The sequence below is a fragment of the Paenibacillus sp. Lou8.1 genome (genome assembly GCF_024213565.1).
In the GTDB taxonomy this organism is placed as follows: domain Bacteria; phylum Bacillota; class Bacilli; order Paenibacillales; family Paenibacillaceae; genus Paenibacillus; species Paenibacillus polymyxa_B.
The window spans coordinates 172,018-229,688 of the sequence record NZ_JANAVN010000003.1; the positions used below are offsets into that span (position 1 = coordinate 172,018).

Sequence of the window (57,671 nt, forward strand, 5' to 3'; positions counted from 1 at the left end):
ATTTTATGTGAATGGTATAGAAGTCATTGCGACAGTAACCCCTATATATATTGAAAATGAGTTTTTTGGGGCGGTTGCAACGTTACGCGACCAATCCGAGATGATCCATCTTAGCAACCAGTTAAGTGGTACAAAATATTATATTAACTCCCTTCGCGGACAGACCCATGAATTTATGAACAAAATGCACGTAATATCCGGGCTGATTGAAATGAGGAAATATGCGGAGGTCAGTCAATATATTCAGCAGCTAAATCACCGGTATCAAGATGAGGTAGGCTTTCTGACTGAGAGAATTAAAGTTCCGGCATTAGCAGGTTTTATTATGGGTAAAATCAACGAAGCACGCGAACAGAATATTTCGGTTCTTCTTGCAGAAAGCTCGAATGTCTCTAATGTGGAGATGCAGGATATCGTTCATGATGTCATACACATCCTGGGTAATTTTTTTGACAACGCCATAGATTCCATCTTACAAAAAAAAGAACCCGGCAAAATTGAGCTGAAATTGAACTATGAGTGTGAGGGAAATGTATTCATTTTGAAAGTGAAAGATAATGGGTTGGGGATTGATTTTGAGATGCAAAAAAGAATATTCGAGCATGGCTTTTCAACCAAAGGAGAAGACAGAGGCTACGGCTTGAATCTGGTTAAAACCATGGTGGAAAATCATCAAGGAATCATTGAGCTTGATAGCCAACCGGGTCTGGGAACAAGTATGTATGTAGAGTTGCCCTGTACATTGGAGGTGACAAATGAATGAAAGTTCTAATTGTTGAGGATGATCCGATGGTTGCTGAGCTCAATCAACAGTTTATCGAGCGCATGGACAATTTGGACGTTGTATGTAAGGCAGATACCGTCAAGAAAGCACAGGACTGTCTTCAAAAATGGAAACCGGATCTGGTATTACTGGACGTTTATTTACCTGGAAAAAGCGGATTAACTTTATTATCACATATGCAGGAGCATCAATATCATGCTTCGGTTATTTTAATTACGGCTGCAAAAGATATTCAGACGGTGAAGGAAGCTGTTTTTTATGGTGTTGCAGACTATTTAATTAAACCCTTTACATTCGAACGCTTTAGACTGGCTGTTGAGAAAATCCAGCGCCTAGCCACGGTGATGGAGGAAGGGAACGGAATTAATCAAGCTGTCATTGACCATTATTTTAATAAAGAAGAGCATGCGGGTGTGGAAAAGAAAAAAACTGTTGAACAACCATCGCATAATCTACCGAAAAACCTGTCTAAAAATTTGTCCAAACTGACCATGACCACGATACTGAAGAGTATTCAAGAGCTGGACGGACCATTCTCGGTTGAAACGTTAGCCAGAGAAGTGGACTTGTCCCGTATCACGGTAAAAAAATATATTCAGTTCCTGGTGGACGATGGCTTCCTGGTTGAATCGATAGAATACCACAAGGTTGGCAGGCCGCTAATGCTCTATCAGTTGAATTCTGATATAAAAGAACCGCCATTTCCATTGTAATCTGGAAATAGCGGTTCTTTTTTTGTTCAACAAGAGTGCCGAGCTTCCTAATTATTTATTTCATAGAGAGAACAGGAAGTGGGACTAGGTTATCTGAAGAATGAGTTGTAACGATATCATGGAAGTTGTCGTAGCTAGTTTCAATCATGTTGGATAACGCCGTAACGGTATTCGAGCCAGCATGAGGCGTTACCAAAACTCTTGGATACAGCTCCACAAGCTTCTGGATCGTTGGGTCCGGGAGCATTTGCCATGGTTCAAATGCTCTAAAGAATAATTCATCTTCCTTAGGGAAGACATCCGTAGCGAAGCCTTCCAGATGGTTACTGAGCAAAGCGTCCAAAATGGCTTGGTTATCTTGTAATTCTCCACGTGATGTATTAATGAGAATAGATCCCTTCTTCATTTTTGCTAAAAAGCTGGCGTTAATCATTTTGTCGTTCTGTCCCGGCAGATAAGGAACATGCACACTAACGACATCACACTCTGTTAGTAATTCATCCAAGGTTGTGAATGGAATGACTTCCTTGGCCGCGTCCGATTGGTACACATCATAGCCGATAACAGAAGAACCTAATCCTTTAAATAATTTGGCTTCCGTCAGACCGATGCGGCCGACCCCAATAATCCCAACTTTACAATTGTGAATCTCTTTGCTGAATGTATGCTCGTCCACAATGAAATTTTTGAACGAGCTTTTGGTAGTCATATAAGCGGTGTGTCGGAACAGCATCATTGCTAAGGTTAAGGAGAGCTCGGCGATGGCATTCGGAGAGTAGGATGGCACGCGTGCCACCTTCATTCCGAATTCGCTGCAGGCATCCAAATCAATGTGGTTGATTCCGACTGTTCTGGTAAAAACATATCGAATGCCGTATTCATTGAATTTTGTGATATTTTCCCGATTGGCAGCACAGTTTCCTCTTAGCAAAACGGCATCGTGATGCTGTGCCAATTCTGCATTGCTAGTGGTTAACAACTCTTCTACCAGCGTTAGTTGAAAGTTATATTTATTGAGATCCTGAAAATAGGGTTTCTCATAAGAACGGACACCATAGCAAATGATTTTTAACATGTTGTTTTCCCCCTGATTTAGAAAATTCCAATTTTATCAATGACATTGAGCGTAACGATCCACACTGGAATCATGACGACAGAAGTAATAGTTGAGAGAAGCGATGCATTGGAGGTCAATATGGCTTCCTTATCAAAACTGATCGCATAGGCTGCGGCTACGGTAGCTGTTGGAGTAGCCATCATGATGACAATAGTAGCTAAAGCGACTGAATCGACTGACAGAATATGAGATACAGTCAACAAAGCCAGCAAGACGATGTTAACAATAGGTACAAGCCAAACCTTAACTATGCTGTAATACCAAGAGGTCTTATCAGTAGCTGCCGACTTGAAGCTGATCTCCCCTAATGTCGAGCCAATCGATAACCAGGCTAACGGAGAAGCTAGTCCAGCAAGGTAGGTCATGGGCTTGAACAGCCAGACAGCGGTTTGATCAATTCTTAGAAAGGCGAACTGCTGAATGGCCCCATCCTCTGTAGCTACACTCATCTGTGGCAAATAACCTTGAAACAACCAAACAAACAAGCCTAGAAACGTGGCGATAACGATTGGATTCAAAAACATGGTTTTGAGATTTTTAAGCTCCATTTTCAAGCCGCTCATTTTGATATAGCCATAGGAGTATAAGAAAATGCGGTACCCTATGTTAAAAATGGAACTGTACATCACTCCGGTAGGACCGTAAATGGCTCCGACAATTGGAATTCCGAAGAAAGTCGTAGAACCGAAAATGGTTAACACCCGCAAAACATCCTGTTTATCCTTGTTGTAGCTCAGAAAGAACGGTTTAGAAATAAAGATGAGAATAATATAAATTAGAACTCCCCATATTAAAACATTCATTCCTTGTTTTAACATTGTAGGATTAATGTCCTGCATGAAAGAATTAAAGGCTAGTGCTGGTAGAGCCACGGTTAGAACAACCTTGGATAACAACTTTCCTACTGCTGCGTTAAAAATCCCCTTCTTACGGCAAAAGAAACCAAGAAGGATAATAAAAACGGTGGAAGCGATAGAACTGACAATTTTGTTATCTGTTAAGGTCGCTGTAATCATTTCTAGTAAAGACATAGATAAAACCCTCTCTTGTACCTTTTTTCACATAAATGACGATGCAGAATGTGACGATGCAATTCCCTGATCTTTTGGCCAAAGTGTTGGTTTGCACTTTTATAGTAAAATGACTTTGTGAAAAAAAGAACAATATCTAATTAATTTAACTTATGAAACTAATTTAAAAAATTTATACGTTAACTCAGAAGGCAAATGAAACGAGAGGGGACGTCTTCACGGAATGATTATTTCTTGGCTTTGTGAGTGCCCATCAACATCCGTGCTATAATGTAAATCATTAAACCCTACTTGATTAGTGGGTTAAATAGAAAAGACGAGCAGGAGGGGCCGCATGAATCCGATACAACATATACTGGACGAATTTCAGCTGATCGTGCTGGACGGCGCGATGGCGACCGAACTGGAGCGTCATGGACATGATCTGAACGATAGCTTATGGTCAGCTAAAATCCTCCATGAGCATCCGGAGTCGATCAAGCGTGTGCATAGAGATTATTTTGAGGCTGGGGCAGACTGTGCGATTACTGCGAGCTATCAGGCTACCGTTGAAGGCTATGTTAAACGAGGCCTAAGCGAAAATGAGGCGCTGGAGCTGATTCAATCATCGGTGCGGATTGCTGTGCAGGCACGCGATGAGTTTTGGGCTGACGTGACGGCTACTGCAAGTCAGCGGCATCGTCCCAAGCCGCTAGTCGCGGCCTCTGTAGGCCCTTACGGGGCGTTTTTGGCAGATGGATCAGAGTATCGCGGCGATTACAAACTGAGCGAGGAACAGCTAGTGGAGTTCCACAGGCCGCGTATGAAAGCTCTGATTGAGGCGGGTGCAGATATTTTAGCTTGTGAAACGATACCCTGTCTGGTTGAAGCCAAGGCCATTGCCCGATTGCTGAAGGAATTCCCTGGCACGTATGCCTGGATCAGCTTTAGCGCAAAGGATGGGCAGCATATCAGCAATGGTGAGTCTGCCGCTGCATGTGCTGAGTGGCTGAATGGGCATGAGCAAGTGGCTGCTGTAGGAATCAATTGCACTTTGCCGAAATTCGTTCCATCGCTTATTCACGAAATACGCAGCCACACGGATAAGCCTGTGGTGGTATATCCCAATCTGGGGGAGGAATATGACCCGGTCACCAAGACATGGCACGGCAGCACTTGTACAGAGACATTCGGACAAAGTGCCCGCCAATGGTATGAAGCGGGAGCTCGTCTGATTGGTGGTTGTTGCCGGACTCAGCCGCAGGATATTAAAGAAATAGCATCATGGTCGAGAGATGAATAAACGGAGATAAACGATGGTCCGAAAAAAACAAGCAGGCTGAACCAAGTTGTGCTCCAGTAATGGAGGGGCTTGGTTCAGCCTGCTTTGTTTACTACCTTCGCCGATCCGGTCAGCTTTCTGCCAAACGTTCCAGCAGCGCGTCTCCATTGCGGCTCACCCGAATATGGGCAAAATGTGCGTTCTGTTCTACAGTACGTCCGGTTCCCTCAGGAATGAAATAATTCTCAATACCGTACAGAATACGGGAACCATACCATTGTCCATTTAGAATGACCTCATGGCTGGCAAGTTTTTCACCATCTTGATATAGGCGATCCGCGACGTATACTCCTTGGCTATCTGGTGTGAGAACGACTTTGACCTTGCCTCGGCTCCCTTCCTCCTCCTGAAGAGGAGTCTTGGAAGGCGGGGTAGATATGTCGTAATTCAGTGCCACATAATCGCCTTGTAGCAGGGAGCGCGGGTCTACAGGAGCTAGTTTGAGCTTAATGGAAGCCCCTGTGGCGAGCAGGGTTTCACTTCTCGCCGTCTGATAGCCGATGATCCCCAGCTGTAGCACGATGACAATGGCAATGAGTAACGGGCTTAAGCGCATAAAGCTAAAGCTGCGGTGGTCAGCATCGAATGCTGCTTTGCCGCTATGGGCCATTCGCCGATCCGCCCACCAGGTAATTCCGAGCGCAATGATCCCCAGTAGCGCCAGCGTAAAAGATTTATACAGTAGCGTCCACAATAAATCATAGTATTTGAAGCCGATAAAAATAAACCAGAAGACAACGCTCGTGATGGCCTCCGATTTTTGTTTCAGACGGGCAAAGGCAAAGACCATCCCGGTAACGATAACAAAATAAAAAATGTTAATGAACATATAAGAGTGTGGAACGACATCCTCGAAAAACGTCGCCCAAAACAGGAACAGCAAGCTGAAAAATAATGAGCCATTCCGTAGATGTTCTTTTAACTCCGTCTTGGATATAAAGTAACTTACCCCATATAACACGGCATTGACGATGAAAAGAGAGAAGATGATGAACTTATAGGTCCAGTTCCAACCATCCCACTCCTGATACTGCTGAAATAAAATGGTCGCCAGATTCAGGTTTACAAAGGTGTAGGCAAAAAACAACTGCCTTTTCCCCTTGGAGCGGAACCATCCAGCGATGGAAACGATCAGAAATAATACCGAAAGCAGCGACTGATCTGACCATAGAATGGCCGCCAAGCCTGTAATATAGCTGATGGTCAGCAGTGTATAACGTATTACCGAATCCAGCTTGGATTCCGGTATGACAATCATCAAAATCATAAGCAGCAACGACACAACCAACAGTACATATTCGGTGTGGTTTACATTCGTGCTAATCATAATCAATCCGATGAGAGATATACTGCCGATCAGCACTCCAACCACTTTGATCACACGGGATACGGTTTTGCTAATCCATTCACTGCCATGTTCCTCTTGGACGCTCGTCTCAGTCTTTGATGTACTAGTGTCCGTTGTCCCTGAATCCGGCAGTGTTTTCCCCAAACGATTCAAATAGCGGAAAAACCACACGTTACCCGTCAGCAGCAACGCCACAAAAATCAAACCAAAAACAAAAAACAGAGATGAGGAGTACGCCTCAGCCAGCTCTATAAATTTAAAGACAGCAAACGCCGAAAGTGCCAATGCATTCAAGGTCAGTAGCGTTTTATTCAGCCGCACCTTGATAAATATATAAAATCCTAAAGCAATCACAGCAATATGCGGTACATTCATGACCATGCCATACTCATCAAATGCAAAGGAATTGGTCATTGCTAACATAGCTATATGGAAAACCGCAAAGCTCATATATTGTAGTGGAGCAGAATGTATACGATGGAGGAACGTCAATAAAAATAGCAGCAGGTTGACTATTGCGAACATTCCGGCAATGGACAACGATTCCAGCTCGCTATAAGGCACACTTTGCATCGTAGGGTAAAAATAAAGCCACAAACCAAGATGAATTAGTACATAAGACAGCATATAAAAAGGATTGTAGCGAGTAATCCAGCTAAGCAGTAGAGCCGGCACCGACCAAATGAAAAACAATCCGTAGCTGTCCGCATGGGAATTGTAAATTTGACCGAGCAATGCCACGGAAACGCCAAAGGCTATACAGCCAGCCACCAAAAACATATTAGACAGAAAAGCTTGTTGACCGGGAACAGCACGTATCCGTGCAAATACAAAAGACAAGCCATAGAACAGAACAATAAGCGCAGCAGCAAGTACAATCTTAAATGTCCGATCCAGTCCGCCCCAATTGGAGGCGAAAAAATAAATAATTGCGGCCAGTATCAGTGAGATGCCCAGCAGATAGCCCGTACGTATCGCATTGAATCGCAGCATGGATTTCACGTACCTTTCCTGTTGGTTTGATGCCTATTATAGCGTTGAAAGGGCTCAGAACCAAGTGGGAATTAGGATCAGGTCATAAAAAGAGAGACACCGTATACGGCGGCTCTCTTTAACGTTACTGGATTCCGACTAAGCGTTGACGGTACGAATCTCTTGCCGGGACTGATGTCGGAAGCGATACTCACGCGGTGGAATCCCTGCTGTTTTCTTAAATGCCTTGGAAAAGGTGGACATATCGGTATAGCCGATGGACTGGGCTATGATCGACAAATTGTAAGTCGTCTGCTCCAGTAATCTTTTGGCTTCGTTAATCTTGAGGTTTTGCAAATACTTGGCGGGAGAGATGAGGAAGGTGGAATGGAATTTACGTGAAAAATGCGCACGATCCACACCTACATGCTCGGCAATTTGTTCAATCGTAACACGGTCACAATAATGCATTTCAATGTAATCTTTCCCCTGCTGGAGCCAATAATCAGAGCATACAAAGTTGCGCAGCACGTCAGATGTGTTGCGGGATAACTCCTCGAAGATCTGGTGCAGTGTAATCAAGCGGGCCAGATCGCTGCCCTGTCTGCTGTTGTCGTGTACGATGGAAAACAGGTTGGAGATAAGTCTGAGGATTTCCTCGCTCACTGCGTTAGCCATAAATGGCGTAGAGGGATTAATTCCGATCCGCTCCAGCAATGCGAGGGACTTGGGTCCCTCAAAGGCAATCCATACCTTTTGCAACGGGTGCTCCTGATCGGTGTAATATTCATGGGCAAGATGCGGAAAAAAACAGAATAAATCAGACTTTTGGACACGGTATTTTTGTTGCTTATAAATAAACTCAGCCTGACCTTCAAGTACAAATATCAAATAAAAATAAGGAACAGCCTTGGGACCGACATGGCAGCTTGTTTTCGAAATATCCATACCTAGTCTGACAGGCCAAACGGCGCTGGATTTTTCCAGTTCGGTGGCTGTGAAATAATGGTCTTCCACGATGTCGAAGTGATCTTCATTTTTTGCTCTTTTCATAACTTGTCACCTCTCCTTTGGTGGAGATAAGGGAATTTTGATTTTATTGTATATAAAGGAAAGCACAATTACAAGTTAATTCATTGGAATTAAGGGTTATATAATTGAAACTAGGTATGCCAAAGGCTCCATGGCCAGTTTAAGACGATCCATGGAGCCTTTTAAGTTCTGTATTATGAGATGGAGATTAGTCTATATTTATACGTTCAGGATTCCTTCTTTTGGAGTAACGTTGAAGGCTTTGGCCAGATCGGCCAATTCCTGATCTGTAATCCGTTGCTGAATATCATGGTGAGCAATGAGCATATAAATTTGCGCTGCTTTTTCAATCGTTTCAATCAGGCCAAATGCTTCATCAATGGAGCTGCCCGTTCCGAAAATGCCATGATGAGGCCATAATACAGCGTGATGATCCTTCATTTTTTTAGCCGTTTCGCGGCCGATTTCGCTGGAACCCGGTACCATCCAAGGGATTACACCGATACCGTCTGGGAAGACGATAATACATTCAGTACACATTTCCCACAGCGTTTTGGTGAATTGGTTTTCGTCCAGACTATGAATGAAGGTCATGGCAATAACATGGGTGGCATGATTATGAATCACAACACGATGGTTAGGGTCGACCTTCAAGCGCTCAATATGGCTCATAAAATGGGAAGGCAACTCACTGGTAGGCACTGCGCCATGTTTGAGGCCCCACAAGACTTCCAATTGCTCGCCATCCTGGGAGACACGAAGGACTCCTAAGTTAGCTTCTGGATCTGCAATTACGTTTTTGAAATATTTCCCTGATCCGGTGACGATAAAATATTTACCAGCCAGTTCATTCACCGGGAAAGCAGGTTTAATCGTCCGAATGACCTGATGAATATCTATATATTTTGCAACCTCAGCTTCATCCAGAATATAGCTTACATTACCTCCATTGCGTTCATCCCAGCCGAATTTCCACATGTTTTGTGTAATTTCCGCCATCTCGCGAACAAATGGGATATCCAGTCCCGATTTTCGTTCTTTTTGATTCTCCAGTACAGTAGTCATGGATAATCTCTCCCTTTTGGATGATATGAATATAAGCATTATCAGTACAGTAGTTAACGTTTCAGCAGTACCTGTTGTTCATAATTTTTAACTTCGGCCAGCCATTCCTCACGAACAGGAACGCCGTTTTGAGCGCAATAGTAATCCCATATGGCACCAAACGGATACGATTTAAACTCTTCGACCAGAGCAAGACGAGTGGTAAAGTCCCGTTCCTCTTCCGCCTGCTTTAATGCTTCAATCGGTTCGAGCATAGCGCGAAGCAGCGCTTTGATCGTGTTGCGTGTTCCGATGATCCATGCTGCTACATGATTGATACTTCCATCAAAGAAATCAAGACCGATATGGGTTCGGGAAAGCAATTCACCGCGAACCAGCTCACGGGCAATGTCCAGCAATTCGTCGTCCATTGTCACGACATGATCACTGTCCCAGCGAACCGGTCTGCTGACATGGAGAAATAATTGATCGGTGAACATCAGCACAGAGGACAGTTTGTTCGAAATGACTTCGGTTGGATGGAAGTGACCAGAGTCGAGACAGATGGATTTGCCGCGTGTCAGGGCGTAGCCCATATAGAATTCATGGGAGCCCACGACATAGCTTTCCGAGCCAATGCCAAACAGCTTGCTTTCAACCGCATCGATGTTGTATTCCTCGCTGATTTCCTCGCTGAAAATTTCGTCCAGCGCATCACGCAGCCGTTCTCTTGGAGCCAACCGATCAACAGGGGTATCCTTGTAACCATCCGGCATCCAGTGGTTTGTGACACAGGGCTGACCGAGTTCTTTGCCAAAATGCTCTGCAATCCTGCGTGATTTTTTGCAGTGTGTGATCCAGAAATCACGGATTTCCGAATCCTTATGGCTCAGTGTGAAGCCGTCTTCCGCTTTGGGATGGGAGAACAGTGTTGGATTAAAATCAAGCCCAAGCCCTTGTTGTTTGGCCCAGTCTACCCAGTTCTGAAAATGGTGTGGCTCCAGTTGATCTAGATCCACTTGTTCTGTGGTGTCCGCATAGATTGCGTGCAAATTGACCTTGTGTTTACCCGGAATGAGTGATAGAGCTTTTTCTAAATCCTGACGCAACTCATGCGGCGTGCCTGCTCTGCCCGGGTAGCTGCCCGTTACGGCAATCCCCCCGCTAAGCTGTTTGTCTTTGAACAGAAATCCCTGAACATCATCTCCCTGCCAGCAGTGCAGTGATATTTTGATTTGTGAAAGCTTCCGTAAAATATCGTCAACTTGAATACCGTGGCGGGCATACAGCCTTTTCGCTTCGTTATAACTGGCTTCAATAGCTTCGTTCATGGCTTTACTCCTTTATTGAGATATGTGAATAGAGGATGTTGCTTGTATCTTAAGGTGCTCCCAGCGATCCAAAAGTTCTTGCATGCCTTCCACCGATTGTGGCTCATATAGCCGAGTTGGAAAGGAGCGGGCGATGGTTCGGCCAGCAGCTTTGAGATCCTCAAGAACACCAGAGCTAATTAATTGCACGACAATATTGCCGATGGCCGTAGATTCGGAAGGACCTGCCTGAACCTCAATTCCCAAGAGATCGGCGGTTAGCTGACATAGTAATTCGTTGTTAGCGCCTCCGCCAACAATGTGCAATCTGGTAATTGTTTCGTCTGTTAAACATTGCAGTTCGTGTAAGGCATCGCGGTAGCTTAAGGCCAGACTGTCAAAAATACAGCGGGCGAGCGAACCCGGCGTCCTGGGGATGGGCTGGCCTGTTTCTTCACAGAATCGCTGGATTTCAACGGTCATACTATCTGGGTTTAAAAAGGATGACTGGTTACAGAGGACGAGACTGACAAACGGTGCCTCTGCTGAAGCCAGTTCGGCCAATTCGGCAAAGCTATGTGCGGAACCGCCCTCTCTCCTAACCTCCTGAATCATCCATAATCCCATAATATTTTTCAGAAAACGGTACGTACCGTAAGCGCCCCACTCATTCGTGTAGTTCGCCTGCATGGCTGCCTTGGTATTCAAGGCTTCGGATCGTTCCATTCCCAGTAGTGACCACGTTCCGCTGCTAATATAAGCCCAAGGTTCTTCCCGCTGTGACGGAACACCTGCAACAGCCGATGCAGTATCGTGAGTCGGCGCTAGAATGATCTGACAGTTCGGAAGATCGTATTTTTGAACAAGCTCCGGCAAAAGAGAACCCAGAACCCGTCCAGGCTCGGCAAGCTCTGAAAACTGATTGCGTCGCAGTTGGAGCAGGGAGAGAAGGTCTTCATCAAACTCTCGGGAGTTCACGTTGAGAAGCTGCATCGTGGACGCATTCGTCATTTCATTGATCATGATGCCTGTCAGGCGATAGTACAGATAATCGGGGACCATCAATATTTTATTCGCCTGGGCAAGCTGTTCCCGATCATGGACGAACAGTTGATAAAGGGTATTAAAGTTTAATTCCTGAATGCCTGTTTTCTCATACACAGCCTCTTGACTGATGAGCTGATGCAGCCTGTCGGGTGCATGGAGGGTACGTGCATCCCGGTAAGCGTATACCTCATGAATGCGGTTACCTTTCTGATCAAGCAGCACGTAATCTACAGCCCATGTATCAATGCCGAGCGTACAGGAATGAATCCCTTTTTGTTTAGCTTTTTGCAAGCCCTGAATAATCTCATTTAATAGTTCGTCGATATTCCAGTAATCGTGTCCGTCCTTTTCGGTAAAGGAGTTGTTGAAACGGTGAAGCTCTTGCAAGTGTAGCTGGTCACCTTGCAGAGTTGCACTTACGAGCCTTCCGCTTGAAGCTCCAATATCAACAGCAAGATAATTATTCATATCCAATCTCCTTGCATGGATAAAATACGGGCAGCCTGAAAGTCTGCCTTTTGTTTTCTTAACTAACTCCATACTACTTCCGTTTTTCTTTGTAGTCAACAGAAACGGAAGTGAGATTTGTGGTTTTATTTTTGTTTTCTAAAATTATAATTAAAATTAAGTGTTGTTTTGTATGCATTTTTGTTTTTTTATCTGTTTTCTACAATCAGGATAATGCAAAGTCCTCACAATATATATACCTTGAACAAAGTTCGATTTGATTTTACGATATTCCAATTGTGGAAGGTTCTCCAAATGCCGCTGTCTGTATGAAAAATAGTCTTGAAACCGCCCGCCAGAGGGTGTAGTATACAAGATATCAATTTCATATGACTCGTATAATATTGGGGATATGGCCCAAAAGTTTCTACCGGATGACCACTGTAATCGTCCGACTATGAGTGATAGCGCATCGGCTTTGGATGAATGCGGGCATTTATTTGTGCGCCAATCCGTCAGGGATGACAACCCCAAGGACAGGCTTCACTTGAGAAACAACTCAAGGGAGCCTGTCCTTTTTTGGTTTTGGCAGGTTTTATACTATTTTAAAGTACAGAAGGAGCGATACTCGCATAATGAAAGCTTTGGAGGAACGTATTCGTCAAGAGGGACAAATTTTATCTGACACCGTATTAAAGGTAGATTCATTTTTGAATCATCAGGTAGATACAGCATTAGCTTTGGAGATTGGTAAGGAGTTTGCACGCCTTTTCGGCAGTGCTCCGATCACCAAGGTGCTTACAATTGAAGCTAGTGGTATTCAATTTGCTATGGCTACTGCTATTGCCTTGGGGGTCCCGTTCATTTATGCGAAGAAAAAGAAGGCAATCACGCTGAATGAGCAGGTATACTTCGCAGAGGTTCATTCGTTCACTCGGCAGGAAACCTATCAGGTGAGCATTTCTCAAAAATATCTCGATGCTAGCGACCATGTGCTGATCGTAGATGATTTTTTGGCTACTGGCGCAGCTTTGGTTGGACTTACGGATATTGTGAAGGAAGCAGGAGCGGAGCTGGCCGGGGTTGGCTGTGTAATTGAGAAGAGCTTCCAGGAAGGCCGTGGACTGTTGGAGCAAAGAGGCATTGCCGTCCGTTCTCTTGCGCGTATCGCTTCCATGGCACCAGGCGAGGTTCATTTTATAGAGGAAGCTGGAGCGGTGATTCCTCCCGTTAAGGAGAATGTGGGATGCTAAGTAAACAAAAGTTATTCGCGCTGGGCTTCCAGCATGTCATGGCCATGTACGCTGGAGCAATTGCTGTACCTCTAATTGTAGGGGGAGCATTGCACCTGACGCCAGCCCAGATGGCTTATTTGGTGGCTGCCGATCTGTTCACTTGTGGGATTGCTACGTTATTACAGATTATGGGCACACGCTTTTTCGGTAGTAGACTGCCTGTCATTTTAGGCTGTACATTTACGGCAGTAGGGCCCATTATCGCGATTGCTTCGACCTCAAATTTAGCGACAGCGTACGGTGCCATCATTTTGTCCGGTATATTTGTGGTGTTAGCAGCACCGTTGTATGGCAAGCTGTTACGCTTTTTCCCGACGGTTGTTACGGGTTCGGTCGTTACGATTATCGGTCTATCTCTTATTCCGGTGGCGATGAACAATGTAGCAGGGGGCCAGGGCAGCTCGGATTTTGGACAGCCACGTAATTTGCTGCTGGCGTTAGTTACACTACTGGTTATTCTGCTTGTGAATCGGTTGGCAAAAGGCTTTTTGCGCTCGATTTCCGTGCTTATTGGTCTGTTCGCGGGCACAGTGGTTGCTTATGCGATGGGAATGGTGCATTTTGCTCCCGTGGCGGAGGCCTCATGGGTGAGTGTCGCGCAGCCGTTTTATTTTGGTAAGCCAGAGTTTAGCATGATGGCAGTTTGTACGATGATTATCGTCAATATTGTCAGTATGGTTGAGTCTACAGGCGTTTATCTGGCAGTAGGCAAAGCGATTGATCAGAAGGTGGAACAGAAGCAGATCGTCAATGGTCTGCGTTCCGAAGGACTCGCGATTATGCTTGGGGGTATTTTTAATGCGTTTCCTTATACAGCTTTCTCGCAAAATGTTGGCCTGATCTCACTCACACGCGTCAAATCGCGGAACGTTATTTTTGCTGCGGGCGGTATCATGGTTGTTCTCGGTTTGCTGCCTAAGCTGGCTGCCTTAACGACAGTGATTCCTAACGCTGTGCTGGGCGGGGCGATGATCGTCATGTTTGGCTCGGTTGCTGCATCAGGCATGTCTATTTTGTCAGAAGTGGATCTGCGGAAGGAAAGCAATCTGCTGATCGCAGCATGCAGTATTGCCGTGGGCCTAGGCTCTGCCGTTCTGCCACAAATGTTCGACCAGCTGCCGAGCTTTGCTAAAATGCTGCTGCAAAATGGTATCGTTTCGGGCTCGATTACAGCGATTGTCTTGAACATTGTTTTGACGAGAAAACAAGGGGAATCGGTCAAAAGCGTGACGGTTCAGGAGGTTCCACAGAAGGTTTGATGATTAGGAATAAATAAAGATAGCCGGAGAGAGGACGTATGCCTCTTTTCCGGCTTTTTGGCATGGAGTTATCCAGAACTGGTTATTTATTAAGCAGCATGAAGTTATTGATGAAACCCTCTTCCTGTATAAAGATCGGGGTTTGAATTTTCGAAGTAAAGTCATAATAGTACACGCCGCGTCCTTCCTCCTGATTTTTCTGAGAGGCGCTGCCTAAATAGTAGATACCCTTGCCGTCTGGGGACATATAGATAAAGCTGCGGGATGAAATGGGTAGCTCTAATTTGGTGCGTTTTCCAGTCACAATATCGACAAGGCTATACTCGGGGTTGCTGTGATTAATGAAACGGGCAGTGACTAGGAGCAACTGATCATTACTGCTGGACAATGATAAGATTTGTTCGTTCTTTAGTGTAATGACAGACCGCTCTTGTTTAGTGGCGTTGTTGATTTCTGTAACCTTGTAGTCCGGAGGGAGCATAGTGGACTGTTTCTTGGTTGCGATGTCTCTTTGTTTATCTCGTCCATTTTCGGAAAATTGGGAAATGTACGTTGCGCTTTTGCTAGAGTTGTAAGATACAGACCAAGTATTCATATCCTGATTTTCATCATGTAAGAACTGCATTGTATGAGTCGATTTATTGTAGAAAATCGTTTTAAGTGTACGTTCTCCTTTTTTGACCGCAGCTAGAACAAGTGGACCTTCTGGAGTAGTTGGCACTATACGATTAATGGCAAATAAATTATCGGATAATTGTTCAGTTTTTTTTGAATTTAAGTCGTACGAAAATAGTTGGTCTCCCTTATCATCCACATCGGCAGAGTAATAAATTTTGTGATCAGGTAAGGACACCACGGAAAGTGGGTATTGAGAGGTATAAGGAACATCGGCCAGTTTGGTCATTTTTTTACTGCTTAAGTCATACGTCATGACCCGCATAACCATACCTTTATCTGTATTTTTCCCATTCATATATTCTGTATAAGTCATAGATAGGTATTGGCCTTGTTCTGAAGGAATTGTTTTTTTGCTTGATTGAACTTCTTTTGATGGGATTGACTGCGTTGATGGAGAAGAAGATGGTGAGCAGGCAGACAATAGAGTTGGAACGAGCAAGAAAACTATAATGAAGCGAAAGCTGCTTGTTTTCAAAAGGAAACATCCTTTCTAAGATGAAGAATTTAATAAATCGATTAATAAAATACGGAAAAGGATAGGGTGTAGGCCCCATCCTTGTTCCAGCATGAAGATATTAGAACGTATAAAAATATCTTCCCGAAAATGAGAGAGACGAACTCCATGTTAAGCCTAAATCCTGTACACCTGTTTTCCAAATATCAATAACAGCATCTGGCAGGCTTCCATTATCGGCTTTATAAAAAGTATAAGCGACATCATTGTCAGTGTTTCTTACAGAGATTTTAGTATTAAACTTCGGATTATCAATAGCTCCTTTTGTTGCGCAATCGCCTCTTTGTAGTGAATTGGAATTTTCACCTGTAGAGTCCGTAAAGTTTGTCCCTCTTCCTGTGCCTTGAACCTCACCGCTCGAAGTTCCGGTGATGACAATTTCATTATTATGTGCTCCGTATGTATAAGTCTCAGGTGCTTTGCGTGTTCCGCGTGGTTCCCCAAATGAATACTAGGAGCTTGATAATCTACTAGAAGAATTTGCTAGAGTGGTAGGAAGGGGCATGGTATAATCTAAATTATGGATTTTGAATAGTGGTGGATGTTTTCGGACCACGGTGCAGCTTCCCGAAAGGGGGTGAAGCCGATGGTCACACTTGTATCGTGCTACGATGTGTTGCGTTGGATGGTTACGTTACTAAGCCTGGTGTTTAGTATTCGTAAACTTTATCGCTGGCTGCGTCGGAAATTTCGGAACAAGCGAAAACCCACCGCGTAATTAGGTTAGGCGCCTAACGGTGGGTTTAGCTAAGTATTTAGCGCGCCGTGGTGGTGATCCACAGCCTTTCAAGTCCTAAGAGTCTTTGCCGTTGGCGCGGCGAAGACTCTTTTTAGTATACGGACACGAAGGTTATCTCTATACCTAATTTTAGCACGTTCATTTCGTGCACGCAATGAATAGCCATTACCTTCATTCTCGCCATATTGTTCAAATTTAAATTATTGTGCAGCATTTATTGACAAGCCTGTGACAACAAAATAAGATCGTAATGGAAAGAAATAAAGGAAGAAAACAGGTGTGAGCCGGACGACTCTATGTACGGGGTTTTGTTGAGACCATGTGGATAGTTGTTGAGCGTGTTCACTTAAAAGGGAAGTTCGGTTGATTCCGACACGGGCCCGCCACTGTATACAGGCATCAGCAGGATACTGCTGGAGCTTTCAGAACAGCCACTGGAACTGTGAAGAACCGGGAAGGCCTGAAAGATACGCTTGGAGTCAGGAGACCTGCCTGTTTTGACATCACTGTCAGACCCACGGGATGCTGGGGAGGTGGTTAGGCGTGCTGCATACGGAATGTCTGAAACCGATCTGATCCCTTCTATGTTTTTGGAGTTGGCTTCGAGGTGTGTTTTGACATTTTATAATGAAAGCATTTCTGACTGCTGATCAAGTGGTCCGGAATGCTTTTTTCGCGTTTTGCGTTAGGTTTATATGATTTTACAAGATAGAGGGGGATTCATCGAATGATTAGCAATCGTAGCAGGCGCTCATGGTTGATATGTACAGGGGTGATGCTGTTACTGGCAGTTATGGCTCTTTCGGGATGTACTAGCAATAAGACGTCGAATAGCTCCGGCAAAGATGAGAACGCGTCAGCACAACAAACAGCGACAGGTAAAAAGCTGGTAATGGCGTATACATGGAAACCGTCAGGTGTTGACCCGCACGGAGATAATAGCTGGGATGTGATGCGATCCGGTGCAGGTGAGACACTGGTACGTTTGAATGAAAAGCTGGAGCCTGTGGCTTGGCTGGCAAAGGAGTGGAAGCAGGATAGTCCTACAGTTTGGACGTTCAGCTTGCAGGATAAAGTCACTTTTCATAATGGAAAGAGTATGGATGCAGCAAGTGTAAAAGCATCTTTGCTACGCTCTATCGAGAAAAGCCATCTGGCGAAGGATTTACTGAATGTGAAGTCCATTGATGTAAGCGGCCCGCTGGCCTTAAAGATCACGACAAACCAGCCGAATGCGGCGTTGGTGTCCAATCTAGCTGATCCATCGACGATTGTACTGGATGTGGCATCGATGAAAGATGAGCAGAGCTACCCAGCGATGACAGGCGCCTTTAAAATCAAAGCGTTCAACAAGGACCAATCCTTGATCGTAGAGCGTTATGACGGATATTGGGGCGAGAAGGCACGATTGGCTGAAGCGACGATGAAGTTCATTACGGACGGGAATTCGCGCCTGATGGCGCTGCAATCCGGCGAGGTGGACGTAGCGACGGATATTCCGGTTGATAACGCAGAGGTACTGAAAAAGAACGACAAGCTACAAGTGCTGTCGGCTCCCTCCTTGCGCACCCATATGCTCGTGTACAATATGGAATCCCCAGTATTCAAGGATGCGGCGAACCGTAAGGTGGTAGACAGCCTGATTCCACGCACATCGATTGTGAGCGCCGTCATGAGGGGCTTCGGTACGGAAGCAAGCAGTCCGTTCCCGAGCATTCTTCCCTTCGGTAAAGTTGAGCGTAAAGCGCTGGACGGAACGGCGGATCAGCTGTTAACGAAGGATGGCTGGCAGAAGGATGCCCAAGGGACATGGACTAAGCAAGGCAAGCCGTTCGAGGTTACGCTGCTGACTTTTCCTCAGCGTCCGGAGCTCTCTGTTATGGCTGAGGTCATCCAAAGCCAATTGCTGAAAGAGGGAATCCAGGTCAAGATTCGCAAGGTGGAAAATATCGACGAGGCGTTGACCAAAAACGATTGGGATTTTGCTATGTACAGTATGCTTACTGCTCATACAGGAGAGCCACAATATTTTATGGACATGTTTTATTCTTCGAAAAGTGAAGCCAATGTAAGCCGTTATAGTTCCAAACCGCTGGAGAGTATTCTTAACAGCTTGAAGCTGGCGAAGGATACAGCGCAGCGTAATGCTGTGACACTACAAGCGCTGGATATCATCAATACGAATTTGCCACAGTCGTTCATTGTGCATCCTGACAATGTGTTCGGTGTGAAAAAAGGGGTAGAGGGTTTTACACCCCATCCGATCGAGTATTACTACATTACAGCGCAATCCGATATTGCGGAATAACGAGCGGCGTATCCTATGATTCGTTTTATACTGAAACGTGTGGCGCAGCTGCTCATCATTGTATTCGTTGTATCCACGCTGACTTTTGTATTGATGCGGCTGGCTCCTGGAGACCCTGCTACCATTTTGCTCACCGCGCATAATGTTCCTGCCTCTGAGGAGGCGTTGACGACGCTACGGCAGGAACTGGGCTTAAACGAACCGCTTCATATTCAATATGTGAACTGGCTGCGGGATGTGTTCACAGGGCATTGGGGCACCTCGTATGTATCCAAGGAATCCGTGCTAGCCGAACTGTGGAACAGACTGCCTGCTACTGTGGAGCTAGCTGCTGCGGGCTTTGCCGTCATGACGGTGCTTACGCTGGGGTTGGGGCTGGCTGCCTCGCTAAAAATTAGCGGCCCATTGGATCGTCTGGGCAGGCTGTTCGCCCTGCTGGGATCGTCGATCCCCTCTTTTTGGCTTGGGTTTCTGTTGATCTATCTATTCTCCGTTCGCTTGGGCTGGCTCCCATCCATGGGAAGGGAGGATTGGACACATTTAGTGCTCCCAGCGCTGACTCTTGGTGCAGGTTTGGGAGCTGTGCAAGCACGTGTACTGCGCGCTCAAATGCTGGAGCTGGGTGACCGGAATTTTGTGAAAGCAGCGAAGGCTCGAGGCTTTTCCCGTATGCATATCCTCTTTTTTGAGATATTTAAGCATGCGGTTCTGCCTATAATTACACTGCTAGGTACCAATCTATCATTTATGCTGGCAGGTAATGTCATCGTAGAGACCATTTTTTCATGGCCGGGGTTGGGCAAGTATTTTATAGATGCGATTACACAGCGAGATTATCCGGTGATTCAGGGGTATGTTATTTTCGCCGTATTTTTAATTGTAGGAGTTCAGTGTTTGGTGGATGTGGTCCAGACGGCGATAGATCCGAGGCTGCGTTTGCGTTAAGGGGGAAGCTGAAAATGAAAAAGATACGGCTTTCCTTTCAAGGGAGCTTGCTGGCAGGAGGCGTACTGTTTGGTCTGATCGTGCTGCTTGGGTTATTGGCTCCATGGGTCGCTCCTCATGATCCTCTTCAAGTGGATCTTTTGAACCGTCTGGCACCACCCAGTCGGAAATATCCTTTCGGTACGGATCATCTGGGTCGGGATGTGCTGTCAAGGCTAATTTACGGGATTCGGATGAGCGTGCTAATCGCATGTGCAATTACTGTAGCTACGCTGTGCTTCAGTCTGCCTATAGGGTTGCTCATTGGTTATGTGCGCGGACGCGTGGATCAGCTGGTTATGCGTGGAATAGACGGTGTACTGTCTTTTCCTGATATTATTTTAACGGTGGCAATTGTGGGCATTTTGGGCCCAGGTTTTGTTAACATGACCCTTGCGATTATTGCGGTACGGTGGGCGGGTTATGTCCGGTATATCCGTAGTCTGGTTCAAAAAGCCTGTCAGGAGGACTACGTTCGATATGCCCGTTTATCCGGCAATTCACACGTACGTATACTGGGACGTTATGTATTGCCACAAGCGTTGCCACAGTTGTTGGTTTATGCGGTATGGGATATCGGACGCGTGGTGCTGATGATCGCTGGGCTGTCCTTTCTTGGACTGGGTGTACAGCCGCCCAAGCCAGAGTGGGGCGTGATGCTGCATGATGCAACCTCATATTTTCAGGTGGCTCCGCATGTCATGATTTTCCCGGGCTTGGCGATTATGCTATTCGTACTTGCCTGCCAGCTTTTGGGCGACCGCTTTTCGGAAAAGGGGGCGGCCAAATAGTGGAGGATCAAACAGCCCTTGGGTGCAAGGATACGATAGAGCAAGTGGCAGGGCGAAAACCGTTGTTACACGTGGAACATTTGGAAATCTGCCGCACAGGCGTAGGAGCAAGCGGAAGCGGGAGCAAACCACTGCTGCGTGATGTGAGCTTTTCCATATATTCAGGGGAGATTGTGGCCCTGACCGGACCGAGCGGATGCGGCAAGAGCCTGACCGCACAGGCAATCGCAGGCATGCTGGAGCCAGGTATTAATGTTACGCAAGGGCGTATCTACTATAACGGGGAAGACATTCTCCCGTTCCAGGAACGGCGCTGGCAAAGGCTGCGCCGAGAGGATATTGCCCTGCTCATTCAACAATCGCTGAGCGGGTTGAACCCGATCCGGACTGTCCGCGCCCAGCTGATGGACACGCTTAGACTGCACGGGCGGCGTCGGATGCCGCATGACCAAATGGAGCCGGAGCACGCTGATTCTGTCGCATCCTACACTGCACCGCAGCAAGTCCACCCGCTGGGCGTGCTGCCACGGATGCGGCAGCTGCTGAGCCGTGCCACGGAGATAGCCAGAGGAGGCGCTACTCCAGTGCGGGAGGCCTATTTGCGCTCTCTGCTCCGCAAGGTTGGATTTGCAAATCCTGAGCATATTTTGTCGTCATATCCTTTTGAACTAAGCGGAGGCATGTGTCAAAGGGTGCTGCTGGCTGCAATGTTAAGCTCCGGTCCGAGCCTCTTTATTGCCGATGAGCCTACTACGGCGTTGGATGTTATCAACCGCGATAAGGTTCTGGCATTGTTGCAACAATTGAGAGAAGACTTTGATCTCACCATATTGTTGATTTCACATGATCGCCAGGGTATGAGTCGCATAGCAGATCGAGTGTTGGAGATGAGCCCGGAAGGAAGGATGCACCAGTGATGCTGGAATTGAAGAATGTGACCAAAGCATACCCTGTCCGCAAACGGAGAAAAGGCTGGTTCAGCACGCAAGATAGCGAGCAGGCCGTGAAGAAGGTGAGTCTGGAGCTACGACAGGGGGAATGTCTCGGACTGGTTGGAGAAAGTGGAAGTGGCAAAAGCACGCTGGCACAATGTATTCTAGGGCTGGAGTCGTTGACTTCAGGAGAGATTTGGCTGGATGACCAGCCCATTCACATCGGAAGGATGAAGGATATCCATCTGTACAAACGAATCCAACTGGTCGCACAGGATTCGTCGTCCTCGCTCCATCCTCGCATGACCATACGAGATATTTTGGAGGAGCCAATCCACAACTATTTTCCCGGACGAAAAGCGCAAGCACTGGATATTTGCCAGTCTTTACTGGAATCTGTGGGGCTGGACACGGAATGTCTGGAAAAATACCCAACACAACTAAGTGGCGGGCAAAAACAGCGGGTATGTATTGCCCGAGCGTTGGCGGTGGAGCCGGATATTATCTTGTTCGATGAATCGATCGCCAATCTGGATACGACAACGCAGTTTTCCGTACTGGGCATGCTTAAGAGAATGCAGCAGGAACGTGAGTTGTCCTACCTATTCATCACTCACGATCTCCAATCTACTCGTCAGTTTTGTGACCGCGTTGCCGTCATGGTTCAGGGGGAGATCGTGGAAATATTTAAGGAATGGGATAAAGACTTGTTACAGCATGAGTACACACGTACTCTGTTTCAAACGTTGGCGAATTAAGCCATAAATTTAATATTCTACAAATTTCAAATAAATAAGAGGATGGCTTGTCGAATGTTGTTGACAAAATAGAACGTGGTACCTATTCTAAATATGATTATGATAATCATTATCACATATATAGAAAAGGGGAAATACATTGATGTCCGTTCGACACCGCAAGACTGCCACCCTTATGTTGGTGGTGCTCCTCTTATTATCCGTTGTTTTGGGCTGCGCGAAGCAGGAGAACACACCTGCATCCACCTCTACTGACGGAGCTGCCAATGAAAAGTCGATCACGCTATCGTGGCCGCGTGACATTGGCACGATGAATCCTCACGTATACAATCCTTCCCAACTTTTTGCACAATCCATGGTTTATGAGCCGTTAGTCAGCTACAAGCAAGGAGGCAAGCTGGAGCCTGCTTTGGCTGAATCCTGGACCATTTCCAAGGACGGCAAAATATACACATTTAAGCTGCGCAAAGGTGTGAAATTTTCGGATGGAACGCTATTTAATGCAACCATTGTCAAAAAGAACTTTGACGCTATTATGAAAAATGAGAAGACGCACAGCTGGCTTGGTATAGTAGGCGTTCTCGACAAAACTGAAGCTGTAGATGACAGCACCTTCCGAATGACGCTCAAAGAGCCATACTACCCAGTGCTTCAGGATTTGTCTGTCGTTCGCCCGTTCCGTTTTCTGGGTGAAGCGGGGTTCCCAGATGATGGAGATACGTCCAAAGGAATCAAGAAACCTGTAGGTACAGGACCTTGGATGCTGGATGAATACAAGCAAGATGAATATGCAACCTTTAAGCGTAATCCAAATTATTGGGGCACTGCACCAAAGGTGGATAAAATTACGGTAAAAATCATTCCCGATGGCGAAACCCGTGTAATGGCCTTTGAAAAAGGCGATCTGGATCTGATTTATGGAGAGGGTGTCATTAGTCTGGATGCTTTCAAACAGCTTCGCGACACGAATCAGTATGTTACCACGCTGTCCGAGCCTGTTGGTACAAGAAGCCTGTTACTCAACTCATCCAATCCCAAGCTGGCAGACCTTCGGGTACGCCTGGCACTCCAACATGGCTTTAACAAGCAGGCAATGGTAGAAGGTGTAACCTCAGGTCTAGAGGAAACAGCGGATACGGTTTTATCCAAAAACTATCCGTATACGAATGTAAACTTACAGCCTGTTGGCTATGATGTGGAAAAATCCAAATCGTTGCTGGATGAGGCTGGCTGGAAGCTGCCCGCAGGCGGTACAGTACGGGAAAAAGACGGACAACAGCTGGATTTTGAGCTGATTTTTGATAAGACTGATCCGATCCAAAAGGCGATGGCTGAAACCATTCAGGCTGAATGGGGAGAACTGGGTGTCAAAGTGAACCTGACCGGACTGGAGCTGACGGTTCAAATTAAGCGCCTTAGATCCAACCAGTTTGATCTGTACTTCTGGTACAACTATGGTGCGCCTTATGATCCGCATTCCTTTATTAATGTCATTGCTAAGAAGAGCTTCGGAATTTCCGAGGTGCTGAGTGCCCTTCCGATGAAGAAAGACCTGGATCAGCAAGTACACGAAGCGCTCTCATCGACAGATGAAACCAAGCGTCAAGAGCTGTATGCTTCGATTCTGAAGACGCTTCAGGAGCAATCTGCCATTGTACCTATTTCGTATATTAAGAAAACGGCAGTGTACCAGAAAAAGATTACAAACTTTGTATTCCCGGCTAATCGGGATGAAAATCCGTTTGAGGGAATTGAAATCGGAAGTAGCTGAAGCCGATAGGTAACGGTAGTTTATAGGATAGGAGGACAACTCATGATCAGCTATATCGGGAAGCGAATGGTAGCGGTCATTCCTATTGTTCTCTTTGCCACCCTCGTTACCTTTGCACTCATTCATATTTCACCAGTTGATCCGGCCGAGGCCTATTTGACGGCTGCTCATATTTACCCTACTCCAGAGATTCTGGAGCAGAAAAGACATGAGTTCGGGCTGGATCAGCCTTTGCTGACGCAGTATATGCATACACTTCAAAGAATCAGTCAATTGGACTTTGGTACTTCGTATCTGACCAACAAGCCGGTGTGGGATGAGGTCAAGGTTCGGCTGCCCGCCACTTTTGAATTGGCTGTGAGCAGTATGGTGCTATCTATCGTGGTGAGTATCCCGTTGGGCGTGCTGGCGGCGATGCGTAAAAATGGCTGGATCGACATGCTTAGTCGAGGAATTTCATATTTTGGCGCGTCTATACCCCAGTTCTGGCTGGGATATTTGTTAATCTTCTTTTTCTCTGTCCGATTGGATTGGCTCCCTGTAGAGGGGCGAGGAACGTGGCAGCATCTGGTGTTGCCCACGTTAACCCTGTCGCTGGTTCTGATTGCTTTATATACGCGCCTGCTGCGTTCCAGTGTGTTGGAGCAGCTTCAGGAAACGTATGTGCAGTATGCCAGAACTAGAGGAATTCGTGAGCGGGTGATCATGCTCAAGCATGTACTGAAAATTGCCATTGCTCCACTGATTACAAGTATGGGTATGAATCTGGGCAAGCTTCTGACCGGAACAATTATTGTGGAGCAGGTGTTTTCATGGCCCGGATTTGGCCGTTATTTTGTGGAAGCGATTTTTAACCGGGATATTCCCGTCATACAATGCTATGTATTTTTGGCGGCATGCCTGTTCATCGTATGCAATTTGCTCGTTGATCTGGTGCATTTGTATATGGACCCCCGAATTTCATCGAAGGGACGAGCAGAGCAGTGATGATAAGGTTGCGTACAATGTTCAAAGGTCAAAAGGTAATCGTGGTCTGCTCTGTCGTACTGGCTGCTCTTTTTATCATTATGGCGCTAGCTCCTTGGCTGGCTCCCCATGATCCGGTTAAAGTCAATTTACTGCACAAGCTGGAGGGACCTTCGAAAGAATACTGGCTGGGGACCGATCATTTGGGTCGATGCAATTTATCCCGGTTGCTGTATGGAGCGCGGATTTCCCTCGGCTTTGCGACATTAATTTTCCTGTCCTCGCTTAGTATCGGCGTTGTGATCGGGTCGCTTGCAGGTTATGTGGGTGGCTGGGTCGATAGTGTGTTGATGCGGTTTTGCGAAGGTATTATGGCGTTTCCGAATTTGGTGCTTGTGCTGGGCATTGTCGGTATTTTTGGGCCGGGTCTCATGCAGGTGCTGCTTGCTTTAATGATGGTGCAGTGGGTGTATTATGCCAGAATGTGCCGCAATATGGTCGTCAGTCTGAAAGAACGGAATTTTATAGCTGCCGCAAGGATTAGCGGGTCCTCCTCAGGGGCCATTATCCGCCGGCATATCATTCCAAATGTACTAAGGCCGATTGTGGTCATTGGTACGCTGGAAATGGGCTGGGCGATCATGGATATTTCTGCGTTGTCTTTTCTCGGTTTGGGCATCCAACCGCCGACTCCCGAATGGGGAGCGATGATTCATGAGGGAACGGGATACATCCGCAGTCACCCGGAATTAATGATCTATCCGGGGGTTATGATTCTGGTGGTGGTGATGGCCTTCAATATATTGGGGGAGGCGCTGTCCGACCGATACGGAATTGCCAAACGTCAGTAAAACAGGAGTGAGTTACAACGATGGACGACAGGGCGAAGGTGCTGGAGGTCAGCGGCTTACAGGTGAAGCTCAAAACCGATGCCGGGGCGGTATCTCTGCTGGAGCCAACTCATTTTGAGCTGAAAAGGGGACAAGTTCTGGGTCTTGTCGGTGAGAGTGGAAGCGGCAAAACGGTGACTTGTAAAGCATTGCTCCAACTGCTGGATCGCCAGACGATGGACGTGGAAGGTAGTGTCCGTCTGAACGGGCGTGAACTGAACGGAATGGCGGCCGAGGAAATGCGGCGTATTCGGGGCAAGGAAATCGCGTTTATTATGCAAAATCCGATGAGCGCCTTTACGCCAGTGTATACGATCGGAGCTCAGTTTATGGAAACGGTCCGCACGCACACTGGATTAACCAAACGACAGGCCCGTGATCTTGCCATAACGGCTCTGGAAAATATGAATTTGCCCGATCCAGCCAAGCTGATGAAGCGTTATTCGTTTCAGTTGAGCGGCGGGATGCTGCAACGGGTCATGATTGCCATTTCCATGTGCCTGCGGCCAGCAGTGGTTATTGCGGATGAACCAACGACGGCGCTTGATGTGGTCAATCAGCTACAGGTGCTACGAGAGCTGGATCGCTTGCGTACGGAATACAATACGTCCATTTTGCTGATCTCGCATGATCTGGGCGTCATTTCCCAATTGGCGGATGAAGTGGCTGTCATGCAGCAGGGTCGTATTGTTGAGCAGGCTGAGGTCCATCAGTTGTTCGATCACCCGCAGGATGAATATACCAAAATGCTGCTACAAGTCAGACCCAAGTTGTCCATTCGGGGCATGAATCAGGTAGGTGGTTAGTCGCCTGTTCGACAGTTACACTTTCAAAAGGGGAGCGAATGCGTATGCTACAAGTGAAGAAAGTAACTCATAGCTATGGAAGGCGCAAATGGCTGGGCCGTTCTGAACCACGCCCCCCTGTGTTGGCTAACGTTTCACTTACTATAGAGAGTGGGTTTTGCCTAGGCTTACTTGGAACCAGTGGAGCCGGTAAAAGCACGCTGGGCAAGGTTATTCTGGGGCTGGAGAAGCCGCAGGAGGGTCAGGTGCTGTTCCAGGGACAGGACATTTATAATGCGAGCCCCCAAGTCCGCAGGGGAATGCGACGGGATATGCAGGTCGTATTTCAGGACTGCTACTCTGCTGTAAACCCCCGAATGACCGCCGGGCAGATTATTGGGGAGCCATTGGACAATTACGAACGGTTATCGGTGCAGGAACAAAAAAGAACGGTCGAAAGCCTACTGGAACGGGTCGGCCTCAAGCCAGAGGATCGGATTAAATATCCGCATCAGTTCAGTGGCGGACAATTGCAGCGGATCAATATTGCACGGGCGATTGCGCTCAAACCAAAGCTGATCGTGCTGGATGAGTCCGTCAGCAGCCTCGATATGGTTCACCAGATGCATATTTTATCCCTGCTGGGAGAACTGAAATCTTCGTTTGGATTGTCATATCTGTTCATCACGCATGATATTCGGGCAGCTTATGCTGTCTGCGATGGCATTGCTGTGATGGAGCAGGGGAGACTGATCGAGCGCTGTGATGAGAAGGATCAGATTTTTGAATCTGCTCATCCGGCTGTACGACGGTTGATCTCGTCCATTTTGCCGGAACATCCAGCAGAGCGTTTTTCGCTTCATGGATGACATTGGACCCGCAAGGGTCCTCAGAGTGTCGAGAAAGTCCAGAGGACTTTTCGACACTTCTATTTTTATATGGGGAGACGCATCTTTTAAAACAAAAATCGATTTAAAACGATCTGAGGACCCTAGTTTTTAGACCACTAAGACAGTTTTAAACCCCCTGCAAAAAAAACAGGGGGTTTCTCGACAGCCTGTGGACCCGCAAGGGTCCTTTTTTTGTGCAACATATAGCTAAATAATCAATATGAAATTTACTTGTTGTATTATTTGAATAACCCGTTATAATATAAAATCATAGTAAATTACTTGGATATTAAAAAGGGGATGTCATAATATGAAGAAATCTGCTTTGGTAGCAGCGATTGGCCTATCACTTGTGTTATTAACGGGTGCCTTGAGTGGATGTTCCTCGAAGGATGCAGCATCGGGGGATAAGGTAATCTATGTCGGCACACAAAATGACTACCCACCGTTTGCTTTTACGAATGATAAAAACGAGCTAACCGGATACGATGTGGAAGTAGTCAAGGAGATCGACAAGAAGCTGGACGGCTATAAGATTGAATTTGTACCTTCGGGCTGGGATGCGATATTCCTTGCACTAGATTCAAATAAAGTTCAGATGATCGCCGATGAAGTTGCCAAAAATCCTGAACGTGAGAAGAAGTATTTGTTCTCGGATGAGTCCTATTTCTCGGCTCAGTCGGTTATTATTGTGAAAAAGGGTAGAACGGATATTCATTCCCTCAAGGATTTGGAGGGCAAGAAGGTAGCGGCCTCGGTAGGCGACTCCTACACACAGTTGTTGGAACAGTATAATGCGGAGAACGGAAATAAAATTATTTTGAAATACAATGATACAGGTACTTCGTCCGATAACCTTCAAGACGTGCAAAATGGCCGAGTGGACGCTTATGTGAATGATCCGGTTATGGCGGCGGCAACGATCAAGAAGGAAGGCTTGCAGGTGGAAGCTGTGGGTGAGCCGGTGCAAAGCGATAACATCAACCTGGTGTTTAAAAAGGATAAGCAGGGCGAAGAGTTGAAAGCTAAAATCGACCCGATTATTAAAGAGCTGAAAGCGGACGGAACACTGAAAAAATTGTCTGAGCAGTGGACAGGTGGAGAATTTATTCCTCAGTAATAACAATGTAAAGGGTAAAGTGGGGTTCCTATGGAAAAGCTGTTTGATCTTGATTATATGCTGAAAAGCCTTCCCCAGATCGTCGAGTATCTTCCCGTGACCTTATGGATTGCGTTTGTGTCCATGCTGCTGGGTGGGATCATCGGGTTAGCTACGGCCTTAATCCGGATATACAAGGTGCCTGTCTTGGCGCCATTGTCTACGTTGTATGTCTCGTACATTCGGGGAACACCGCTCATTGTGCAGCTGTTTCTCGTATATTACGGAATACCCAAGTTTCTGTATTATTTCCAGAGCGAATATGGATTCTTACAGCAATTCAATGTCTATGTCATCCCGCCCGAGCTGTTTGCGTTGCTCTCATTTTCATTGAACCTCGGGGGATATTTGTCGGAGACGTTCCGGGCGGCGATTCATTCAGTCGACCGGGGACAATTTGAGGCTGCTAATTCCATCGGTATGAGCCAAACACAAATTATGCTCAAAATTGTATTGCCGCAGGCGTTGACGGTCGCTTTGCCCAATTTGGGAAACACGCTGATCAGTACGGTGAAGGATACGTCTTTTATTTTTATGATCGGTGTCGTCGATATGATGGGACAGGCTAAAATTATGGGCGCGCGAGCGTTGGCTTTTTTTGAGGTATATGTTGCGGTGTCTCTGATTTACTGGTTGGTGTGCATTATTATTGAGCGCGGGCTTGTCGTGCTGGAGAAGCGTATTCGAATTTACGAAAGAAGTGAGTAAGGGTATGATTCAACTTCATCAAATTCATAAGCATTTTGGACAGCATCACGTGTTGAAGGGCATAGACCTGACGGTAGGCAAGGGAGAAGTCGTAGTGATCCTGGGCCCAAGCGGATCGGGGAAGTCCACGCTGCTGCGCAGCATTAATTTTTTGGAACAGCCGACCAGTGGTGTTATTGAAATTGACGGTGTAAAGGTCGATGCCGCCAAGGCGGGAAAAAAGGACATTCTCGGACTACGGATGGCAACGGCAATGGTATTTCAGCAATATCAGTTGTTTAAAAATTTGAATGCACTCCACAATGTGATGATTGGTCTGACCAGTGTGAAAAAGCTGGATCGTAAGCAGGCGAGAGAGATCAGTGAAGGCATTCTGGAAAAGGTCGGGTTAAAGGATCGTATGACTTATTATCCTGCCCAGCTTTCGGGTGGACAGCAGCAGCGAGTTGCGATTGCCCGTGCTTTAGCACTAAATCCACAGGTGTTGTTGTTCGATGAACCGACATCCTCACTTGATCCTGAATTGGTGGATGAAGTGTTGTCCGTGATTCAAAAGGTGGCGAGTGAAGGCAATACGATGATTATTGTCACACATGAGCTTGGTTTTGCGAGAGATGTAGCGGATCGGGTTGTACTAATGGAGCATGGCGTGATCGTGGAGCAGGGACCCGTCGAGCAGTTTTTCACCAATCCGAAGGAAGAACGGACACGGCAGTTTCTGGGCAAAGCGTTGGTACAGCAGAGAGCGCCACAGGAGCAGCCTGTATCCCCATAAGAAGTACGTGGATGGGTTATAGGTATGTGCAGCGCTGTAGAGTATTGCACCTATAGTAAAAGCACGTTAGACAAGTCGCAGGAGGAAGGAAAGCCCGCGCTTGTTTGTCGTGCTTTTTTTGGCCCCTCATATCCCAAATTCTTTTCCATTGCAAAGTAGCTTATCACACTTATTCATGATAAATTCTAAGAACAATACAGTGAAGATGTAATCGGGAAGGAACATTGGCATATGAAAAAGGTTTTGTTCATTAATACCGGAGGGACCATTTCTTCCTCCTATCAGGAAAACGGCCTGACACCGACCCAATCGGCTGAAAATATTTTGGCGGAAATTCCGGAGCTGAAGGAGATTTGCGAGATTGATGCCCATAATCTGATGAGCATTGATAGCACAAATACACAACCTGAGGATTGGGCTTCTATCGCCCGGATGGTACATCGTTCGCTCGATCAATACGACGGTATTGTCATTGCACACGGCACGGATACGATGGCTTATACGGCTTCAGCCTTGAGCTTCATGCTGGGAACCGTAGACAAACCCGTCGTCGTGACAGGTTCGCAGGTTTCCATTTTGGCGGAGCACAGCGATTCCAAAAAAAATGTAATCGACTCATTCCTGACCGCATGTGGCGAGGTGGCCGGGGTTTTTGTCGTGTTTAACGGCAAAATTATTAACGGCAGCCGCAGCTCGAAGATCAGAACACGCAGCTATAATGCTTTTGAGAGTATTAACTATCCGTATATCGGACTCGTGGAGAACGCTAAGGTGATCTATACGGAGGGCGTATTTGCAAATCGCGGTACCGCTCGTCACCCATACAACGACGGGTATGCTTCGGAGGTATTTCTGCTCAGGCTGATTCCGGGTACGAATCCGGCGATTTTCGATGCCATTCAGGGCTTGGGCTATAAAGGTATCGTCATTGAGGGCTTTGGCATGGGTGGCGTTCCTTTTAAAGAAAGAAGCCTGATCAGCAAAATCGAGGAGCTGATGAAGGACGGTATGAGTATTGTCGTGACTACTCAATGTCCTTATGAGGGCGGGGATTTGACGATTTACGAAGTGGGACAAAAGGTACTGGAGAAGGGCGTTATTCCGGGGTATGACATGACAACGGAAGCGCTGGTGACGAAAATGATGTGGGCGTTGGGGCAGACGACCGACCCGGCAGGGGTAGCCAAGATTATGGCAACGAACTACGCGGACGAAGTTTCCTTGCCTGCGGATACAGCTTCCTTATAGGAAGCTGATTTCCGTAGATAAGAACAGGCATAAGAAAAAATACGGGGTTAACGCTGGGCTTGCCCCAGTCTGCTTTTAATCTCAACAGCCACTTTCAGCGCTTGTACAGCCGATTCCAGTGAAATCAGGTTTTCCGAATGTCCGCCAAAGCATTCAAGTGCATGATCCAAACTTTTTTCATATGGATTGGCAGATTCGAGGTTGATTTTTTGCTGTCCTGATGCGGTGTACTCATATAATGCGGTAGGTATAAGATCGTTTTCGTCGCTTTCATGAAATACCAGCTTGGCCTTTTCAAAATAAGCCTCATAGGCCACTGTGAAGGGGTAGCTTCCCGGCATGTGGGATGAGGCGATGACTTCTGTGAATGTATTCCGATGCTGAAAGTAAGCCCGAACCTGTGCTTGTTCAGGATGGGTAACTTCTGTACCCCAGACTGTACATGGATCACAGGGGCCTAATAGCCAGGTCAATAAATCCAGTTCGTGAATCATGAACTGAGTAGGAATGGAGCTTAGTCCAAGATCCCCCCACAGAGGAGGCGTTTCTCTTTTCAAAGATAAGGAGATGAGCTTCCCGTATTTCTGTTGGCGGTATGCCTCATACAGATAGGTATAGGCGGGATCAAACTTAATGAACTGGTTGACCAGAATCTTTTTGCCATATTGTTTCTCAGCTTGTTGCATAAGAAGAGCGTCTTCGAGATCAAAGCAAACCGGTGTTTCACAAAATACATGCTTACCGTGCTTCAGCGCATCCACGGCATAGGACCTATGCAGCTGGGAGGGCAGGCATAGATCGACGATATCCACGTCTGGGTCCAGCAGAATATCCTCTATATTTTGTGTGACTTCTACGTTTAGCTCCTCTTTCAGCTTTTGCAGCTTGGTTTCGTTCCTTCCAAATACCATGATTCTGTTTACTTTGGGATGGTTGTTTAACAGTGAGGCATGATACGCGCCGAATCCCGTCCCCAATATTCCAATATTCATCATCCATTACGCCCCTTTACTTCTATGATACACACCTATTACTGCCAACAGGGTGTCAACAATCTTTGCATCATCTTTTCAATTCGGGTTAACCATCTATTGTGGAGGTATGATTGTGAGACTGCATCGTTTAATCGCGATTTTATTATGTATCGAATCTAGAGGGAGAATGAAGGCCAAAGAATTGGCGTTGGCACTGGAAACCTCTGTACGCTCTATTTACAGGGACATCGATCTCCTGGCTGAAGCCGGCGTTCCGATTGTTACCGCATCCGGCCCGAAGGGCGGAATTTATTTAATGGAGGGTTATACGGCAAACCTGAAACAGTTGAATGGCGGGGATGTTATTCAGTTGTATTTAACAGGGATGGGCATCTATACGGGCGGGCCCACGGAATCGGGTTTGAAGTTAAAGAATGCTCTGCTCAAACTGGAACAGACGATGCCAGACCCGTATCAGTCCGATATTAAGAAAGCCAAAGCGCGGTTTTATTTTGATGATACGCCGTGGTGGACGGAACGTATAGCCATTCCTTGTCTTGAGGCCGTGAGAACTGCAGTGTGGGGGTCACATAAAATAACTATTCAATATGAGAAAGCTGACGGAATCTGTTCTTCCCGTCATGTGCATCCCTATGGACTTGTGGTGAAAAAAGGAGATAAATTATTAAAAAAACACCTGCCTAGGGCAGATGCTTTGCTTGTTAAGTCCAGGCCCAGAGAAATCCGTCACGATCCCAGGCAATTCTGCCACCATGAAGCTTGCGGAATGCTTTTTTGATTTCTTTTTCCAGAGATACATGACCATGCTCGCTTATAAACACATACTGCTCTCCATACTCAGAGCGTACATATGCAATTGCATCTTCTTGTTTCAGGGTGCCCACTTCACGGATCTGCGCGACCATCCATTGTGCAATCTCTTGTTCTGTTGTAGGGGTGTTGTCCATTTGTCGTATCCTTTCCTGCGTACCGATTGGGTGTAGCTGTTCGGCTCACCTCCCCGTAGTATACGGCAATTCGGAGAATTATTGAATTTTTTGATATAAATTTACTTGAGCGGTTGGCTAAGTGGGCTTTCTTTTGTATAATTAAGGGAATATTCACGGGAATTTTCTTTTTTTGTATTGTAATCATGCAAGTAATCCCTGGGGGTGCCTGATTTGAAGGAAACAACCACAATTCGCGCAGAGCTGGAGCAGTACATCAGACGAGAAGGAATTACGATTAGTAAGTTTGGGGAGAACACAGGTATTAATGCAGGAACGATCAGTGCCATTATTAACGGTAATCGTCCGATTGCGATGCTGCTGTTGGATCGGATTGGTGCAGGCATGGGGCTTGAAGAAGGGAGCCTCTATGAGTTATACATTGATGAATTTATACGGAATACGGCACCGAATTGGCGACGGGTTCGTCCCTTTTTGCATCGCTGTGCAGAGCTGAACAAACTGGATTGTATTAAGCAAGTCGTGGAGTTTATGATGGACTATCTCATATACGCCCCAGCTTTGTTTGAGACAGCAGAAGAATTATTCAGTGAAGGTAAGCTTGAGGCTGCGGCAATTATTTATAAAAATGTTTCCGAAAGTGAGAAGTACCAACATTCAGAGCGTCTGGCGCTCTGCCAATATCGTTTATTTACGATTTCCGTTGGCGATGACCAGGACGAAAATTTATGGGCAGCCACACACTTCGAAAGCTTTGTGGACCGACTGGGTGAAGCAGACCAACTGGATGCCTTAAGAGACCTGGCTAATACCTATGCCTCCTTGCGGCGTTGGGATAAAGTAGAATGGTTTGCTGAAAAAATGGCTCAAAAAGCCAAGGTACAATACGAGCAAAAATACGGGAATACCAGAAGATCAGAGCGTGGCAAGGAACCCAAGGGTCCTTTGTTTATGTATATTGTATACTCTTACGTGTTGCGTGCCGGGGTGTGGGATGAGCGCGGGGATTATCAGAAGGCGCTGGAGTATGTATCGCTATACTCTGATTTGAGCTGGGTGCAAGAGGATACGGAAGAAGCTCGGCGTTTGAAGGCCCTTTGTAGCAACTGGGCTGAGGCCAACGGGTATTTGTATCAGTTGATGTCAGGCAGCCTGGATGTGATTCCACAATATGTGGATTATTTGGAAAAAAACAAAGGCGAAATTCTGGTGGGGTTGCATAAAATTATGGTAGCGGCCAACCGTTATGATTTTAATGTAGATCATGTACTGTTGCACTTTGAAAAACAAATTGAGGCATTTGCAGATCAGCATGTCAAGGTAGGCACCTATACGGAGCAAATGTCAGCAGATCTTTATGCACGTTTTTTGGCAGAGATGGCTTGTTATGATCTCAACAAACACCGTTATACCAAAGGCATGAAATTCTTGCTTGAGAGTCTTTCCTATTCTGTAGTGCTGAATGGTAATCCTGTCACCATTAAATGTGTAGGACTATTTGAAAAGTATCGGCATACTGCCACTTCTGAGGACAAAGAGGAATATAAAAACTTACTTGGAGAGGTAGAGTACATCCATGATAAAAAAGATCGTTTTTTCTCTGCTCGCATTTAATGTTTTTGTCCTATTGAATTTTTCACCCGTTACCCCCCCTATGGAAGATCCTAGCGACGTCCACAGTCATGGGTTGGGGGGATGGGCTTTTTCATCCCTTGAACCATCCGCTTAGAGGATCTAGAAAGCGGCATTCAAAAAGGTATTCTCTTATGAAGAAGAGGATACCTTTTTTTGATGTGAAGTGCATTTGAAGGAGCACTTTTGCCGTCAAGAGTGGGGAGTTGGAAGTTGAGCAGGCGGAAACCAGACATGACGCAGATCCACCCAGCCCTGACTGTTAAAAGATACGCCACGCACAGAAGGGAGATAGGCCGTCTGAACGGGCTTTTCATATAAAATATGCAGCTGGTGCTCATCCATGAGCCGAGTTTCGATATGTTCGAATTGCTGCGCCCTAACAGTATGATCGTCCTCCCGTGCAATTTCACGCAGCAGTCTTTCGATATCCACACGGCTATGAGGCTCCACATGCCCAGATACATTGAGATACAAGTCAAACAGGCGTAATTGCTCATCACGGTCACGAAAGAGAGAAAAGATGATTAAGTCTGACTCCATACGGATAGATGAGCTTTTGAATTCGTTCATAGATGCAGCCACGATGTTACAGGTATACCCACAGGATTCGAGCTGAGCCGCAACCCGGTCTGCGTCTGCTTTATACTCGGGAATGGTAGCAATTTGCAGCGCCGCCAGTGGTTCATAAGAATCGTTAGATGAATCCACTGCTGGAGGAAGGGAGCGATGATCCAGACATGCTACAATGCGGGCGCGTATTTCTGGGTTGCGCAACGGTCCATCCTTGTGTGTATTACATGTGATAAATTTGCGTACCGAAGCCGCCGAGTGAATCTGGCTCCATGCGGTATCCGTATCTCCCGCCGATACGGGATTATGGATAATGTGAAAAGAAGAAGCGGTGTCTTCCGTATCCGACGATTCCAGCTTAGTCGCCCATGGGAGTTGGACAATTTCCACTCGGTCCAGATGAGCCCGGCCTTGAAAATAAGGTGCGAAAGCCTCCAGTGTACACAGGCTTTCGTTCATTTCCGTGACTTTGAATGCCCCTGTACCGACAGGGCGGATGCCAAAGGCGGCTTCACCCACCTGATTAAGCTCACGCGGCACAATCGCAGCCCGGCTGGTACACAGGAAGGATAGAAACAGCTCGTTTGGCTCCTTTAGTACGAAGCGAACCATCGTTGGACTTAGCGCCTGGACGTGCTGAATTTGCCGGACGATAAAATGGTAAAGTCTCCTTCCCGGCGCCCGACTCAGTCGCTCAAAGGTATAGACGACGTCTTCAGCGGTCAGTATTTTTCCGTTATGAAACAACACTTCTTTACGCAGGAAAAAGGTCCACTGTGTACGAGTGGTATCCACCTCCCAAGCGTGCGCCAATCCCGGCAAAATCTCGCCGCTTTCGTTCGCCCGGCGGGCCAGACCATCAAAGACGTGGCTGGATACGAAGGACTCGGCGAGCCAGTTCAAATACAACGGGTCCAGCGTATAGAGCTGCTGGCGAATAGGCAGACGCAGCGTGTCGATCTGCTGCTGATCACTGCGCACCTCTGCGTGATGCCCAAAATAATTTAGCAACCAGCCTTGCAAATGCTCCTGCATGGTGGAGGAGCGTGAATGAACTCGAATTTCATCCAGCGCGCGTTTGATATCATGGCGGTCTATGGCTTGCATCATGGATTGCACGGCAATGTCTTCCGGTTGAATGAGGAAGCGCAGACTGGAGCGACGACCTCTGCCTCGGCGGGGAGTCCATTGTATCCAGTCATGCTGCTCCATTTTCTGAATGATCATCAGGGCGTTGCGGTGAGTACAGTCAAAAGTAGCCGCAAGCTCATCCAGCGTCGTCTCTATGGTATGGTTATCGTCCTTGTCGTCAGCTGCGTGTGAGTGAAGCCGTAAAAATTGGGCATGGAGTTTCATTCAAGGTTGCTCCGTTTCCTCCATATTTGATTAAAAGCGTCGTCACTTTTATAAAATAGGAAATTTCGTTTGAATTAATTTCTCTTTATCTTCTTATTTTATCATCTACAATAAGGGTTATAAAGCATATTTGTGGAGGTATTTACCATGCATGACAAGATGAATGGAACGTCTTTGCCGAAAACGTCGTTTCTGTCCGCCTTTGCTGGCGCCATTGTGTTGGCGCTGGTTCATCAATATCTGTTTTACGGACATGGGCTGGGCGTGTCTATGCCAATTTTTGTTATTGGGTTTTACGCCTATATGTATGCCTTTAATCGAGATCGTTTCCAGTCCAGATCATGGATAGGGCGTTTGCTGTTTGTGATCATTATGATGCTGGCATTGACATACGCGCTGTTCAATAATCCGGTCCTATACGTGTTAAATGCGCTGGCGATACCTGCTCTGATTAGCGTACACATGGTGCTGCTGTTTGGGGAGAAAAGGCATAGCTGGTCAGAACCCGGTATTATTGGTCAGGCGTTAAGCCATTGGTTTTATCAAAACTTTCGTCATATCGTGACCCCCTTTCGGATGGTCAAGACAGTAGCCCTTCGGAATGTAAAGGATGAGCGTAAGCGTGTATTGGGTAAAGTGATGATTGGTTTACTTATTGCCTTGCCGCTACTGTTCATTATCATATCTTTGCTGGCTTCGGCGGATGGGATGTTCGAAAAGTTGTTAGCTGGAGTACCCGAATGGATCGGAACGCTGTCCTTTGGGAATGGCATGCTGCGGCTGATCTGGACCTGCTTTTTCACCTTCTGTTTCTTCTGTTATTTGTGGGGATTTGTACAGCCTGCTCCGCGTAATACGCAGAGAGAGACCCAATCATGGCACGGGTTAAATGAGCGCACGAATGGCCAAACCACCGAGCATGATGGTCACTCTTCAGTGATGATTGACCGACCAACGGTGCCTTACCACGAGCCGGTCGCGATTAAATTTGACCCTGTCATTACCGCTACGGTGCTGATTGTCATGAATCTGGTGTATGTTGTGTTCGTTGTGTTGCAGTTCGGATATTTGTTTGGTGCATGGGAAGGTGCTCTGCCCGAAGGAACCTCGTATGCCGAATATGCGAGAAGAGGATTCGGGGAGCTGGTTATGGTAACAGGTATCAACTTTGTGCTGATGATCAGTGTATTGAAGTGGACTGAATTTGGCTCAGGTATAGTGCAAAAAATGAACAGTGGCCTGCTGTACATACTCGTGGGTTGTTCGGGTGTGATGCTGTATTCGGGATATACCCGGCTGGTTATGTACGAAGAAGCATACGGCTATACGTACACCCGCTATTTGGTACACGCGTTTATGATTTTTCTGGGCTTGCTACTGCTTATTGCAGCAATGCGCATTCATTTCCGTCAACTGCCGTTGGCGAAATATTATATTGTACTCGCTCTGGTCGCCTATGTCGTCGTGAACTATGTGGGCATTGATATACGGATTGCTGAAAATAATCTCGAACGGTATCGCACGACATCGGTGATAGATAAGGAATATTTGAGTGAGCTATCGGCAGACGCGATTCCGCTGCTGATTGACTTTAGTCGTAAGGAACATGGATCACTAGATGAGTTTTTACAAGCCCGTTTGACGAGCATGACGAGAGAAGAATCGGCTTGGCCTGAATTCAATTGGGCAAAGTATCGAGCGCAACGGGAATTGCACGACTATATTTTGGAATGAGAGGTGTTTGGGAATGATCGGAACAGAAACGGTACAGGGTATGGTACTGGAGCTACAGGATGAAATGTCACAGTATCAGCATCAGTTTGGTGTAAGACGGAACGATTTTCTCGTGGAGGCTATGTCTTACGGAATGAGTGAGGAGGAAGCTCGGTCTTATGCTATCCAGAGTATCGGTCCGGTCGTTCCCGTCGCCTATATGCCTACGTTGGCTCCTGGTAAAATCCGACCACTCAGTCCAATGCTGGCAGCGCGGTACCGATATGCGGGGGATTGGAAGGATATCGACGAGCATCTGCTCCTACCTGATGAAGTCCTGCGGATCGCAGGTACAGAGCAGTTCCGCAGCTGGATCAGCGATATGCGGAATTACTGGGTGGAATCGGCTCCATACCGATTCGGGGATGATCGTCTTTCGCTGCTATCGGTTGCGAGCGAGGAAGAGGGTCACTTTTCCATGCTCGTCTGGAAGGAGCCCGGTGAAGAGCCAGAAGTATGGACGTATGCTTCGCAGCATGAATACCGATTCAGTCATTTACTCCATTGGTTCAAGTGGCTGAACGGGCGGAGTGAAGAATGAGAGGTACAGATGATGAAAAAGAATCGTAATTGGGTCGTGCTATTTATCGGCATCGCTCTGATGATGGGGGCAGCAGACTATTTAACACAAGCTAAGCCTACGACTACTCCTGAGCTTATCGTTCCAACCGTAATCAGTGAAGAAAGCCTTCAGTTATGAGAATGAGGTTAATTTTTTGTAGTATTACGTTGTTAAAGTAAGCCGGAAATCACCCTAATAGTTGAGAGGGAATTGAGGCCAACATCAATGAATGTGGAGCCATTCAGATGTTCAAGCGACTCCGTCGTTTCCTCTACAACTTATATTCAGGGGGAATTTCAATGGCTAGAAGTGCAAGTACTTACGCATCTGTAATTGACGGTTTTAAGGTAGAAACGAACAAAAAGTATTCGCCAGTAGGTGGAACGAAGTGTAATATTTTTGCACAAGATGTGATGTCTGCGATGTCGGCTTCCCTGCCAAGTGGCTTAGCCAATCAAATGGCTGATGCTTTACTGGGCAACAATGCGCCGGGATGGTACACTGTAACCTTTCAGGATGCTCAAAAAAGAGCAAATCTCGGGTATCCTACCATCGGAATCAAAAAAGCAGATGGGCATGGTCATGTGGTCGTTGTCAGACCGAAGGGTTCATCGATCACGATTTTGAAGGAGGTACAGGTTGCACAGGCGGGGACCAAAAATTACAACAGTAATACCATTAATTATTCGTGGGTGGCAGCAGATCTGCCTGGAGTAAAATTCTACACACACGACTAATTGTATACAAGATATTGGAAATCTAATGACCCCGGAAGCAGATCCACTCGATCTGTCTCCGGGGTCGTCTTTTTTATTTTGAAACGGAATGTTTAGATACAATAAACGCTTTGCCTGGCTTGATAAAAGCAACAGCATAGCCATTGGAGAAGGAGGAGGATTCCGCTCTGTACTCAAGTTTAGTTAGCAGTTGCCCTTGACGATTGATGTAGCCAAATTTGCCGTCTGAGACGGATGATTGTGTTTGTTTACCGACTAAAGCTAAGCCTTCTTTGAACGGAGAAGTAACATCATACTTTTGTTGATATTTAATGACCAGCGTTCCGTTTTTATCAATAAATCCGACTTCGTTTTTTGCATTTTTCACACTCGCCAGGCCTTCACTAAAATCCTGGGCATCCGTAAATTTAAAGGGAATCGCGACTTTTCCCTGTTTGTTGATGAATCCCCATTTTCCCTTAGTATTTTGCACAGGGGCCAATCCTTCCGAGAAGTCTCCACCGGATTGATATTGAGGAGGAATAACTTCTTTTCCTGCTGTATTGATATATCCGTATAGCCCTTTGCTATTCTGAACAATAGCCAAGCCATCCGAGAAACCACGACTGTATTTATATTTATAAGGAATTGCTAGTTGACCAGAGGCATTCACAAAACCGATCTTGCCAGTGTTGGGGGCGTAGGCAAGAGCCAGACCGTCCGTAAATATATATTCTGAATCCCCATTTTCTTTAAAATGAGAAATGATTTTTCCCGTTCGATCTATAATTGCATTTTCTTTGGTGTCTGCTATGGTAACCTTGGCTTTTCCTTCGGAAAAGAAATTGGCTTCGGTATATTGGCAAGGGATGACCAGTGTCCCTTTGGTGTTAATGTATCCATAGAGATTGGTTTTTGTATTTTTGACTACGGCTCGCTGCTCATGAAAATCACCAATGGGTTTAAGCTCGGCGGGAAGTGAGAAAGCTTTCTCTCCTTTGGTATTGTAATACACGAGGTTTCCAGCAGATGTTTCAGCAGCCAATAAGCCATCATGAAAAGCACCATCGCTCAGCGGGCGAGCAACGTTGTAATCCAGAGCAGTTTTAGAAACTTCAATGGTTGTTGTGCCGGATGCGGCCCAGCCTGTTCCCATAACGGAGAGGCTAGTAACCAGAATCAATGCAGCTAATCCTAACTTTTTTAACATGCATAAGCTCCTTTGTGAGTTGATTTTTTAACTTCAGGCTTCGAAAAATCTTACCTTCATACGTAAGGTATTCCATAATATAGACGATAAAAATGTAGGAATGTTTCTTAATATTCTAAATTTTTCTAATTTTCATCTCGGTAACCAGAAAGGGAGCAAGCTAATCGCTTGCTCCCTCTACACCTAAACCTGCCCTATATCTTTCGTATGCTTAACAGAGAGTTGCCGTTACGCATAAACTCATACGGAACCTTGGCCTCTGTTACCCGTAAGCCTTCTGCCTCCAGCTCAAGAATCAAACGATCTAGCAGATCGTAACGAGTTCCCGTTAAATCGGTCAGGGGAAAAATGCGGACTTCCTCTGAAGCCACTCGCAGCAGTTCGTGTACCGTATTCTTATGAAACTCATAGTCGAGTCGATCACTATACATAAACAGAAAATGGGCAGACAGCACGATATTAAACTGTTCATCTTCAAAGGGAAGCTCCGGCAGTACCGCAGCAACGTAGCGTTCTGGGTGCTTCCTCATATCCTGCGTGCAATCCTGGAGTGCTTGATGGCGCTGCTCGCTAAGCCCTTGCACATCTCTATAACAGCTCCAAACATAATTATCTTTTGCACGTTCTAGCGTTTCCATTGCATGCTCAATATCCAATAGGCCTTTGCGTTTCAGATCATCAATCTTGTGGTCGTAGGCGATATCACTTGCGGTGATATCCAGCGAGGCTTTGGTGCCCAGAGCGGTGAAGGAACATGCTCCCGCAGGACAGTCCAAAATCTTTTTGCCTACAAGTTCAGGAATGTGCAAATTGAACATTTGGACGTATTCCTCAAACGTGCGGCCGATGAACACGACCCGGTCTAACTCTTGCTTGGTTTTACTTTGACTCTTCTCATCTCTACTCATCTCTTCTCACCTCAGCTATTCTTTGGCTACGGAGGAGCAATCAAGTTTACTCCGTAAGCTCATGTTAACATTTTACAGAATCGAATAACATATCATTTGGCAAAACTTCTTATAGTGAAAATCGATTCTATTGAGAGATTAAAGATAAGAGATCACGTTCATTTTCAAGAAAAAAAGTGAAGAAACAGTGTCATTTTAAAAAAAGTCTATACATATATATTAAATGTATAGACAAATCAAAAGACTGGATTTATAATTACGCTGTAAACGTTTTCTAGTAGTTAACATCCAATCAGACCTTGAAGGGAAGGAACAATCATGAAGAAAATTTTGCTGGCGTGCAGCTCAGGTATGTCTACAAGTTTGCTGGTTACTAAGATGCAGGATTATGCTAAGTCCATTGGAGACGAGGCTGAAATTTGGGCAGTAGGTCAAGATCAGGCGGCAGAAGACATGGCTAAGGCTGACGCAGTATTGATTGGCCCGCAAATGAGTTTTCTTAAAGGACAGCTGGAAAAGGAAGCAGCCCAATATGGTATTCATGTAGAAGTGATTGACATGATGGCATACGGGATGGTTGACGGTAAGAAAGCCTATGAGCAAGCAGTGAAGCTGGTGGAACGCAAAAATGGATAAAGTCAATATAGCCGAACTGACGGAAGAACAAATTAGTTTCCAACTTATTCTTCATAGTGGAAGCGCTCGCAGTAAAGTGATTCAGGCGCTGACCGAATATCGAAATGAGAATGTAGAGGGTGCGGACGAACTGCTCAAACAAGCCAAGCAGGATTTACGTGCTGCACATGATATCCATTTTCAAATGGTTAAGAAGGAAGCGGGAGGTACCCAAACTCCTTTCTCGCTCCTTCTAATGCATGCCGAGGATCATCTGATGTCCACGGTTACCATGAAGGATCTGGTTCTAGAATTGCTGGAGCTGTTCAAATCCAGAAATTTATAACGGAACATGTAAGTTTGTGAAATTTGGGACATGAAAAGCTTGCAATCCTATTAATGCAAGTCACTTCGCGGGGAGGAATAGGCTTTGTTTGAGAAATTAAGCCGGATACTGATACCTATTGCCGGTAAACTGAACAACAACCGCTATCTTACTGTACTGCGTGATGCATTTATGTTGTCATTTCCATTAACAGTTTTTGGCTCCATCATTGTCGTTATTATCAATCTGCCGTTTCTAAAAGATTGGATGGGCGACGGTAATTATGCGACTTTTAACAGTCTGCTGAACATTGCGCCGAGTGCCACCCTGAACATCATGACCTTATTCGTGGTTGTCGGGATAGGCTATTATTTATCCCGAAGTTATAAGGTCGAGCCCATATTCGGTGGCATGATCGCGTTGGTCAGCTTCTTGATGCTCACCCCGTTTGTGCTGACACAAGAAAGCGGTGCCACGATTGCTGGTGTCATTCCGTTGGATCGGATTGGGGCCAAAGGCATGTTCCTTGGCATGATCGTTGCTTTTATAGCTGCTGAAATTTACCGAAGAGTGACACAGCGGAACATTGTTATCAAAATGCCTCCAGGCGTTCCGCCAGCCGTTGCCAAATCGTTTGCCGCTTTGCTTCCGGCGTGTATCACATTGGGCATATTTTTGATCATTAATGTTGTAGTTACACTGACTCTTCATAATAACCTGCATGATCTGATTTATCATGCTGTACAGGCACCTCTGGTGCACTTGGGCAGTGGTATTATACCTACATTAATTGCTATTTTCTTTGTTCAGCTTTTATGGTTCTTTGGGCTTCATGGTCAGATTATTATCAACTCAGTCATGGAACCGATCTGGAATACGCTGGCACTTGAAAACTACGAAGCGTACTCCAAAGGAGCGGAACTGCCGCATATTATCACCAAGCAGTTTGTGGATATTTATACCGTAGGTATCGGTGGTACAGGTATGACACTGGCCGTAGTGCTCACGATTCTGATCTTCCTGAAGAGTAAGCAATTGAAGCAGGTCAGTAAGCTGGCCCTTGGACCGGGTCTGTTTAATGTCAACGAGCCCGTCATATTCGGTTTGCCGGTTGTGATGAATCCGCTTATTTTTGTCCCATGGGTCATTGCTCCAATGATCGTTACGCTGATTACTTACTTCGCCATGTCTACTGGGATTGTACCGCCGCCAAACGGAATACAGGTTCCTTGGACGATGCCGTTGTTCTTTAGTGGAATGATGGCTACGGGATCTCTGATGGGAGGCGTACTGCAGTTGTTTAATATGGCTGTCGTCTTTGTCATCTGGTTCCCGTTCCTAAAAATTATTGATCGGATGAACGTTCGTAAAGAGCAGGAAGAGGAGCTTAACCAAACAGCCATTGCAGGTAAGGATCAAACTGTTGGAATGTAATGTGAATAAGCTGCTAGATTAGCAGCTTATTCATGCAAAAGAGAGAGGAGTAGAGCTGTGAATCATACCGAAATGAAAGATATAGAGCAGCAAACCATTCAATACCGTTTTCCATCCGACTTCTGGTGGGGCTCATCGGCCTCGGCTACCCAGACAGAAGGAACCGTGGAGGGAGACGGCAAAGGACCGAACATTTGGGATTATTGGTTTGAGCAGGAGCCGAACCGTTTTTATGACGGCGTTGGACCTGGCGAAACGTCCCGTTTCTATACCCGCTATAAAGAAGATATTGCACTCATGAAAGAGCTTGGTCACAACTCCTTCCGGTTCTCTATTTCCTGGTCGCGTCTGTTTCCGGCAGGAAGAGGTAAATTGAACCAGCAGGCAGTTCAATTCTATAATGCCGTCATTGAGGAGTTGCATCAGGCGGGTATTGAGCCATTTGTGAACTTGTATCATTTTGATTTGCCGATGGCTTTACAGGAAAAAGGAGGCTGGGTGAACCGGGAGACGGTCGAAGCTTACGTAGATTACGCTAACACTTGCTTTGAGCTATTCGGGGATCGTGTAGCCAAATGGTTTACGCATAACGAGCCGATTGTCCCGGTGGAAGGCGGCTATCTATACGATTTCCACTATCCGAATGAAGTGGATTTCGGTAAAGCCGTACAGGTGGGATATCATACCCTGTTATCGAGCGCCAGTGCTATTAAGGCTTACAGAGAGGGCGGTTATAAGGGGAAAATTGGAATTATTTTGAACCTGACGCCGACTTATCCGCGTAGTCAGCATCCGGCAGACGTGCAGGCTGCTGAAATATGCGATGCGTTCTTTAACCGTTCCTTTTTAGACCCATCTGTGACGGGAGAATTCAATCCTTTGCTCGTGGAGCTGTTACGCCAAGAGGGATATGTACCAAGCATGGAAGACGGAGATCGGGAGATTATACGCCAGGGCACTGTGGACCTACTGGGTATTAACTATTATCAGCCCCGCAGAGTCAAGGCTCGTGAAAGTCTGCCGAACCTGGATGCTCCTTTTGTGCCGGAACGTTTCTTCGATTATTACGTCATGCCTGGCCGCAAGATGAATGAGATGCGGGGCTGGGAGATTTATGAGAAAGGCATTTACGACATTCTGACCAATGTCAGAGAAAATTATGGAAACATTGAATGCTTCATTTCAGAAAACGGAATGGGCGTTCAAGGTGAAGAAAAGTTCAGAGATGAACAGGGCATGATCCGCGATGACTATCGCATTGATTTTATCCGTGAGCATCTCAAGTGGGTTCAACGGGCCATTTCAGAGGGCTCCAATGTGAAGGGCTATCACTTATGGACGTTTATGGACAACTGGTCCTGGACGAATGCTTATAAAAATCGCTATGGTTTTGTGTCTGTCGATCTTCAGAACGGTGGCAAGAGATCCGTTAAACAGAGTGGGCACTGGTTCAAACAGGTGATCGAGAATAACGGATTCTAAGGTGGTCCTCTGGACCGCCTTTTTTTCTTCATCATCATCAAAGAACTGTGCTGTACGCCGCTGGTGAGAAAGTATAATGTTCGGTATACTTACTTATACCGTGATACCTTAACGTCCCGCCTGCAGAACCAAAAGAACCAGCGCTACCGATGTTTTGGTAAAATGCTGACATAAAACAAATTTTAGTACAGGTGGTAGACCAATGAACAAATACGAACGGATTGCACAAGAGGTCAAGAAGCGTATTATAGACAAGACCTATAGCAGTGATGATCCGATTCCCGATGAAATTTCACTGGCCAGTGAGTTCCGGGTAAGTCGGATGACGATTAAGAGGGCATTGGATACCTTGGTGTCGGAAGGGCTGTTGAATCGTAAAAGAGGACACGGAACCTTTATCGTCAAATCGATCTACAATGGCCCGGTTAATGTCGTTGTGAATGAAATGCTGGGGCTGACAAACGTGCTGCGCGGGAAAGAAATCAAAAGTAAAATCATAGCCTTTGACGTTCAATTTCCATCTGAAGAGGTAGCGGCGCATCTATTTATTGATGCCAATTCTCCTGTGTATCGTGTAGTCCGTCTGCGTATTGTAGAGGGCGAGCCGTATGTGATAGAGCGCACATACATGCCTACGAAGCTGATCAGCGGTATTACCGAGCAGGTGTTGCACGGCTCAGTGTACAAACATATTAAGGAGGAGCTGGGCCTTAATATTGTCAGTTCACATCGTACCATCCGCGCGTCCAAGTCGACCGAGCTAGATTGGGAGTATTTGGATTGTGGTGCGGATGATCCAGTTTTAGAAATTGAGCAGGTAGGTTATCTGGATACGGGTATACCGTTTGAATACTCATTCTCACGGCATCGGTATGATAAATTTGTGTTTACCACAGTAAATCGGGTACGTTGAGCGAATGAGTACGAAACAGGTGGTAAAGCAAACATGGCAGAAGAAGCCTATCTAATATGGGATTCTCCTGCCATGTTCTTTTTTAATGAAGCAAGTTAATTGCCAAGCAATCTTACTTCATGCACCGTCGGGGTATACCAGTTGTTCGGATTATTGAATAGCACTGCATTTACAAGGTTGATTCGCACGTAGCGAGCTTGAAAGTTGACTTTGTCACTGGTAAAACCATACGTGGTATTACCTGTGCGGTCAATCGTGGAGTAGTTAACTCCATCCGTGCTGTATTCAATTTTATATTTGTAATACGCTTCAGATCCTTTGTACATAAACCATGAAATATCCACTTCGCTGATGGTCTTGGTACTGCCCAAATCGACCTGCCACCAAGCGGGCCAGGATGCGGAAGCAGCTTTCCACGAGGTTTGGGCGTTGCCATCGTTCGCCAGTGAAGCTGGAGAACTGGATGCGGCTGAGCTCGCAGTCGCTGTTTTGTCCTGTGCGTGATTCACAAGGGACGGTAGGATTACTGTGCCTGTCGCATCATCCAGATCCCAGCTACTGTACCAGTTCAGGGTTGCTGTTTTATTGGAGTCATTCAGGGTTAGTGGCAACCAGATGAATTTGTGGTCGCTCAGATTGAGCGGATTCCATCGGTCGCCCATATAGATGTAGCTGGTTCCTGCGCTACCCGTAATCGTGGCGATGGAATGGATTTGCGAGCCGTAAGCTGCCGGGTCACCGAAGGGCGACAGAGCAGACCAGCTTCCAGTCATGGAACTGGCGGTTGCGTAAGCGCCCTGATTCGGATACCAGCCGGAAGCCTGCGAGGTGAACAGGTAGTAGGTATTGTTCTTTTTCACAACAGCAGGAGCTTCGCGATAGCCATTTTCAAAAATCCAGCCAACGAACGACTGCACGCCTGTATAATCGGCTGTCAGCTTGAAGATCGCCATCGTATCGTTGGCGCCGCCATTTTTACGGGAAGCTGTAATAAGGTAGCCGCTACCGTCCGTATCCGTGAACACCGTCATATCCCGAGACTCGTAATTCAGCGGGCGGAAGCTGCCTTGGTAGGCAAAATTTCCGTCGGGTGTATCGCTGGTAGCGACGGCTACACGACCGAGTGAGTAGTCCGTGCCATTTTCATAGTGCGCCCATAGTACATATTTTCCGGTGGTTTTGTTGTAGATGACTTTAGGACGCTCGATTTTGCTGGAGTTCAGCTCAGGGGCGGAATCTTTGGTGAGAATACTGCTGCGGAAGGACCAATTTTTCAAATCGGTTGAGGTATATACGTTCACTTTTTCAAATTTCCAGTTTTCGGCGTGCTCGCCGTACCAATAATAAGTAGAACCTACTTTTAGAATATTACCGCTGTTCGCCTGAATCGGGTTACCTGCGGTGTCTTTCCAATCCGTTCCGTTCGTAATGGCTGTGCTTGCTGTTGCGCTCAGGGGTAGTTCAGCATTGGCGACGTCCAAACCATTCAGCGCTTGGTTCACCTCGGTCCCGTAGGTTGCTTGCGTAACGCCTGTTGTATGGGCATGTGCTGTATCGGGTTGAAGACCCGCACTGGCCACTGCGAATAGGATACAAATCCATGCGGCTAACCATTTGCTGCTGTTGATCCACTTCACGATATCATCTGCCTCCTTTAACACGGATAGGATAGGCCGAAACGGCTTGTCCGGCACTTCATCTTCGATTTTATCTTAATTGGAAGCGTTTACAAGTGGAATAAATTGAAGTCTTTAGCATGGTGAAACTGTTGTTACGAGAAAGGAAAAATCTGAACACTACATACAAAATAGGTATATAGATATTTGAAACTTTGGGGAAAGCTCGTCAGTTATGTGGAAAGTGTGTTTTAATTGTGCGTTTTGTCATTGACACGTTCACATTATTTCAAATTTAAAGTGACTGGAATCACATAAACGGTTACTTTATGTGGGTATACTGGGTTTTAAATTGAGGATTAACAAATGGGACATATGTTGAAATACCCTTTGTTATCTTATTTTGGAGAGAAGAGGGATACAAAGATGCTAAGTGAGCAAACCATTGCAACGATCAAATCGACTGTACCTGTTTTGGAGGTACACGGAACTACAATCACCAAGCGTTTTTACCAGATGATGTTTGAGGCCCATCCCGAGCTTCTCAATATATTCAATCACGCGAATCAGAAGCAAGGACGTCAACAGGGAGCGCTGGCCAATGCTGTATATGCGGCTGCACAGCACATTGACCGCCTGGAGGAAATTCTTCCGGTGGTACGCCAGATTGCACATAAGCATCGCAGTTTGGGAATTAAGCCCGAGCATTATCCTATCGTCGGAAAATATCTGCTCGCTGCGATCAAGGACGTACTGGGAGATGCGGCTACAGACGAGATCATTGCCGCATGGGCCGAAGCCTACGGTGTGATCGCTAACGTATTTATAGACATGGAAGCTGAAATGTACAAGGAGGCTGGACAGCAGCAGGGAGGCTGGTCAGACTTTAAGAGCTTTGTTGTGCAGAAAAAGGTTAAGGAAAGCGACCAAATTACGTCCTTTTATTTGGTGCCGCAGGATGGGCAGGTGTTGCCTGAATTCGAGCCTGGACAATATATCAGCTTAAAGATGGAAATTCCGGGCGAACACAATACCCACATTCGTCAATACAGTCTTTCGGATGCACCGGGCCAATCTCACTATCGGATATCTGTAAAGCGTGAGGATGCTGTAGAGTCCCGCCCGGCAGGTAAAGTATCCGTGTATCTGCATGAGCAGGTGCAAGAGGGCGATGTGCTTCAAGTATCTGCACCGGCGGGTGATTTTACGCTGGATCGGACAGATCGCAGACCTGTCGTGCTGATCAGCGGAGGGGTCGGACTAACCCCGATGGTTAGTATGCTGGCTTTCTTGGTGAAATCTGCTCCGCATCGGCCTATCACTTTTGTCCACGCAGCAGTCAATGGGGATAACCATGCTTTGCGTAATGAGGTAGAAAAGCTGGTCGCCACACATGCACAGGCTGTAGTTCGCTGGTGTTACAGCAGACCAACGGAGCAGGATCGGCTGGCACAGGCTTTTCACAAGGAAGGCCGTTTGGATCTGGCCTGGTTACAATCCGTGATACCGGATCGGAACGCCCAATATTATTTTTGCGGCCCTGAGGGATTCATGCAATCGGTATACGGCCTGTTGAAGGAGTGGAATATCCCTACTTCGGATATCCACTATGAATTCTTTGGTCCTGCCAGCGCATGGGAAGCAGAAGCACAATGACACAATGAAACATCAAAAAAGACGAAGGATATTTATCCTTCGTCAGGCTGTCGAGAAACCCCCTGTTTTTTTGCAGGGGGTTTAAAACTGTCTTAGTGGTCTAAAAACTAGGGTCCTCAGATCGTTTTAAATCGATTTTTGTTTTAAAAGATGCGTCTCCCCATATAAAAATAGAATTGTCGAAAAGTCCTCTGGACTTTCTCGACACTCTGACGAAGGATATTTATCCTTCGTCTTTTTTGCGATGATTACGATCGAAAATCCTACTCATTGGGTACTACTTTTCAAAGTGCGCTCCTGTTTTCATAACAAGGGAGTACGCAAAAATTCCATACTTCGCGGCATATATGGGCGTAAAGCCTCCGGAATACGGATCGAACCGTCCTCTTGCTGATGATGCTCCAGCAACGGAATCAGAATCCGGGGCGAAGCGACCGCTGTGTTGTTGAGCGTGTAGCAATATTGCAGCTTGCCATCCGCATTGCGGTACCGGATGTTGGAACGGCGCGCCTGGAAATCAAGCAGCTGGGACGACGAATGTGTCTCGCCGTAAGCTTGGCGGCTGGGCATCCATGTCTCAATGTCCACCTGCTTGTAGGTTTTTTGCGCCATGTCGCCTGTACAGACAGCCATCTTGCGATAAGGCAGCTCCAGCTGTTGAAGCAGGTCTTCCGCATTGCGCGTAATTTCTTGAAACATCTGTTCCGAAGCGTCCAGGCTTGCTTCGCAGATGACGACCTGCTCAACCTTGGCAAACTGGTGCACGCGATACAGTCCGTGTACATCCCTTCCGGCTGAGCCGACTTCATTGCGAAAGCATACAGACACGGCTGCCAGCCGAATCGGGTCCGCAACATCCACGATCTCACCGCTGTAATACGAGACCAGTGGTACTTCCGAAGTGCCTACAAGCCACTGATCCTCTCCTGTGATGCGGTACGTCTGATCCAGTCCGAGCGGGAAAAAACCAGTGCTGCGCATCGCCTCTGCACGTACCATCAGTGGAACGTCCAACAACTGGAATCCACGTTCAGTCAGCAGATCGACCGCAAGCTGCTGCACAGCCCGATGCAATGCAACCCCTGCTCCCGTCAGATAGTAGTTACGGGTACCGGCTGTTTTGACACCCCGAGGGACGTCGATAAGCTTGTGAAGCTCACCGAGCGCCATATGATCCTTTGGTTCAAATCCGAAGTTCGGAACCGACCCGACCCGCTCCAGTTCTACATTATCGTCATCCGATCTTCCCCGTGGCGTATCTGGCGATACGATATTAGGCATCAGAAGCAAAAGCTGTTGAAACTGTTCCTCTACTTCCTGTTGCGGGGCTTCCAGAAGATCTAGCCGTTCGTTAATTTCTTTGACCTGCCGCTTTGCCCCTTCTGCCTGTTCACTCTTGCCGGCATGGATTAGCGCGCCAATATCCTGACTACACTGATTACGCTTCTGTCGAAGCTGTTCCACTTCCTGAAGTAGCTGTTTTCTCTGATCATCCAGGGTCAACAGCTCCGCGACCGATACCTGTATTCCTTTGCCGTCTGCTGCCGTCTGAACTTGCTCTTGATGCTCTCTGATCCATTTGATATCCAACATGACACCGCACTCCTTTTCGGATAAAAATACAAAAAGCGCCCTCATCCACATGGGACGAGGAGCGCTTTGATCTCGCGGTGCCACCCAAATTGACCGGACAGCATGACAGATGTCATGACTCTCCAATCCACTTTGCTCCGCTGTAACGGGCGGGTCCGGTTTACTTAGTTACATATCGCCATATCCTACGCTAACGTATGGTCCTTGGCGTAAACGCCTCCGAGTTGGATGCTCTTCACAGGCATAATATCGTTTGCTTTTTTGTTAGTATACGGATTTTCGGCAGGGTAATCAAGGGCATGAGTCTGCACATTGGATTAATTCCTTTTTTCATCGTGATCTTTCCAATAAAAATAAATACACAGCGTAGACTCTGCAACACATCCATGCGGATTTCATGTTTGCGAAGGGGAAAGGTAGGCTTTATTTCATATGTATATCCATTCTACTTCATCTGCGATCATGAAACTGGAAGAATATATAAGTAAAAGCCCCAATTTACCGTCCAAAATGGGCTATAGTCTCTATAATGACTTTTTAATTTCATGTAAAATGTAATGATTACCAAAATGGACAGCAATGGAGGAGAACATGGAGGATTTTAAAGATCGTTTACATACGATCCGCGAAGAACAGAACAAGCTGCTCAAGGAGTATCAAACATTAATCGCGGACTATGAAGCCTCAGATATCATTTTGGAGAATGAGGTTCTGCGAAAAAAGTTCGAGGATTATCAGGCTCGCTGCATTCACTTGGAAGAGCGAGTACGACATATTGAGCAGGAAAATGGAAAGCTGCGCACTGCGCTGACGGAGCAAATGCTGAGTGAAAAGGCGAATATGATTCGCATTTCACGTGAAAAGCTGGAGACCTATTTTGCTTCCAGAACCGCAGAAGGGAAAAATCGGCTGACATCCTTTGAATATGGGGCTAAAAACCGGGTGGACCAGCTTATTCAGCAAACTACACATGAGCTTAAAGAAGATCAGGACGAGATCGTCGCCAGATTACGACTATTCTCAGAGGAGATTCGTGACCGGATCATGGAGCAACGCGTGCGGTTTCAGGAGGCCGAGCGCCAATTGCTTCATCAGACGGCAAGCGAGTTTCAGCAACTCGGAGAAGAAGAGATCAGCGAAGAAACGATGCAGAAGCGCATGAAGCAAAATCAGTTTGAAATGAAGCTAGGCTTGAACTGGATCAACAAGCTGGGGATTTTGCTCATTATATTGGGTGTGGGAGCCGCTTTTAAATACTCATATTCGAACTGGTTTACAGGAAATATGAAGGGCGTGGCCTTCTTTCTGCTAGGAGCGCTGATGCTGGGAGGCGGCGAATGGCTGTATCGCAAGCAGAAGCAGACCTTTGCGCTCGGTATTTTAGGCGGCGGTATTTCTGTACTGTACGGATCGATTTTTTACAGCTACTTTTTGTTAGAAATCATAGGAATGTATACAGGCATAGGCTTGTCCGTACTAGTTACGGTGACCGCTGTGCTACTGTCATTAAGGTATGAATCCCGAACGATATGCTCTTTCGGTTTAGTAGGGGGGTATCTTCCGCTCTTTTCTTATATGGCAGCCAACGGGCTGGAAGGGAACGCCGTGTATATCGCCATGGGCTATTTGTTCCTGTTAAACCTGCTGATTCTGCTTGTATCCTTCCGCAAACGGTGGGTCGTCGTGCAATATATCAGCTTTCTGCTTAATACGCCCTTGATGATTGTGCTGGCGTGGTTATCGGAAAGCACCGTAGCGAGCATGCTGTATGCAGTCATTACATTTGCGATGTACCTCGGGATGACACTGTGGGTGCCGTTCCGTTTAAAAACAAAACTGTCATGGCTGGATTTCTCCCTATTAGCTCTGAATACAGTCGTGAGCTGTTCCGTTCTGTATTCTCTATTCGGCGATGCAGGCCTGGATGATTATAAAGGCTTGCTGGCTCTGGTCTTTTGCTTGGTGTACGGAGGTCTGGGACAATGGGTCCGTCGATATATTCCAGAGGAGAAACAAACCGAAATATTATTTTATGCGACTTCTTTGACCTTTGCCATCCTCATGATTCCGTTCCAGTTTGGAGTTAGATGGTTATCTATGGGGTGGTTGATCGAAGCAGTTCTCCTTACATTATATGGACATCGTTACCGGTTGAAGGAATTGGAACGAGCTGGCTGGGGCATTTTATTACTGTGTCTGGGCGCATTCTTTTTCGTCGATTTCCCTATATATCTGTTGTCAGGATTTGAGACAGACTATTTTGGACTCAAATATACGCTCATTACACTGGGAATGTTGATCGTTACCGTCTTCTATGCGATTGAATTTAGCCGTCCGAATGCTTTCAAAAACAATCGGTTGTACGAAATGCATATCATGCAAGGATTTAAATATGTAGCTTTGGTGAACGTATATTTCTACCTTTTGTATGAAGCAGGGCATTGGTATAACATCGTCTTATCCGACGAGTTTGCTCATTACACCTTGTACAAAGTATTGTTGTATACCTGCGTATCGCTGGTGTTGGCTTATTTCCTGCCTAAGGTGAGGTTGCTGTATGATCGGGTGATTAAATACTACAGCTTGGCGTTGTACGTCATAGGCTACGCGCTGGCACTGGTGGTCACCGTAACGGTTCCGACCTTGCATGAAAATTATGCGCAAAATACGGCTGCTGATTATGTGGCATTGGTGGTCCTCGCAGCCTTTAATGTGCTGGTATTCTTCAGCAGCAGGGATTTCCTGAACGCACTGATGACCCGACATTATAGAAGTAATGAGTTGTATCCGGTCATTATGGGTGTATATTTGCTGGGCATCATAACGGCCTTTCTCGGAGTTCAGTTCCGTCTGGGGGATGCTGGTCTTGTGTTCAGTCTGGTGTATTTGCTACTAGCCATTTTGTATATTGTATACGGCTTCCTCAAGCGAGTGGTCTACATTCGCAGATTTGGATTGGGCTTGACCTTGCTGTCGACAGGTAAGCTGCTGTTGTATGATCTACATCTGTTAACAACTGGAAGCACGATTGTAGCCTACTTCTCTTTTGGTGTTGTACTGTTGGCGATTTCGTATATTTATCAAAAAGTATCTAATCGCATGGGAGAGACCATAATAAAGAAGGATGTTGAAGAAAATATGTAGTTTTCTGTTGTATTTTGTAGATACCGAACATTATGAAAATAAATCCGGTAATAGTGAAAAATTATGCATGACCTTACATCCTACTTACGCTATAATGAGTAAAAATTATTTATGTACGCATGCTCATGTTTATGCGTAAGTAGAGAGAATGAGGGGGATATAATGAATTTGAGCAAGGGGCAGAATAGCCTGTCTGATAAAAATGAACGCTTCTCGTCTGCTGGATTTATATTGGCGGCGATCGGCAGTGCGGCAGGACTAGGTAATATTTGGAAATTTCCGTATATTACAGGACAATATGGTGGAGCTGCATTTTTCTTATTGTTTATTGTCTGCCTGTTGCTTGTTGGTTTGCCTGTACTTTTAGCGGAGCTTGCGCTTGGTCGTGCAGGTCGAGGAAGTGCTGCTTCTGCAATGGTAAAAGTAGGCGGTCATCCGATTTGGGGCAAGATGAGCATCATGTTTGTTATCGTGCCGTTTGTTATCTTGTCGTTCTATGCCATTGTAGGGGGCTGGACACTACATTATGCCGTTGAGGCATTTAGCGGAAATCTGTTTTCGAATAATGATTTTGCTGGACAGTTCGCTTCTTTTTCCTCCGGCTATGCGCCGTTGGTTTGGCTGTTAGTTGTTTTTGCATTTACAGCAGTCGTGGTAACTCTTGGGGTATCGAACGGGATTGAAAAGTTCAATAAAATTTTGATTCCTGCCAAGGTCATCCTGTTGCTCGTGTTGATGATTAACGCTCTTATGCTGCCAGGCTCTGGTGCGGGCGTATCCTTCTTTCTGAATCCCGACTTCTCTAAGCTAAGTATAGAGTCTGCATTGGTTGCTTTGGGACATGCCTTCTTCTCACTCTCACTGGGGATGGGAATTATGATCACGTACGGTGCATACGTAGATCGCCGTCAATCGCTGGGTGGAGCCATGCTGGCCGTTGGTGGCGGAGATTTAATCTATGCGTTTATCGCAGGTATGATTATTTTCCCTACAACCTTCTCCTTCGGAATTAATCCGGCTCAAGGACCATCGCTGGTTTTCATTGCTTTACCGGCTGCTTTCTCGGCAATGCCTTTTGGTGCATTCTTCGGCGGTTTGTTCTTCGTACTGCTGGCGGTTGCTGCATTAGGTTCTATGGTATCCTTGCTGGAAGTTCCAGTAGCCTATGTCATGGAGCGTATGCGTTGGAGCCGGGTTCGCTCCGTTCTCGTCGTATCGGTCCTGTGCTTGATGCTGGGCGTCCCTTCTGCATTGTCCATGGGGCTGGTGCCTGAACTAAAAGTAGGGGATAAATCATTCTTTGATTTCGTAGACTTTACCGCATCCAACATCTTCTTACCGTTAGGCGGTTTGTTGATTGTTATATTCACAGGTTATTACTGGAAGACTGCGGCTGAGCATGCGAACATCAAACCCTTCTGGTTCAACGTATGGTTATTCGGTCTTCGGTATGTTGCACCGATCCTGATGTTGTTGGTCTTCCTTCATACCTCAGGTATCATCAAGTTTTAAGAGAATAGAATACTAATAAAAAGGCATTTTCTTCCTAAGGGAAGAGATGCCTTTTTTTGTATATCTATCAGTGGTTACCTAACTGTGGAAAGGAATGATATAATAAAAACATTGTCATTAATTTTAACTTCATTGAAATCATTACGATTATGAAGTTTTATATAATGAATGAAAAGGCTACAGGGCATCGCAGACGATGTGCAGGAGAGGGAAAGGGCAGAAGAGCATTGAAACAGACAGGGAGCTTGAATTTGCAAGAAGGACGGCGGCTGAAATGAAGTCTAATCGGTTGTCGTCACAACGTCGTTATATGCCAGGTTTGGATGGTTTAAGAGCGCTGGCAGTCATCGCAGTCATTGTGTATCATCTGAATCCGGATTGGTTGCCAGGTGGTTTGTTGGGTGTAGGCGTGTTTTTTACTTTGTCAGGATATCTGATTACAGATATTTTGGTTAGTCAGTGGGATACATATCATAGTTTTAAAATGAAAGATTTCTGGTTGCGTCGTGCCAGAAGGTTGCTGCCTGCCATGTTGACGGTTGTGGCTGTCATTGTCCTGTGCTCGTTGCTTTTCGATCCGTCCCGGCTCACGGCCTTGCGCGGAGATGTACCTGCCGCATTGGTGTATATGAGCAATTGGTGGTTTATTTTCCATCAGGTTTCGTATTTTGAAAGTTTCGGCCCCCCTTCTCCGCTTGGGCATCTGTGGTCGCTGGCGGTGGAGGAGCAGTTTTATATCCTGTGGCCCTTACTGCTGGCGCTCGGGCTAAAATTCATGCCCAAGCGTATTGTGCTCGCAGGCTGGGTAACTTGTCTGGCATTAATATCTGCGCTCCTGATGGCCGTGATTTACGTACCGGGAAGCGACCCGAGCCGGGTGTATTACGGCACGGATACGCGCGGATTTGCTTTGCTGATTGGTGCGGCACTGGCTTTGGTGTGGCCAAGCGGCAAACTGAAAGAGAAAGCTTCTGCTAAGGCGCGTATGCTTCTGGACAGCATCGGTGCAATAAGCTTGCTGTTGCTTTGTCACTGGGCGTGGGCCACGAATGAATATGACCCATCTCTGTACCGGGGCGGCCTGCTGGGCATA

Annotated in this window: 49 protein-coding genes and 2 riboswitches (2 of these 51 only partly in view); of the genes, 34 read left to right on the forward strand and 15 right to left on the reverse strand. The window is 46.4% G+C overall.

Annotated features, from left to right (window positions below):
• Together NLX78_RS05665 and NLX78_RS05670 are read left to right on the forward strand one after the other, a co-directional pair.
• Positions 1-763, forward strand: the 3' portion of a protein-coding gene (locus tag NLX78_RS05665) for an ATP-binding protein (RefSeq protein WP_254349849.1). The gene continues 887 nt to the left of window position 1, outside the view; the window shows 763 of its 1,650 coding nt (coding positions 888-1,650); the start codon falls outside the window, past its left edge; its stop codon occupies positions 761-763.
• Positions 760-1,497, forward strand: a complete 738-nt coding sequence (locus tag NLX78_RS05670) for a response regulator (RefSeq protein WP_254349850.1) — start codon at positions 760-762, stop codon at positions 1,495-1,497. Before NLX78_RS05665 ends, NLX78_RS05670 begins: the two co-directional genes overlap by 4 nt.
• 55 nt (positions 1,498-1,552) lie before the next feature.
• Here the strand turns inward: NLX78_RS05670 and NLX78_RS05675 are convergent, their stop codons facing one another.
• On the reverse strand, positions 1,553-2,572 hold the full coding sequence (locus tag NLX78_RS05675) for a 2-hydroxyacid dehydrogenase (protein WP_254349851.1): 1,020 nt from the start codon (positions 2,570-2,572) through the stop codon (positions 1,553-1,555).
• A gap of 17 nt (positions 2,573-2,589) precedes the next feature.
• Complete coding sequence (locus tag NLX78_RS05680; protein ID WP_061829816.1) at positions 2,590-3,645, reverse strand: AEC family transporter; 1,056 nt, start codon at positions 3,643-3,645, stop codon at positions 2,590-2,592.
• A 334-nt stretch (positions 3,646-3,979) separates the two neighbouring features.
• Between NLX78_RS05680 and mmuM the strand changes: the two genes are divergently transcribed.
• Positions 3,980-4,927 carry a homocysteine S-methyltransferase gene (gene mmuM, locus NLX78_RS05685; protein ID WP_254349852.1) on the forward strand — a complete coding sequence of 316 codons (948 nt, stop codon included), beginning with the start codon at positions 3,980-3,982 and terminating at the stop codon, positions 4,925-4,927.
• Positions 4,928-5,036: 109 nt separating this feature from the next.
• Here mmuM and NLX78_RS05690 read toward each other — a convergent pair whose 3' ends face one another.
• The 5 genes from NLX78_RS05690 to rhaB form a co-directional block, all read right to left on the reverse strand.
• On the reverse strand, positions 5,037-7,307 hold the full coding sequence (locus NLX78_RS05690; protein ID WP_254349950.1) for a GDYXXLXY domain-containing protein: 2,271 nt from the start codon (positions 7,305-7,307) through the stop codon (positions 5,037-5,039).
• Between the two features lie 138 nt (positions 7,308-7,445).
• Positions 7,446-8,339 carry an AraC family transcriptional regulator gene (locus tag NLX78_RS05695; protein ID WP_165178138.1) on the reverse strand — a complete coding sequence of 298 codons (894 nt, stop codon included), beginning with the start codon at positions 8,337-8,339 and terminating at the stop codon, positions 7,446-7,448.
• A gap of 198 nt (positions 8,340-8,537) precedes the next feature.
• A complete protein-coding gene (gene rhaD, locus NLX78_RS05700) occupies positions 8,538-9,383 on the reverse strand; it encodes a rhamnulose-1-phosphate aldolase (RefSeq protein WP_254349853.1) in 846 nt (281 codons plus the stop codon).
• Between the two features lie 53 nt (positions 9,384-9,436).
• A complete protein-coding gene (gene rhaA, locus NLX78_RS05705; RefSeq protein WP_254349854.1) occupies positions 9,437-10,693 on the reverse strand; it encodes an L-rhamnose isomerase in 1,257 nt (418 codons plus the stop codon).
• A 12-nt stretch (positions 10,694-10,705) separates the two neighbouring features.
• Positions 10,706-12,187, reverse strand: coding sequence for a rhamnulokinase (gene rhaB, locus NLX78_RS05710; RefSeq protein WP_254349855.1), 1,482 nt, complete (start codon positions 12,185-12,187; stop codon positions 10,706-10,708).
• Between the two features lie 353 nt (positions 12,188-12,540).
• Positions 12,541-12,644: riboswitch (purine riboswitch) on the forward strand.
• Positions 12,645-12,801: 157 nt separating this feature from the next.
• Here rhaB and NLX78_RS05715 point away from each other — a divergent pair.
• The gene (locus NLX78_RS05715) at positions 12,802-13,419 is read left to right on the forward strand and encodes a xanthine phosphoribosyltransferase (protein ID WP_025720187.1); all 618 of its coding nucleotides are present in this window, start codon (positions 12,802-12,804) and stop codon (positions 13,417-13,419) included.
• Positions 13,413-14,720 carry a nucleobase:cation symporter-2 family protein gene (locus tag NLX78_RS05720; protein ID WP_165178129.1) on the forward strand — a complete coding sequence of 436 codons (1,308 nt, stop codon included), beginning with the start codon at positions 13,413-13,415 and terminating at the stop codon, positions 14,718-14,720. Before NLX78_RS05715 ends, NLX78_RS05720 begins: the two co-directional genes overlap by 7 nt.
• A gap of 82 nt (positions 14,721-14,802) precedes the next feature.
• Here the strand turns inward: NLX78_RS05720 and NLX78_RS05725 are convergent, their stop codons facing one another.
• Entirely contained in the window at positions 14,803-15,873 is a 1,071-nt protein-coding gene (locus NLX78_RS05725; RefSeq protein WP_254349856.1) for a hypothetical protein, read from the reverse strand.
• A gap of 1,084 nt (positions 15,874-16,957) precedes the next feature.
• Positions 16,958-17,161: riboswitch (cobalamin riboswitch) on the forward strand.
• A gap of 217 nt (positions 17,162-17,378) precedes the next feature.
• On the opposite strand from NLX78_RS05725, the gene NLX78_RS05730 reads away from it, so the two are divergent.
• The 14 genes from NLX78_RS05730 (at position 17,379) to NLX78_RS05795 (ending at position 31,616) form a co-directional block, all read left to right on the forward strand.
• Entirely contained in the window at positions 17,379-18,959 is a 1,581-nt protein-coding gene (locus NLX78_RS05730; RefSeq protein WP_254349857.1) for an ABC transporter substrate-binding protein, read from the forward strand.
• Between the two features lie 15 nt (positions 18,960-18,974).
• Entirely contained in the window at positions 18,975-19,904 is a 930-nt protein-coding gene (gene nikB, locus NLX78_RS05735) for a nickel ABC transporter permease (protein ID WP_254349858.1), read from the forward strand.
• Between the two features lie 14 nt (positions 19,905-19,918).
• Positions 19,919-20,734, forward strand: coding sequence for an ABC transporter permease (locus NLX78_RS05740; protein ID WP_254349859.1), 816 nt, complete (start codon positions 19,919-19,921; stop codon positions 20,732-20,734).
• Positions 20,734-21,651, forward strand: a complete 918-nt coding sequence (locus NLX78_RS05745) for an ATP-binding cassette domain-containing protein (RefSeq protein ID WP_254349860.1) — start codon at positions 20,734-20,736, stop codon at positions 21,649-21,651. The genes NLX78_RS05740 and NLX78_RS05745 overlap by 1 nt, the downstream gene beginning before the upstream one ends.
• Positions 21,648-22,424 carry an ABC transporter ATP-binding protein gene (locus tag NLX78_RS05750; protein ID WP_254349861.1) on the forward strand — a complete coding sequence of 259 codons (777 nt, stop codon included), beginning with the start codon at positions 21,648-21,650 and terminating at the stop codon, positions 22,422-22,424. The genes NLX78_RS05745 and NLX78_RS05750 overlap by 4 nt, the downstream gene beginning before the upstream one ends.
• A 142-nt stretch (positions 22,425-22,566) precedes the next feature.
• Positions 22,567-24,195, forward strand: a complete 1,629-nt coding sequence (gene nikA, locus NLX78_RS05755; RefSeq protein WP_254349862.1) for a nickel ABC transporter substrate-binding protein — start codon at positions 22,567-22,569, stop codon at positions 24,193-24,195.
• Positions 24,196-24,237: 42 nt separating this feature from the next.
• Positions 24,238-25,182 (forward strand): nickel ABC transporter permease subunit NikB, encoded by a 945-nt coding sequence (gene nikB / locus NLX78_RS05760; RefSeq protein WP_071558037.1) that lies wholly within the window; start codon positions 24,238-24,240, stop codon positions 25,180-25,182.
• Complete coding sequence (gene nikC / locus NLX78_RS05765; protein WP_254328331.1) at positions 25,182-26,012, forward strand: nickel ABC transporter permease subunit NikC; 831 nt, start codon at positions 25,182-25,184, stop codon at positions 26,010-26,012. Before nikB (NLX78_RS05760) ends, nikC begins: the two co-directional genes overlap by 1 nt.
• Positions 26,013-26,032: 20 nt before the next feature.
• Positions 26,033-26,857 (forward strand): ABC transporter ATP-binding protein, encoded by an 825-nt coding sequence (locus NLX78_RS05770; RefSeq protein WP_039271915.1) that lies wholly within the window; start codon positions 26,033-26,035, stop codon positions 26,855-26,857.
• A gap of 38 nt (positions 26,858-26,895) precedes the next feature.
• Positions 26,896-27,705 (forward strand): nickel import ATP-binding protein NikE, encoded by an 810-nt coding sequence (gene nikE, locus NLX78_RS05775; RefSeq protein ID WP_254349863.1) that lies wholly within the window; start codon positions 26,896-26,898, stop codon positions 27,703-27,705.
• Between the two features lie 331 nt (positions 27,706-28,036).
• Positions 28,037-28,846 (forward strand): transporter substrate-binding domain-containing protein, encoded by an 810-nt coding sequence (locus NLX78_RS05780; protein ID WP_039271912.1) that lies wholly within the window; start codon positions 28,037-28,039, stop codon positions 28,844-28,846.
• Between the two features lie 30 nt (positions 28,847-28,876).
• Positions 28,877-29,593: an amino acid ABC transporter permease gene (locus NLX78_RS05785; protein WP_013312615.1), complete on the forward strand. Its 717-nt coding sequence runs from the start codon at positions 28,877-28,879 to the stop codon at positions 29,591-29,593.
• Positions 29,594-29,597: 4 nt separating this feature from the next.
• The gene (locus NLX78_RS05790; protein ID WP_250266967.1) at positions 29,598-30,368 is read left to right on the forward strand and encodes an amino acid ABC transporter ATP-binding protein; all 771 of its coding nucleotides are present in this window, start codon (positions 29,598-29,600) and stop codon (positions 30,366-30,368) included.
• A 231-nt stretch (positions 30,369-30,599) separates the two neighbouring features.
• Positions 30,600-31,616, forward strand: a complete 1,017-nt coding sequence (locus NLX78_RS05795; RefSeq protein ID WP_254349864.1) for an asparaginase — start codon at positions 30,600-30,602, stop codon at positions 31,614-31,616.
• Positions 31,617-31,663: 47 nt separating this feature from the next.
• Here NLX78_RS05795 and NLX78_RS05800 read toward each other — a convergent pair whose 3' ends face one another.
• Positions 31,664-32,611 (reverse strand): Gfo/Idh/MocA family protein, encoded by a 948-nt coding sequence (locus NLX78_RS05800; RefSeq protein WP_254349865.1) that lies wholly within the window; start codon positions 32,609-32,611, stop codon positions 31,664-31,666.
• A gap of 112 nt (positions 32,612-32,723) precedes the next feature.
• On the opposite strand from NLX78_RS05800, the gene NLX78_RS05805 reads away from it, so the two are divergent.
• On the forward strand, positions 32,724-33,389 hold the full coding sequence (locus tag NLX78_RS05805) for a helix-turn-helix transcriptional regulator (protein ID WP_483311671.1): 666 nt from the start codon (positions 32,724-32,726) through the stop codon (positions 33,387-33,389).
• Here the strand turns inward: NLX78_RS05805 and NLX78_RS05810 are convergent.
• A complete protein-coding gene (locus tag NLX78_RS05810) occupies positions 33,313-33,558 on the reverse strand; it encodes a DUF6953 family protein (RefSeq protein WP_013312611.1) in 246 nt (81 codons plus the stop codon). The genes NLX78_RS05805 and NLX78_RS05810 overlap by 77 nt on opposite strands.
• A gap of 213 nt (positions 33,559-33,771) precedes the next feature.
• Between NLX78_RS05810 and NLX78_RS05815 the strand changes: the two genes are divergently transcribed.
• Complete coding sequence (locus NLX78_RS05815; RefSeq protein ID WP_302057282.1) at positions 33,772-35,172, forward strand: transcriptional regulator; 1,401 nt, start codon at positions 33,772-33,774, stop codon at positions 35,170-35,172.
• Between the two features lie 210 nt (positions 35,173-35,382).
• Here NLX78_RS05815 and NLX78_RS05820 read toward each other — a convergent pair whose 3' ends face one another.
• A complete protein-coding gene (locus NLX78_RS05820) occupies positions 35,383-37,119 on the reverse strand; it encodes an ABC transporter substrate-binding protein (protein ID WP_254349867.1) in 1,737 nt (578 codons plus the stop codon).
• 147 nt (positions 37,120-37,266) lie between these two features.
• Here NLX78_RS05820 and NLX78_RS05825 point away from each other — a divergent pair, with 147 nt between their 5' ends.
• The 4 genes from NLX78_RS05825 (at position 37,267) to NLX78_RS05840 (ending at position 40,191) form a co-directional block, all read left to right on the forward strand.
• Positions 37,267-38,853 (forward strand): DUF4153 domain-containing protein, encoded by a 1,587-nt coding sequence (locus NLX78_RS05825; RefSeq protein ID WP_254349868.1) that lies wholly within the window; start codon positions 37,267-37,269, stop codon positions 38,851-38,853.
• Between the two features lie 13 nt (positions 38,854-38,866).
• Positions 38,867-39,433, forward strand: coding sequence for a hypothetical protein (locus tag NLX78_RS05830; RefSeq protein WP_209940658.1), 567 nt, complete (start codon positions 38,867-38,869; stop codon positions 39,431-39,433).
• 9 nt (positions 39,434-39,442) lie between these two features.
• Positions 39,443-39,592 carry a hypothetical protein gene (locus NLX78_RS05835; RefSeq protein WP_172828237.1) on the forward strand — a complete coding sequence of 50 codons (150 nt, stop codon included), beginning with the start codon at positions 39,443-39,445 and terminating at the stop codon, positions 39,590-39,592.
• Positions 39,593-39,753: 161 nt separating this feature from the next.
• Positions 39,754-40,191: a hypothetical protein gene (locus NLX78_RS05840; RefSeq protein ID WP_069012257.1), complete on the forward strand. Its 438-nt coding sequence runs from the start codon at positions 39,754-39,756 to the stop codon at positions 40,189-40,191.
• 73 nt (positions 40,192-40,264) lie between these two features.
• Here NLX78_RS05840 and NLX78_RS05845 read toward each other — a convergent pair whose 3' ends face one another.
• Both NLX78_RS05845 and NLX78_RS05850 read right to left on the reverse strand, forming a co-directional pair.
• Positions 40,265-41,380 (reverse strand): WG repeat-containing protein, encoded by a 1,116-nt coding sequence (locus NLX78_RS05845; protein WP_254349869.1) that lies wholly within the window; start codon positions 41,378-41,380, stop codon positions 40,265-40,267.
• A gap of 194 nt (positions 41,381-41,574) precedes the next feature.
• Positions 41,575-42,288, reverse strand: coding sequence for an SAM-dependent methyltransferase (locus NLX78_RS05850; RefSeq protein ID WP_254349870.1), 714 nt, complete (start codon positions 42,286-42,288; stop codon positions 41,575-41,577).
• 318 nt (positions 42,289-42,606) lie between these two features.
• On the opposite strand from NLX78_RS05850, the gene NLX78_RS05855 reads away from it, so the two are divergent.
• The 5 genes from NLX78_RS05855 (at position 42,607) to NLX78_RS05875 (ending at position 47,057) form a co-directional block, all read left to right on the forward strand.
• Positions 42,607-42,924 (forward strand): PTS sugar transporter subunit IIB, encoded by a 318-nt coding sequence (locus tag NLX78_RS05855; RefSeq protein WP_013312603.1) that lies wholly within the window; start codon positions 42,607-42,609, stop codon positions 42,922-42,924.
• On the forward strand, positions 42,917-43,249 hold the full coding sequence (locus NLX78_RS05860) for a PTS sugar transporter subunit IIA (protein WP_013312602.1): 333 nt from the start codon (positions 42,917-42,919) through the stop codon (positions 43,247-43,249). The genes NLX78_RS05855 and NLX78_RS05860 overlap by 8 nt, the downstream gene beginning before the upstream one ends.
• Before the next feature lie 84 nt (positions 43,250-43,333).
• Entirely contained in the window at positions 43,334-44,662 is a 1,329-nt protein-coding gene (celB, locus tag NLX78_RS05865; protein ID WP_039271894.1) for a PTS cellobiose transporter subunit IIC, read from the forward strand.
• A gap of 72 nt (positions 44,663-44,734) precedes the next feature.
• A complete protein-coding gene (locus NLX78_RS05870) occupies positions 44,735-46,144 on the forward strand; it encodes a glycoside hydrolase family 1 protein (protein ID WP_254349951.1) in 1,410 nt (469 codons plus the stop codon).
• Between the two features lie 202 nt (positions 46,145-46,346).
• Positions 46,347-47,057, forward strand: a complete 711-nt coding sequence (locus tag NLX78_RS05875; RefSeq protein WP_039271892.1) for a GntR family transcriptional regulator — start codon at positions 46,347-46,349, stop codon at positions 47,055-47,057.
• 95 nt (positions 47,058-47,152) lie between these two features.
• Here the strand turns inward: NLX78_RS05875 and NLX78_RS05880 are convergent, their stop codons facing one another.
• The gene (locus tag NLX78_RS05880) at positions 47,153-48,694 is read right to left on the reverse strand and encodes a family 43 glycosylhydrolase (protein ID WP_254349871.1); all 1,542 of its coding nucleotides are present in this window, start codon (positions 48,692-48,694) and stop codon (positions 47,153-47,155) included.
• 405 nt (positions 48,695-49,099) lie between these two features.
• Between NLX78_RS05880 and hmpA the strand changes: the two genes are divergently transcribed.
• Positions 49,100-50,329, forward strand: a complete 1,230-nt coding sequence (gene hmpA, locus NLX78_RS05885) for an NO-inducible flavohemoprotein (protein WP_254349872.1) — start codon at positions 49,100-49,102, stop codon at positions 50,327-50,329.
• Positions 50,330-50,632: 303 nt separating this feature from the next.
• Here hmpA and serS read toward each other — a convergent pair whose 3' ends face one another.
• A complete protein-coding gene (gene serS, locus NLX78_RS05890; protein ID WP_254349873.1) occupies positions 50,633-51,922 on the reverse strand; it encodes a serine--tRNA ligase in 1,290 nt (429 codons plus the stop codon).
• Between the two features lie 591 nt (positions 51,923-52,513).
• Here serS and NLX78_RS05895 point away from each other — a divergent pair.
• The 3 genes from NLX78_RS05895 to NLX78_RS05905 form a co-directional block, all read left to right on the forward strand.
• Positions 52,514-55,066, forward strand: coding sequence for a DUF2339 domain-containing protein (locus NLX78_RS05895; RefSeq protein ID WP_254349874.1), 2,553 nt, complete (start codon positions 52,514-52,516; stop codon positions 55,064-55,066).
• Positions 55,067-55,228: 162 nt separating this feature from the next.
• Positions 55,229-56,578 carry a sodium-dependent transporter gene (locus NLX78_RS05900; RefSeq protein ID WP_061829525.1) on the forward strand — a complete coding sequence of 450 codons (1,350 nt, stop codon included), beginning with the start codon at positions 55,229-55,231 and terminating at the stop codon, positions 56,576-56,578.
• Between the two features lie 274 nt (positions 56,579-56,852).
• Positions 56,853-57,671 carry the beginning of an acyltransferase family protein gene (locus NLX78_RS05905; RefSeq protein WP_254349952.1) on the forward strand. 1,140 nt of this gene lie beyond the right edge of the window, so the window shows 819 of its 1,959 coding nt (coding positions 1-819); its start codon is at positions 56,853-56,855; its stop codon lies off the right edge, out of view.

Excerpts from the sequence above, each read along its gene's own strand:
- NLX78_RS05670 (WP_254349850.1), top strand. The coding sequence starts at position 760 with ATGAAAGTTCTAATTGTTGAGGATGATCCGATGGTTGCTGAGCTCAAT.
- NLX78_RS05675 (WP_254349851.1), bottom strand. The coding sequence starts at position 2,572 with ATGTTAAAAATCATTTGCTATGGTGTCCGTTCTTATGAGAAACCCTAT.
- NLX78_RS05680 (WP_061829816.1), bottom strand. The coding sequence starts at position 3,645 with ATGTCTTTACTAGAAATGATTACAGCGACCTTAACAGATAACAAAATT.
- mmuM (WP_254349852.1), top strand. The coding sequence starts at position 3,980 with ATGAATCCGATACAACATATACTGGACGAATTTCAGCTGATCGTGCTG.
- NLX78_RS05690 (WP_254349950.1), bottom strand. The coding sequence starts at position 7,307 with ATGCTGCGATTCAATGCGATACGTACGGGCTATCTGCTGGGCATCTCA.
- NLX78_RS05695 (WP_165178138.1), bottom strand. The coding sequence starts at position 8,339 with ATGAAAAGAGCAAAAAATGAAGATCACTTCGACATCGTGGAAGACCAT.
- rhaD (WP_254349853.1), bottom strand. The coding sequence starts at position 9,383 with ATGACTACTGTACTGGAGAATCAAAAAGAACGAAAATCGGGACTGGAT.
- rhaA (WP_254349854.1), bottom strand. The coding sequence starts at position 10,693 with ATGAACGAAGCTATTGAAGCCAGTTATAACGAAGCGAAAAGGCTGTAT.
- rhaB (WP_254349855.1), bottom strand. The coding sequence starts at position 12,187 with ATGAATAATTATCTTGCTGTTGATATTGGAGCTTCAAGCGGAAGGCTC.
- NLX78_RS05715 (WP_025720187.1), top strand. The coding sequence starts at position 12,802 with ATGAAAGCTTTGGAGGAACGTATTCGTCAAGAGGGACAAATTTTATCT.
- NLX78_RS05720 (WP_165178129.1), top strand. The coding sequence starts at position 13,413 with ATGCTAAGTAAACAAAAGTTATTCGCGCTGGGCTTCCAGCATGTCATG.
- NLX78_RS05730 (WP_254349857.1), top strand. The coding sequence starts at position 17,379 with ATGATTAGCAATCGTAGCAGGCGCTCATGGTTGATATGTACAGGGGTG.
- nikB (WP_254349858.1), top strand. The coding sequence starts at position 18,975 with ATGATTCGTTTTATACTGAAACGTGTGGCGCAGCTGCTCATCATTGTA.
- NLX78_RS05740 (WP_254349859.1), top strand. The coding sequence starts at position 19,919 with ATGAAAAAGATACGGCTTTCCTTTCAAGGGAGCTTGCTGGCAGGAGGC.
- nikA (WP_254349862.1), top strand. The coding sequence starts at position 22,567 with ATGTCCGTTCGACACCGCAAGACTGCCACCCTTATGTTGGTGGTGCTC.
- nikB (WP_071558037.1), top strand. The coding sequence starts at position 24,238 with ATGATCAGCTATATCGGGAAGCGAATGGTAGCGGTCATTCCTATTGTT.
- nikC (WP_254328331.1), top strand. The coding sequence starts at position 25,182 with ATGATAAGGTTGCGTACAATGTTCAAAGGTCAAAAGGTAATCGTGGTC.
- NLX78_RS05770 (WP_039271915.1), top strand. The coding sequence starts at position 26,033 with ATGGACGACAGGGCGAAGGTGCTGGAGGTCAGCGGCTTACAGGTGAAG.
- nikE (WP_254349863.1), top strand. The coding sequence starts at position 26,896 with ATGCGTATGCTACAAGTGAAGAAAGTAACTCATAGCTATGGAAGGCGC.
- NLX78_RS05780 (WP_039271912.1), top strand. The coding sequence starts at position 28,037 with ATGAAGAAATCTGCTTTGGTAGCAGCGATTGGCCTATCACTTGTGTTA.
- NLX78_RS05785 (WP_013312615.1), top strand. The coding sequence starts at position 28,877 with ATGGAAAAGCTGTTTGATCTTGATTATATGCTGAAAAGCCTTCCCCAG.
- NLX78_RS05790 (WP_250266967.1), top strand. The coding sequence starts at position 29,598 with ATGATTCAACTTCATCAAATTCATAAGCATTTTGGACAGCATCACGTG.
- NLX78_RS05795 (WP_254349864.1), top strand. The coding sequence starts at position 30,600 with ATGAAAAAGGTTTTGTTCATTAATACCGGAGGGACCATTTCTTCCTCC.
- NLX78_RS05800 (WP_254349865.1), bottom strand. The coding sequence starts at position 32,611 with ATGATGAATATTGGAATATTGGGGACGGGATTCGGCGCGTATCATGCC.
- NLX78_RS05810 (WP_013312611.1), bottom strand. The coding sequence starts at position 33,558 with ATGGACAACACCCCTACAACAGAACAAGAGATTGCACAATGGATGGTC.
- NLX78_RS05820 (WP_254349867.1), bottom strand. The coding sequence starts at position 37,119 with ATGAAACTCCATGCCCAATTTTTACGGCTTCACTCACACGCAGCTGAC.
- NLX78_RS05825 (WP_254349868.1), top strand. The coding sequence starts at position 37,267 with ATGCATGACAAGATGAATGGAACGTCTTTGCCGAAAACGTCGTTTCTG.
- NLX78_RS05830 (WP_209940658.1), top strand. The coding sequence starts at position 38,867 with ATGATCGGAACAGAAACGGTACAGGGTATGGTACTGGAGCTACAGGAT.
- NLX78_RS05835 (WP_172828237.1), top strand. The coding sequence starts at position 39,443 with ATGATGAAAAAGAATCGTAATTGGGTCGTGCTATTTATCGGCATCGCT.
- NLX78_RS05840 (WP_069012257.1), top strand. The coding sequence starts at position 39,754 with ATGGCTAGAAGTGCAAGTACTTACGCATCTGTAATTGACGGTTTTAAG.
- NLX78_RS05845 (WP_254349869.1), bottom strand. The coding sequence starts at position 41,380 with ATGTTAAAAAAGTTAGGATTAGCTGCATTGATTCTGGTTACTAGCCTC.
- NLX78_RS05850 (WP_254349870.1), bottom strand. The coding sequence starts at position 42,288 with ATGAGTAGAGATGAGAAGAGTCAAAGTAAAACCAAGCAAGAGTTAGAC.
- NLX78_RS05855 (WP_013312603.1), top strand. The coding sequence starts at position 42,607 with ATGAAGAAAATTTTGCTGGCGTGCAGCTCAGGTATGTCTACAAGTTTG.
- NLX78_RS05860 (WP_013312602.1), top strand. The coding sequence starts at position 42,917 with ATGGATAAAGTCAATATAGCCGAACTGACGGAAGAACAAATTAGTTTC.
- NLX78_RS05870 (WP_254349951.1), top strand. The coding sequence starts at position 44,735 with ATGAAAGATATAGAGCAGCAAACCATTCAATACCGTTTTCCATCCGAC.
- NLX78_RS05875 (WP_039271892.1), top strand. The coding sequence starts at position 46,347 with ATGAACAAATACGAACGGATTGCACAAGAGGTCAAGAAGCGTATTATA.
- hmpA (WP_254349872.1), top strand. The coding sequence starts at position 49,100 with ATGCTAAGTGAGCAAACCATTGCAACGATCAAATCGACTGTACCTGTT.
- serS (WP_254349873.1), bottom strand. The coding sequence starts at position 51,922 with ATGTTGGATATCAAATGGATCAGAGAGCATCAAGAGCAAGTTCAGACG.
- NLX78_RS05895 (WP_254349874.1), top strand. The coding sequence starts at position 52,514 with ATGGAGGATTTTAAAGATCGTTTACATACGATCCGCGAAGAACAGAAC.
- NLX78_RS05900 (WP_061829525.1), top strand. The coding sequence starts at position 55,229 with ATGAATTTGAGCAAGGGGCAGAATAGCCTGTCTGATAAAAATGAACGC.